The organism is Flavobacterium humidisoli (assembly GCF_023272795.1).
In the GTDB taxonomy this organism is placed as follows: Bacteria; Bacteroidota; Bacteroidia; order Flavobacteriales; family Flavobacteriaceae; genus Flavobacterium; species Flavobacterium humidisoli.
Window position 1 is genome coordinate 2,248,665 of record NZ_CP096829.1, and the last position, 57,671, is coordinate 2,306,335.

A 57,671-nucleotide genomic window follows, 5' to 3' on the forward strand; every position below is an offset into this window, starting at 1 on the left:
GTAAAGTTACAGATGGTGTTGTTGATTTAGAAAGTGCACCAATTTATTTAAGTGCTGAAGAAGAAGAAGGTAAAATGATTGCTCAGGCAAACATTGAAATGGATGCTTCTGGTAAAATTACAGCTAGTAATGTTATTGCTCGTGAAGAGGGTGACTTCCCAGTTGTTGAACCAAGTTCAGTACATTATACAGACGTTGCTCCTAACCAGATCGCTTCGATTTCTGCATCTTTGATTCCTTTCTTGGAGCATGATGATGCGAACCGTGCGTTGATGGGATCAAACATGATGCGTCAGGCAGTTCCTTTGATCCGTCCTGAAGCACCGATTGTTGGTACAGGTTTAGAGCGTCAGGTAGCTTCAGATTCAAGAGTATTAATCAATGCTGAAGGGCATGGTACTGTTGAGTATGTTGATGCTAACATCATTACTATTAAATACGATCGTACAGAAGACGAGAGAATGGTAAGTTTTGATGCTGATGAGAAAACGTACAACTTAATTAAATTTAGAAAAACCAATCAAGGTACAAGTATCAACTTGAAGCCTATCGTAAGAAGAGGTGATAGAGTTGTTCCTGGGCAAGTATTGTCTGAAGGTTATGCTACTCAAAATGGAGAATTAGCTTTAGGTAGAAACTTAAAAGTTGCGTTCATGCCATGGAAAGGATATAACTTCGAGGATGCGATTGTAATTTCTGAAAAAGTAGTTCGCGATGATATTTTTACATCTATCCACGTTGATGATTATTCATTAGAGGTTAGAGATACTAAGTTAGGAAATGAAGAGTTAACAAACGATATTCCTAACGTTTCTGAAGAAGCTACTAAAGATTTAGATGAAAACGGTATGATTAGAATTGGAGCAGAGGTTAAACCTGGCGACATTTTGATCGGAAAAATTACACCAAAAGGAGAATCAGATCCAACTCCAGAGGAGAAATTGCTTCGTGCAATCTTCGGAGATAAAGCTGGTGATGTAAAAGATGCTTCATTAAAAGCTTCTCCATCTTTACATGGTGTAGTTCTTGACAAAAAATTATTTGCAAGAGCCGTAAAAGATAAACGTAAACGTACTCAAGATAAAGATGCTTTAGGCGCTTTAGAAATGGAGTTCGAAACTAAATTTGTTGAATTAAAAGACAGATTAGTTGAGAAATTATTCTTGATCGTTAACGGAAAAACATCTCAAGGTGTAATGAATGATTTGGGTGAAGAAGTTTTACCAAAAGGTAAAAAATATACTCAAAAAATGCTTTACGCAGTAGAAGATTTTGCTCACTTAAGCAAAGGTCAGTGGGTTGCTGATGACGCTACAAATAAAATGGTTAATGATTTAATTCATAACTACAAAATTAAGCTGAACGACTTACAAGGAGCTTTAAGAAGAGAGAAATTCACTATTACAGTTGGAGATGAATTACCATCTGGAATTTTGAAATTGGCAAAAATCTATATCGCTAAAAAACGTAAGTTAAAAGTTGGTGATAAAATGGCGGGACGTCACGGTAACAAAGGTATTGTTGCAAGAATCGTTCGTCATGAAGATATGCCTTTCTTAGAAGACGGAACACCAGTAGATATTGTATTGAATCCACTTGGGGTACCTTCGCGTATGAACATTGGTCAGATTTATGAGACTGTTCTTGGATGGGCTGGTATGAACTTGGGTAGAAAATTTGCTACTCCAATCTTCGACGGTGCTTCGCTTGACGAAATCAATGCTTTGACTGATGAGGCTAATGTACCACGTTTCGGACATACTTATCTTTATGATGGTGGAACTGGAGAGCGTTTTGCACAAAAAGCAACTGTGGGTGTAATTTACATGCTTAAATTAGGACACATGGTTGATGATAAGATGCACGCACGTTCTATCGGACCATACTCATTGATTACGCAACAGCCACTTGGAGGTAAGGCTCAATTTGGAGGTCAGCGTTTTGGAGAGATGGAGGTTTGGGCACTTGAGGCTTATGGAGCTTCTAGTACTTTACGTGAAATCTTAACTGTTAAGTCTGATGACGTTATTGGTAGAGCTAAAACTTACGAAGCTATCGTTAAGGGTGAAACTATGCCAGAACCAGGTTTACCAGAATCATTCAATGTATTAATGCACGAATTGAAAGGTCTAGGATTAGATCTTCGTTTGGAAGAATAATAAAAGTTTTGAAATCAGTCTCATTTTTTAATGGGACTGATTACTCATTTATAATAAGTTTTTAAAGATTTATACCCGTAAACCGTTCCGATTTTTTATAACAATGCAAGGCATTTTATAACTAGCACTTCAAATTAATTTGAGGTTTAGAGAAGTAACCCGAGGTAGTAGCTGAATGATTAACTCTTATTTTTTTAAGAGTAGATTATAAATCTAAATTCAATTTTTTAATTGCAAAATAAATCAATAGTAAAAACTATGATGAATAACAGAAACAATAAAGAAAAGAATCCAGTAAAAAGATTTAACAAAATTTCTATTGGATTGGCTTCGCCTGAATCTATCTTGAAAGAATCAAGAGGAGAGGTTTTAAAGCCAGAAACAATTAACTATAGAACTCACAAACCAGAGCGTGACGGACTTTTCTGCGAAAGAATCTTCGGACCAGTAAAAGATTTTGAATGTGCTTGTGGTAAGTATAAAAGAATTCGTTACAAAGGTATCATCTGTGACCGTTGTGGTGTTGAAGTTACTGAGAAAAAAGTACGTCGTGATAGAGTAGGACACATCAACCTTGTTGTGCCAATTGCTCACATCTGGTACTTCCGTTCTCTTCCAAACAAAATTGGTTATATCCTTGGTCTTCCATCTAAGAAATTAGATATGATCATTTACTACGAAAGATACGTAGTAATCCAAGCTGGTATTGCTAAAAATGCAGATGGAGAATCTTTACAAAGATTAGATTTCTTAACTGAAGAGGAATATTTAAATATTTTAGATACTCTTCCACAAGAAAACCAATATTTAGATGATTTAGATCCAAATAAATTTGTTGCCAAAATGGGAGCAGAGTGTATCATGGATTTATTAGCTCGTATTGACTTAGATGCTTTATCTTATGAATTAAGACACAGCGCTAACAACGAAACATCTAAACAAAGAAAAACTGAAGCTTTAAAAAGATTACAAGTTGTTGAGTCTTTCCGTGAGTCTAATGAAAACCGCGAAAACCGTCCAGAATGGATGATCATGAAAGTGGTTCCAGTTATTCCACCAGAATTACGTCCGCTTGTACCACTTGATGGAGGTCGTTTTGCAACTTCAGATTTGAACGATTTATATCGTCGTGTAATCATTCGTAACAATCGTTTAAAAAGATTAATGGAGATTAAAGCTCCAGAAGTTATCTTAAGAAACGAGAAACGTATGTTGCAAGAATCTGTAGATTCATTATTCGATAACACACGTAAAGCTTCTGCTGTTAAAACAGAATCAAACAGACCATTAAAATCATTATCTGACTCATTAAAAGGTAAACAAGGACGTTTCCGTCAAAACCTTTTAGGAAAACGTGTGGATTATTCTGCTCGTTCGGTAATTGTCGTTGGTCCAGAGTTAAAATTATATGAGTGCGGATTGCCAAAAGATATGGCTTCTGAATTATACAAACCATTCGTTATCCGTAAATTGATCGAAAGAGGTATTGTAAAAACAGTAAAATCTGCTAAGAAAATAATTGATAAGAAAGAGCCTGTAGTTTGGGATATCCTTGAAAACGTAATTAAAGGACATCCAGTATTACTTAACCGTGCTCCTACTTTGCACAGACTTGGTATTCAAGCTTTCCAACCAAAATTAATTGAAGGAAAAGCGATCCAGTTACACCCATTAGTATGTACGGCATTCAACGCCGATTTCGATGGTGACCAGATGGCAGTTCACTTACCATTAGGACCAGAGGCTATTTTAGAAGCTCAATTATTAATGTTAGCTTCTCACAATATCTTGAACCCTGCAAATGGTGCTCCAATTACTGTACCTTCTCAGGACATGGTCTTGGGTCTATATTATATGACCAAAGAGCGTATTTCTACAGAAGACCACAAAATTATTGGTCAGGATTTAACTTTCTACTCTGCTGAAGAAGTAAACATTGCATTAAACGAAGGAAGATTAGAATTGAATGCTCGTGTAAAAATTAGAGCAAAAGATTTTAATGATGCTGGAGAATTAGTGTATCAAATTATTCAAACAACTGCAGGACGTGTATTATTTAACGAAGTAGTACCGGAAGCAGCTGGATATATCAATGACGTATTGACTAAGAAAAACCTTAGAGATATTATCGGACACATTTTAAGTGTGACTGATGTACCTACAACGGCAGCTTTCTTGGATAATATGAAAGATATGGGGTATAAATTTGCATTTAGAGGAGGTTTATCATTCTCTTTAGGTGATATTAGAATTCCAGAACAAAAAACGAAGTTAATTGCAGATGCTAGAGAGCAAGTTGAAGGTATTTCAACTAACTATAACATGGGTCTTATTACAAATAACGAGCGTTACAACCAAGTTATTGACGTATGGACTTCAGCAAATGCTCAGTTAACAGAATTAGCAATGAAAAATATTAGAGAAGACCAGCAAGGTTTCAACTCTGTATATATGATGCTTGACTCTGGGGCGAGGGGTTCTAAGGAACAGATTCGTCAGTTAACTGGTATGCGTGGTTTGATGGCTAAGCCTAAAAAATCTACTGCCGGTGGTGGTGAGATTATTGAAAACCCGATTCTTTCTAACTTTAAGGAAGGTCTTTCTATCCTTGAGTACTTTATTTCTACTCACGGTGCTCGTAAAGGTCTTGCGGATACGGCTCTTAAAACGGCCGATGCTGGTTACTTAACAAGAAGGCTTCATGACGTTTCTCAAGATGTTATTGTTAACATTGAAGATTGTGGAACTTTAAGAGGTGTTGAAGTTGCGGCATTGAAGAAAAATGAGGAAATCGTTGAATCTTTAGGAGAGAGAATTTTAGGACGTGTTGCATTACAAGACGTTATTAATCCTCTTACTAACGAAGTAATGGTTAAATCTGGAGAGCAAATCACTGAAGCAATCATGAGAACTATCGAAGCTTCTCCAATTGAAAAAGTAGAAGTTAGATCTCCATTAACTTGTGAAGCTTTAAAAGGTATTTGTGCTAAATGTTACGGTAGAAACTTAGCTACTGGTAAAATGACACAAAGAGGTGAAGCTGTCGGAGTTATTGCAGCTCAGTCTATTGGAGAGCCAGGTACACAGTTGACACTTCGTACGTTCCACGTTGGAGGGGTTGCTGGAGGTATCTCTGAAGAGTCTAGTATTGTTACAAGATTCGCAGGTAGACTTGAAATTGAAGATTTAAAAACAGTTAAAGGAGAAGACGGAGAAGGTAACTCTGTTGATATCGTAGTTTCACGTTCGACAGAATTAAAATTAGTTGACGAGAAAACTGGAATTGTTTTAAACACACATAACATTCCTTACGGTTCTAGTATCTTTGTTGGAGATGGAGAAACTGTAGCTAAAGGAACTGTAATCTGTAAATGGGATCCATATAACGGTGTAATTGTTTCTGAGTTTACTGGTAAGATTGCTTACGAAGATTTAGAGCAAGGACAATCGTTCATGGTTGAGATCGATGAGCAGACTGGTTTCCAAGAAAAAGTAATTTCTGAGGCTAGAAACAAAAAATTAATTCCAACTTTATTGGTTTACGGTAAAGAAGGTGAATTGATTCGTTCTTACAACTTACCAGTAGGTGCACACTTAATGGTTGAAAATGGTGAGAAAATTAAAGCAGGTAAAGTATTAGTAAAAATCCCTCGTCGTTCTTCTAAAGCGGGCGATATCACGGGAGGTTTACCAAGAATTACTGAGTTGCTTGAGGCTCGTAACCCTTCTAATCCAGCAGTTGTATCTGAAATTGATGGTGTTGTTTCTTTTGGAAAAATCAAAAGAGGTAACCGTGAGATCGTTATCGAATCTAAATTTGGTGAGATTAAAAAGTATTTAGTTAAACTTTCAAGCCAAATCTTAGTGCAAGAAAATGACTTCGTAAGAGCGGGAGTTCCACTGTCTGATGGTGCAATTACACCAGATGATATCTTAAGAATTCAAGGTCCAGCTGCTGTTCAACAGTACTTGGTAAATGAAATTCAAGAGGTTTACCGTTTGCAAGGGGTAAAAATTAACGACAAGCACTTTGAGGTAGTTATTCGTCAAATGATGCGTAAAGTAAGAGTTCAAGATCCAGGTGATACTTTATTCTTAGAGGATCAATTAATCCATACTAAAGATTTCATCGTTCAAAACGATAAATTGTACGGTATGAAGGTAGTTGAAGATGCTGGAGATTCTTCAGTGTTGAAACCAGGTCAGATCATTACTCCTCGTGAATTACGTGATGAAAACTCACTTTTGAAACGTACAGATAAAAATCTTGTTGTAGCAAGAGACGTAATCACTGCAACTGCGACGCCAGTTCTTCAAGGTATTACAAGAGCTTCGTTACAAACTAAATCATTCATTTCTGCGGCTTCATTCCAGGAGACAACGAAAGTACTTAACGAAGCTGCAGTAGCTGGTAAAGTAGATGATCTAGAAGGATTGAAAGAAAATGTAATTGTTGGACACAGAATTCCTGCTGGAACTGGTATGAGAGAATACGATAACACTATCGTAGGATCTAAAGATGATTACAACGAAATGATGGCTAATAAAGAAGAATATATTTATTAATTAGGAAGCTATGAGTAATCCGAAACAACAACAAGAGCAAATTAATATTGAGTTAGACGAAACTATTGCAGAAGGAATTTATTCAAATCTTGCAATAATTAATCACTCTTCATCAGAGTTTGTTTTAGATTTTGTAAGCATTATGCCAGGTATTCCTAAAGCTAAGGTAAAGTCGAGAATTGTCTTGACACCGCAACATGCTAAAAGGTTATTGCGAGCTATAGGTGAAAATATCCATAGATTTGAGGCCGCTCATGGCGAAATCAAAGAAACGGAACAAGCACCAATTCCGCTTAATTTTGGTCCAACTGGACAAGCATAAATTATAAAGCCCCTTAAAGGGGCTTTATTTTTGGAACAAAGCAAAGATGCAGTTTGTCTGATTTAATTTACTTTAGTCGACTAAATTTCTTTTCAATTGTGTAATGTGTTACTTTGGTATAACCTAAAAAAGATTGAATTTTGAAATATAATAACTAAGTAAGGTTGATTTAATTCAAATTATAAAGAAGCGCTGATTTTAGAATCAGCGTTTTTTTTATGCAATTTTTTTTAAGTTGAAATAGAAGAAATTATGCAAATAAAAAAAGGCTGTTTAAATTTTAAACAGCCTTTTTTTATTTATTTAAAGTTTAGATTTAATCAAACTCTGATGTAAAATATAATTTTACACTTGGATATTTACTTTGAGTCATTTGAATTGTAAAATCAGAATCTGCTAAGAATACCAATTGACCATATTTATCGTGAGCAAGAAATTTTTGTTTGATGCGTTTGAATTCTTTAAACTCTTCATTTTTAGCATCGTCCGGCTTTACCCAGCAAGCTTTATGTACAGGAAAGTTTTCGTAAGTACATTTTGCTCCATATTCATGCTCCAAACGATATTGAATTACCTCATACTGTAGTGCTCCAACCGTTCCAATAACTTTACGATTATTCATCTCTAAAGTAAACAACTGCGCTACACCTTCATCCATTAATTGATCAACCCCTTTTTCTAATTGCTTAGCTTTCATTGGGTCAGCATTATTAATATATCTAAAGTGCTCTGGAGAGAAACTTGGAATTCCTTTAAAGCTCATAATTTCACCTTCTGTTAAAGTATCTCCAATTTTAAAGTTTCCTGTGTCATGCAAACCAACAATATCACCAGGATAAGAAATGTCTACAATTTCTTTTTTCTCAGCGAAAAAGGCATTCGGACTTGAGAATTTTAAATTTTTCTTCTGACGAACGTGGTAATAAGGCTTATTTCTTTCGAAAGTTCCAGAAACAATTTTGATAAAGGCTAAACGGTCACGGTGTTTTGGATCCATATTAGCGTGGATTTTAAAAACAAACCCAGTCATTTTCTCCTCTGTAGGTTCAACTGTACGGGTTTCTGAGTCCTTTGGTCTTGGAGATGGTGCAATTGTAATGAAACAATCTAATAATTCACGAACTCCAAAATTATTTAAGGCTGAACCGAAGAATACTGGCTGGATTTTTCCATCCAAATAATCCTGACGTTCAAATTTAGGATATACTTCATCAATTAATTCTAATTCTTCACGAAGTTTGTTGGCTGCTTTTTCACCCACAATTTTATCCAATTCTGGGTTGTTCTGTACATCAGAAAAAGCAATTGTTTCTTCAATATTTTTACGGCTGTCTCCGCTGAAAAGATTGATGTTTTGTTCCCATAAATTATAAATTCCTTGGAAATCATAACCCATTCCGATTGGGAAACTTAACGGTGTAACTTTTAAACCTAATTTTTGTTCTACTTCATCCATCAAATCGAAAGCATCTTTACCTTCACGGTCTAATTTGTTGATGAAAACAATCATAGGAATATTACGCATTCTACAAACAGCAACTAATTTTTCTGTTTGTTCCTCAACCCCTTTAGCAACATCAATTACAACAATTACGCTGTCGACTGCAGTTAAAGTTCTAAATGTATCTTCAGCAAAATCCTTGTGTCCAGGGGTATCAAGGATGTTGATTTTTTTATCTTTATAATTAAAAGCAAGCACAGAAGTTGAAACCGAGATACCTCTTTGGCGTTCGATTTCCATAAAGTCACTCGTTGCTCCTTTTTTAATTTTGTTATTCTTTACAGCTCCTGCTTCCTGAATTGCACCTCCAAATAAAAGTAATTTCTCTGTTAATGTCGTTTTACCGGCATCGGGATGCGATATAATTCCAAATGTTCTTCTGCGTTGTATTTCTTTTAAAAAGCTCATATTTCGTATAAATAGGTTGCAAAAGTACTATTAAATTACGGCTTTATAAAAATATTCAGTTCTTAAATTTGGAAGTCTTTACTTCTAACTGGATTTTTAAACAAAAAAATAAGGCTGTTTTACAACAGCCTTAAATAGTCATTTTTAAAATTACTGATTAATTGACCAAATTGAATATCCTTTTGGAGGACATTGTATTTTTACCCATTTATCTGCCTGAGTAGTCGGGTACCAAGTTGAGTTTCCTGTGAAATCCTTAATTTGAGTATTAGCCCAATTGGTTTGAACCCATCTTTCTTGCCAAACGTCTGAGTTATTAATGTAAACTACCAATCCTGGGTTTCCATTATATCCGTTTCTTCGTGCAACATATTCGTCATTGTCAGAATATAAAATAGAAGTTGTTCCTGTTGCTTTGTTGTTGTGAATCCAGATTAGATTGTTTAATTTGTTTTTGTCTAACCATTCTTCATAATCCCTATAAAAAATAGTTGGATAACCTTCGTGAGTTAATATATAGGAGTACGCAAGCATTTTGCTCCAAATTTCATCGGTATCATGATTGGTTACAAAAGTCACTGCTTTGTATGGATTACGTTTCCACATCATATCATCATTTAGCAATGCAAGATTGTTTCCGTCAAAAGCGTCATTCATTTTGTAATAGCAAGCAAAATCAAATACTGAGCTGTTGGCACTGTTTGCCCAGTCATTTAATACATTTACATTTGAATCCCATAATTCTCCAACAGAAAATCCGCCTACATTGGCATTCCAAGCATTTACGACCCAAGCACCGAAGCCTTTTACATAGTCAAATCTCCAACCATCAAATTTCATAGTATTTTTATAATATTTTCCAACGCCATCAGATCTAAGCCAAAGCCAGTTTTGTACATTTGGTGCAGCGTGGCATAAATCAGGAAAACCTCCAAAAGAGCCTTCGTCATTATTTCCGTAACTATTTTTATAGAAATCATTATAGGTGCGAGGGAATTTACCCGAAGCAACTCCTGTGAAATTAGTCCACGTATTTGTTCCTGTAAAAGGATTCGCTTCAGATTGCCCTCCGCTGTTATGATTAATTACGATATCAGCATATACTTTTATATTCTCATTATGAGCTGCAGTAATTAAGTTCACCAATTCAGTTTTAGATCCGAATCTTGTTTCAGTGCTTCCGTTTTGATTGTAATCTCCAAAATCAAAATAATCTGTTGGATCATATCCCATAGAAAACGCTCCGTTCTGCGCTTTTGAAGCAGGTGGAAGCCAAATTGAGCCAATTCCAGCATTTCCCCAAGCAGTTACTTTACTGCTTACTGTATTCCACCAATTTCCTCCAGCGGGAACATCCCAATAGAAAGCTTGCATCATAACACCTCCGCCAGGATTATCAGCATATTTACCTGTTGTAGAATTGCTTGAAACCCCTGTACTGAAGGGTTTACCGTCGTGATGTGTAACATCGATGATTTTAAATTTTTGACTTTCAGTTTTTGCACCCGATTCGCTGATTTCATTTTCAGAACATGAATACAGAAGTGCGCTAAAGGCCGTAATAAGGCATAATTTTAAAATAGGTTTTTTCATAATAGATGTGGTTAAGTTAAATAGTGAGCTTTGTAATTATTTAATTATTCGGGTTAAAAATGTTGATATTGATATTTTTTTACCCTATAAATTATTAATTACACATCTAAAGTAATTTTTTTTTGATTTAATTTTAATTTGTAAGAAAATATATGATTACGAAAACGTTGTAGTGTTGAGAACTTTTTTTATGGTGCTTATAATTAGGTATTTGTTTGCTGTTTAAAATTAAATTTTAAAAGCACCTAGGAACTGTCTTTCATTAAATAAAAAAAACTGGAATATATGATTTCGCACATTGAAAGAGAACTATCCTATAATTTTTTGTTAATACTATATCGGATAGTTGGATTATGTAATTGAATTGTTATTTTTGTTCGTTATAAGTTACGAAAGAACTATACTTTAATTATTTATGTTTGATGAACATACATATTTTCAGAGGAATTATCTAAAACAGGCTTACATTCAAATAAAAATTAAAATAATGCTATTAAAAAAATTACAGCTAAAAACAATTGATTACAAGTTTGCTCTAACAATTTGTTTTTTTCTTTTTTTTACTCCAATTATCTCAGCGCAAGAAGTTATTCCTGATGTTGTGGCCCAAAAACCAATTGAAGTTCCTTCTGGGGGAAAATTGAAAATCGACGGAATTATTGCTACAGTAGGAGATTATATCGTTTTAGATTCTGATATCGATAAAGGATTTTTAGAAATTACTGCGCAAGGTGGATCTGTAAAAGATATTACAAGATGCCAGATGCTTGGTAAACTTTTAGAAGATAAATTATATGCTCACCAAGCAATTCAGGATAGTATTATCGTAAGTGATGCGGAGGTAAGAGGAATGATGGAAGATCGTCTTAATTATATGACGCAACAGGTAGGAGATATCAATAAAGTAGTTGAATACTACAAAAAAAGCTCTGTAGAAGAGTTTAAAACTTATTTTGCTGATATCTTAAAGGAGCAAAAATTAGCATCGGAAATGAGAGATAAGATCGTTAAAGATGTTGAAATCACTCCAGAAGAAGTTCGTAATTTCTTTAAGAAAATCCCAAAAGATGAATTGCCAACTTTTGGAGCCGAAATGGAAGTAGCTCAAATTGTTGTAGAGCCTAAAATTTCTAAAGAAGACAAGCAAAAAGTTATCGATAGATTAAATGCAATTCGACAAGACGTTCTAGAAGGCTCTAGTTTTGCAACAAAAGCAGTTTTATATTCTCAAGATCCAGGATCTGCACCAAATGGAGGATATTATAAAATGACAAGAAAAACTCCTTTTGTTAAAGAATTTAAAGATGTTGCATTTAGTTTGCAAGCGGGTGAGATTTCCCAACCATTTGAAACTACTTTTGGATACCATATTATTATGGTAGAAAAAATCAAAGGGCAAGAAGTAGAGCTTCGCCATATTTTGATTGCTCCAACTGTTTCTGAAGCAGCTTTAAAAGAAGCAAAAGAAAGAATTACAAATATTAGAAATAAAATCATCAATAAAGAACTGACTTTTGCTGAAGCTGCAAGAACAGAATCTGATGAAAAGGAAACTAGAGCAAACGGAGGGACATTGGTAAATCCAACAACACAAGATACTCGATTTGAGTTGACAAAAATGGATCCGACTTTATACAGCCAGGTTTCAAATTTAAAAGGAGATGAGATTTCTCAGCCACTTTTAAATACTGATGATAAAGGTAAAAAAACATACAAGTTAATTACAGTTACCAACAGAATTGAAGATCATACTGCAGATTATGCTAAAGATTATACTAAGATCAAAGAATTAGCATTAAAAGAAAAGCAGATCAATGCAATTGCAAAATGGTTTGATGCTAAAATTAAAGATACTTACATCAAAATTATAGGCGAGTATAAAGACTGTTCTTTTGCAAACAATTGGTTGAAAAAATAAGTTTTAATAAATAAATAAAAAGAGTTAGTTTTATGAATTCATAGAATTAACTCTTTTTAATTTTAAATATATTCATAAATGTCTGACGTAACAGCAATTCACAATTTAGTTCAAAAAAGAAATGAATTAAAAAAAGAAATAGCGAAAATCATTGTAGGGCAGGACGCCGTTGTAGATCAAATTTTACTTTGTATATTTTCTGGAGGACACGCACTTTTAATTGGAGTTCCTGGTTTGGCAAAAACCTTAATGATTAATACTTTGTCTCAGGCTTTAGGTCTGGATTTTAAAAGAATTCAGTTTACGCCAGATTTGATGCCTTCGGATATTTTAGGAAGCGAAATTTTAGATGAAAATAGGAACTTCAAATTCATTAAAGGACCCATTTTTTCCAATATTATTTTGGCCGATGAGATAAATAGAACGCCGCCAAAAACACAAGCGGCTTTGTTGGAAGCAATGCAAGAAAGATCGGTGACAATTGCGGGACAACATCATAAATTAGATTTGCCCTATTTTGTTTTAGCAACTCAAAACCCTATTGAGCAAGAAGGGACTTATCCTTTGCCAGAAGCGCAATTAGACCGTTTTATGTTTGCTATTAAATTGGAATATCCAACTTTTGAAGAAGAAGTTCAAGTTGTAAAAAGAACAACTTCTGATGTGAAAACAGAAATTAATCCATTATTTACAGCTCAAGAAATTATTGATTTTCAGCATCTAATTCGTAGAATTCCTGTTGCAGATAATGTTATAGAATATGCGGTAACTCTAGTAAGCAAAACTCGTCCAGATAATAGTTTGACTAATGATTTTGTGAAAAACTATTTAGATTGGGGAGCAGGGCCAAGAGCTTCACAGAATTTAATTCTAGCAGCAAAAGCGCATGCGGCTTTCAATGGGAAATTCTCACCAGATATTGAGGATGTACAAGCCGTTGCGACAGGTATTTTGAGACATAGAATTATTAAAAACTATAAAGCAGACGCCGAAGGAATAACTGAAGAAGTTATTATTAAAAAATTAATGTAAAATTTGAAATTTACATTTTCAGAATCCTGATAATTTATTGTCAGGATTTTTTGTTTTTAGCAAATGGAAAACTCTTCTCAAACGACGTTTAAAATCCCAACTATAACGTTATAATTGCTTATTTAGAAAGATTCTTCTTGAAAATAGAAGTAAAAACTTACTTGTTTTCTAACATCAAATTTCGACTTTGTTAAAGAAAAGGTCTTTAAATATTAATAATTCATTATTTTGATGTAAAATTGAGTTTTTGGCAAAAACAAGCAGTGAAAATCGTTTTTTAGCAATAATAATTTTTGAAAAGGCTTGTTCTATTAAATTTTTTTTAATTATCGTCTTTAATGCTTAAATTTGCCTCAAAAAAATAAATCCGCTTTTATTATGAATATTTATCAGGATTACATTCAAGAAATTGAAGAAAGAAAAAATCAAGGGTTACACCCTAAACCAATCGATGGAGCTGAATTATTAAGCGAAATCATTGCTCAAATTAAAGATGTTGATAACGCAAATCGCGAAGACTCTCTTAAGTTTTTTATTTACAATACTTTACCAGGTACTACAAGTGCTGCAGGTGAAAAAGCTAAGTTTTTAAAAGAAATTATTTTAGGTCAATCAATTGTAGCAGAAATTACTCCAGCTTTTGCTTTTGAATTATTATCACACATGAAGGGTGGACCTTCAATTGAAGTGTTATTAGATCTAGCTTTAGGAAATGATGCTGCAATTGCTCAACAAGCTGCAGACGTTCTTAAAACTCAAGTTTTCCTTTACGATGCAGATACTGACCGTTTAAAAGAAGCGTTCAAAAGTGGTAATGCATTCGCTAAAGAAATTATCGAAAGTTATGCAAAAGCTGAATTCTTCACTAAGCTTCCAGAAATAGCTGAAGAAATTAAAGTTGTTACTTATATCGCTGGAGAAGGGGATATCTCTACAGATTTATTATCTCCAGGAAACCAAGCGCACTCTCGTTCTGACCGTGAACTTCACGGAAAATGTATGATTACGCCAGAAGCTCAAAAAGAAATTCAAGCGCTTCAGGCAAAACATCCAGATGCAAGTGTGATGTTAATCGCTGAAAAAGGTACAATGGGAGTTGGTTCTTCTAGAATGTCAGGTGTAAACAACGTGGCACTTTGGACAGGAAAACAAGCAAGTGAGTATGTTCCGTTCGTTAATATTGCTCCAATTGTTGGAGGTACAAATGGTATTTCTCCAATTTTCCTTACTACAGTTGACGTAACTGGTGGTATTGGAATTGACCTTAAAAACTGGGTTAAAAAATTAGATGCAGACGGAAAACCAGTATTGAACGAAAATAACGAGCCAATTCTTGAGCAGGCATATTCTGTTGCTACAGGAACTGTTCTTACTATTAATACTCAAACTAAAAAATTATACAACGGTGATCAAGAATTAATTGATATTTCTAGATCATTTAATCCTCAGAAAAAAGAGTTCATTAGAGCTGGAGGGTCTTACGCAATTGTATTTGGTAAAAAACTTCAAACTTTCGCTGCTAAAGTATTGGATATCGAAGCTCCTGCAGTATTTGCTCCATCTAAAGAAATTTCTAACGAAGGACAAGGTTTAACTGCAGTTGAAAAAATCTTCAACAAAAATGCTGTAGGGATTGCTCCAGGAAAAGTTTTACACGCTGGATCAGACGTTCGTGTAGAAGTAAATATCGTAGGTTCTCAAGATACTACAGGTCTTATGACGGCTCAAGAATTAGAGTCTATGGCTGCTACAGTTATTTCTCCAATTGTTGACGGTGCTTATCAATCTGGTTGTCATACTGCTTCTGTTTGGGATAAAAAAGCTCAGGCTAACATTCCTAAATTAATGAAGTTTATGAACAATTTTGGTTTGATTACGGCTCGTGACCCAAAAGGTGTTTATCACTCAATGACAGACGTAATCCATAAAGTACTTAACGATATTACTATCGACGAATGGGCAATCATTATCGGTGGTGACTCTCACACGAGAATGTCTAAAGGTGTTGCTTTTGGTGCTGACTCAGGAACTGTTGCTCTTGCATTGGCTACGGGAGAGGCTTCTATGCCAATTCCGGAATCTGTAAAAGTAACTTTCAAAGGAGACATGAAAGGTTATATGGATTTCCGTGATGTGGTTCACGCTACACAAGCTCAAATGCTTAAGCAATTCAATGGGGAGAACGTATTCCAAGGAAGAATCATTGAGGTTCACATCGGAACTCTTACTGCTGACCAAGCATTTACATTTACAGACTGGACTGCAGAGATGAAAGCAAAAGCTTCTATCTGTATTTCAGAAGACGATACTTTAATCGAATCATTGGAAATTGCTAAAGGTAGAATCCAGATCATGATTGATAAAGGAATGGATAACGATAGACAAGTTCTTCAAGGTTTAATCAACAAAGCAGATAAGAGAATCACTGAAATTAAATCTGGTGAAAAACCAGCTTTAACTCCAGATGCAAATGCTAAATATTATGCTGAAGTTGTAGTTGATTTGGATCTAATTGCTGAACCAATGATTGCTGACCCAGATGTTAATAATAAAGATGTTTCTAAACGTTATACTCACGATACTATCAGACCATTATCTTTTTATGGTGGAGAGAAAAAGGTAGATCTTGGATTTATTGGTTCTTGTATGGTTCATAAAGGAGATATGAAAATCCTTGCTCAGATGTTGAAAAATGTTGAAGCGCAAACAGGAAAAGTTGAATTTAATGCTCCTCTTGTAGTTGCTCCTCCTACTTACAACATCGTTGATGAGTTGAAAGCAGAAGGTGACTGGGAAGTTTTACAAAAATACTCAGGTTTCGAATTTGATGATAATGCTCCTAAAGGCGCAGCTCGTACGGAATACGAAAACATGTTGTACTTAGAGCGTCCAGGATGCAACCTTTGTATGGGTAATCAAGAAAAAGCAGCTAAAGGAGATACAGTAATGGCGACATCTACTCGTTTATTCCAAGGAAGAGTTGTAGAAGATAAAGAAGGTAAAAAAGGAGAATCTTTACTTTCTTCTACTCCAGTTGTGGTTCTTTCTACAATTTTAGGTAGAACTCCAACTATGGAAGAATACACTGCTGCGGTAGATGGTATTAACTTAACTAAGTTCGCACCTTCTAACAAACAATTAGTTATGTAATCGAAAGATTATTTAATAATATCTTAAAAGCCCGAGTCGTAAAACTCGGGCTTTTTTAGTAATAATTGTTCTATTTTTTGTAACTTGTCATGTTCAAAAAAGAATAATAAAAACAAAAAATCTATGGCTTTTGATATCGAAATGATTAAAAAAGTGTACGAAAACATGCCAGGTCGCGTTGATAAAGCGCGCGAGATTGTTGGTCGTCCGCTTACTTTAACAGAGAAAATTTTATACAATCACCTTTGGGATGGAAATCCTACTAAGGCGTTTGGAAGAGGAATTGATTACGTTGATTTTGCACCCGATCGCGTAGCTTGTCAAGATGCAACTGCACAAATGGCATTATTACAGTTTATGCATGCTGGTAAATCTAAAGTGGCAGTTCCAACAACGGTACATTGTGATCACTTAATTCAGGCAAAAGTAGATGCTGTAACCGATTTGGCAAGAGCAAAAACACAAAGTAATGAAGTTTTCGACTTCTTATCTTCTGTTTCTAATAAATACGGAATTGGTTTCTGGAAGCCAGGAGCTGGAATTATCCACCAAGTTGTACTTGAAAATTATGCATTTCCAGGTGGAATGATGATTGGTACCGATTCTCATACTGTAAATGCAGGTGGTTTAGGAATGGTCGCAATTGGTGTTGGTGGAGCAGATGCTGTAGATGTTATGTCTGGAATGGCTTGGGAACTTAAATTTCCTAAACTTATCGGAGTTAAATTAACCGGTAAATTATCGGGATGGACGGCTCCAAAAGATGTTATTCTTAAAGTTGCAGGTATTCTTACTGTAAAAGGCGGTACTGGTGCTATTGTAGAATATTTTGGTGAAGGCGCAACAGCTATGTCTTGTACAGGTAAAGGAACAATTTGTAATATGGGAGCTGAGATTGGGGCTACAACTTCAACTTTTGGCTACGATGATTCAATGAGCCGTTACTTACGTTCGACAAATAGAGCAGAAGTGGCTGATGCTGCAGATAAAATTGCTTCTTACTTAACAGGAGATCCAGAAGTATATGCAGATCCAGAAAAATATTTTGATCAAGTTATTGAAATAAACTTATCTACATTAGAACCACATTTAAACGGTCCTTTTACTCCAGATTTAGCTACTCCAATTTCTAAAATGAAAGAAGAAGCGGTTAAAAATAATTGGCCATTACAAATTCAAGTTGGTTTAATAGGTTCTTGTACAAACTCTTCTTACGAAGATATTTCTCGTGCAGCTTCATTAGCAAGACAGGTTGCTGATAAAAATTTAAAAACAAAGTCACAATTTACAATCACTCCAGGTTCTGAAGTAGTGCGTTCTACAATCGAAAGAGATGGATTTATCGATACTTTCCATAAAATTGGTGCAACAGTTTTTGCAAATGCCTGCGGACCGTGTATTGGTATGTGGGATAGAGAAGGAGCAGAAAAAGAAGAAAGAAACACAATCGTGCACTCTTTCAATCGTAACTTCTCAAAACGTGCAGACGGTAACCCAAATACTTTGGCCTTTGTAGGATCTCCAGAGTTGGTAACGGCTTTAGCTATTGCAGGTGATTTAAGTTTTAATCCACTGACAGATAAATTAATCAATGAAGATGGAGAAGAAGTAATGCTTGACGAGCCAACAGGAGACGAACTTCCTGCTAAAGGCTTCTATGCTGAAGATCCAGGTTTTCAAGCTCCTGCGGAAGATGGTTCAAGTGTTCAAGTAGTGGTTAATCCAGCTTCAGAGCGTTTACAATTGTTGGCTCCATTTGATGCTTGGGATGGTAAAAATATTACTGGTGCTAAATTGTTAATCAAAGCATTCGGAAAATGTACTACAGATCACATCTCTATGGCTGGGCCATGGTTGCGTTTCCGTGGACACTTAGATAATATTTCAAATAATATGTTGATCGGAGCAGTAAATGCTTACAATCAAAAAACAAATTCGGTTAAAAACCAATTAACGGGTGAATATGATGCTGTTCCTGCTGTAGCTCGTTCGTACAAAGCAGCTGGAGTTCCATCTATTGTAGTTGGAGATCATAACTACGGAGAAGGTTCTTCTCGTGAGCATGCAGCTATGGAACCTCGTTTCTTAGGTGTTAAAGCGGTATTGGTAAAATCTTTTGCACGTATCCATGAAACAAACCTTAAAAAACAAGGTCTTTTAGGATTGACATTTGCGAACGAAGGAGATTACGATAAAATCCAAGAAGATGACACAATTAACTTCTTAGATTTAACAGAATTTGCTCCAGGCAAACCATTAACATTAGAATTTGTTCATGCAGATGGTACAAAAGATATTATCTTGGCAAACCATACCTACAACGCAGGTCAAATTGGCTGGTTTGTTGCAGGTTCTGCATTAAATTTAATTGCAGCCGGAAAAGCTTAATATTTAAATTTTATATAATGTAAAAGCCCTGTGAAAACAGGGCTTTTGTTTTTTATAAGCAATATGATAAAATTAGTTTTTGTTTGCTAAACTATCTTGTGATAAAACTCTAATTCGGTAAGGTCTTGTGGTCTCAAATTCATCTATAGAAATGCTGTATGTTTTGGACGAAGGAGACGTGTAGTAATTGCTAAAATCGTATCCTCCAATGATATATAATTTGTCATTAATAAAGTGCATTGCAGCACATTTTAGCTCGAGATTAATATAAAATTCTTTAATTAGTTTTGATTTTGTATTGTAAACGAACAATTTTCCGTCTTCAAATAGGTAAATAGTGTCGTCATTGTGTGTAACGGCAGGATTTTCGAGTCGAAGGAGTAAAGTTGCTTCCTTTTTTCAGCTTTCATTTGTTAAATCGAAGCTGTGAATTTCAGAAAAACTTCTATTGTCGCTATTGCCAATTGTGAAAATTTTGTCCTCAATCAAAACTCCGCTTACTTCTTGGGCTACAGGCATTTTTGTTAACTCATACCATAGGCCAGAAGTTAAATTGTACAGATGTACTTTATCTGTAAAAATTTTTGCACCTCTTACAGTTGATTTTATCGATCCGCCCATAACAATAATGTTGTCCTTATAAGTGAATGAAGCAAAGTTTACGGCTTTATGTGGATTTGTTTTGTCAATTGTAATTTGATTTGTGTTAAGGTCAAAAACTTCAATTTCATTATCTAGAAATTCATGTTTTTTATTGCCTAGTGGCCCTCTTTTTCCTCCCAAAACATAAAGTGTGTTATTGTAAAAATTTATATTATGGTAAGCTCGTTTTTTTAATTTCTGATTTGATTTCTCCCATACATCTGTTTTAGGATCATAAGCAAGGAGGTCTCCCTTGTAAAAAACTTTACCTTGATCGCCTCCAATCTCTTGAAGGTATTTGTTTATAAAAACAGGATCGTTAAATCTAGTAGGATCACCGCCGCCAATGTCTTTTGATTTTATAGTAGTTAAAACATTCCATTGTTCACTATTATCGCCTCCAATAACATAAATTTTGCCATTTGCTACCACGGAGCCAAAGGAATAAATACCATATTCTAAAGGTGATAGTTTGGTAAAATCAAGTTTAGATTTTAATTTCGACCACCTATTATCGGCAATAATTACATTTTTTAAAGTTTCAATATCTTCTTCAAGTGAGATAACATAATTTGACTTTTTTAAATCTGTAATCGTAATTTTTGTTGTTGAATATCCAATATGAGAAATCTGAAGGGTGTCGTTTGGTTTTGTTTTATTGTTTAGTGAAAATTCTCCCTTCTCATTGGTTAAAGTTCCAATTTGAGTATGCAATGCATAAATGTTGGCATCTTCTATCGGTAAGTTGGTTTTTTGAGATTTGACAATCCCGCTTACTAATTGCGCATTTGCAATAAAAGGCAGTAAAGCAATGTAAAGTAGTTTTTTCACTGTAAATAAGTTTTATCTTGGATTTAATTCTTCAAAGGTGGACTTCTAAATTATAGTGGCTGATTTGAAGTAAATTTACTATTAAATTTTTTGAGTTCCAATTGAAATGAAAAGGACTTTCGGTTAAAAACCACAGTTTATTTCTGTTTTATAAAATAAGACAAAAAAAAATGTTCTGTTTTTTTACAGAACATTTTATTACGAGTTAGTTTCTTTGAGCGACATTATTTTGAGATGAAATTCTAATGCGGTTTGGTGCGGTAGTGTCAAATTCGTCAATAGAAATGCTGTACGCCTTTGATGAAGGAATCTTCATGAATGAGCCAAATGAATAACCTCCAATAATGTACAATTTGTTATTTATAAAATGCATGGTGGCACCTCTTAATTGAAGATCAACAAAATATTCTTTAATTTGTTTTGATTTTGTATTGTAGATTGACAGCTTCCCATCTTCAAGAAGGTAAATGTCATCAAGATTGTAAGCAATTGCCGGATTTTCTAGGTGAGAAATTAAAGTCGCTTCATTTTTCCAGGTTTCATTTGTTAAATCAAAACTCTGGATTTCAGATAAGCTTTTGTTGTCCTTGCTTCCAACAGTAAAAATTTTATCGCCAATCAAAACTCCTTTTACTTCTTTGGCAACGGGCATTTTTTCTAACTCATACCATAATCCTGAAGTGATATTGTACATGTGCACTTTGTTAGTGAAGGTTTTTTGCCCTTTTTCATTCTTTTTTATAGAGCCTCCCATAACAATGATGTTGTCTTTATATACAAAAGAAGCAAAATCTGCAGCTGTGTGTGGATTGGTTTTGTCAATTGTAATTGAATTTTTATTAAGGTCAAAAACTTCAATTTCGTTTTCTAAAAATTCAAATCTTTGGTTTGTAGACATCCTTTTTCCTCCTAAAACATAAAGCGTATTGTTGTAATAATTTATGTTATGATAGGCTCTTCCTTTGAATTTTGTATCTGATTTCTCCCAGATATCTGTTTTAGGATCGTAAATAAGTAAATCTTTTCTATAGAATTTTTTGGATACTGACATTTGAAGTAAATCTCGATATTTTTTTTCGAAGTTAGGATCGTTGTCAGAACTTATGCTTCTTTCCTTTAAAATGTTTAGTACATTCTCTTCTTCACTGATATCACCACCTGTGATATAAATTTTGCCATTTATTACTGTCGAACCAAAAGAATAAAGAACATTATCTAAAGATTTAAGCTTAGTAAAGTCAAGTTTAGATTTTAATTTCGCTTGGCGATTTGTGATCTCTACATTATTAAGAGTTTCGATGTCTTCTTTAAGTGAAATAATAAAATTTGACTTTTTAAAATCGGCAATTGCAATTTTTGTCGAGATGTATCCAATATGTGATACATGAAGTGTATCGCTGGCTTTTGCTTTGTTTAGTGAAAATTCCCCAATGTCATTGGTTATAGTTCCTACTTGAGCTCGTAATGCATATATGTTTGCATCTTCTATCGGTAAATTAGTGCTTTCAGATTTAACAATTCCGTTTATTGTTTGCGAATTTGTAATAAAAGGCAGTAAAAGGACAATGTAGAGTAGTTTTTTCACAATATTAGGTTTTAGTTTGGTTAGAAAATTTTTAAAAATGCGAATTTTTATAAAAAACTGCGTTTCAAAAAGTTGGCTCAATTTTTATGCCGAGGCTGTTAATTTGAGGTAAAATAATTGTTAAAAATACCGATTTTTTTACTTTAAAAAGTTAAATTCGCCTTTTAGGCAATATATTTGCTTTTTTTGAGTTGAAATAAATGTATAATTTAAAAAAGTGTAAAAACTTTAAGAATAGAGTATGGTTTATCGGTTAATAATAGTATTGTTTTTTTTCAGTGTTGGAGCTTTTGCGCAAGATAATTTTATTAAGCACAAGATTTCAAAAGGAGAAAATCTTTCTGTTATTGCTAAAAAATATGGAGTAAAAGTAAAAGATATTGCAGATGCAAATCCGAATGCTCCTAAAGTTTTAAAACTAAATTCAACGCTTTTAATTCCGAATAAAAATAAAAGCACTGCAAAGGCAAAAGTTAAAAATGAAGAAGTTGCAGTAAACGACACCCCTCTTAACACTTCGGGAACTCACGAAGTAGCCTCAAAAGAAACGCTTTGGGGAATTTCTAAAAAATATAAGGTTTCTATAGAGGATTTAAAGAAAGCAAATCCATCTCTGGAAACCGAAGGCTTAAAAATAGGGCAACAAATAAATATTCCTTCAAATAACATAGCGTCGAATATTAGTTCGCCAAGTGAAACTCCAGTTGCTTCAGAAGTAGTTTCAACAGACGTTGAACTTATAAGAGAAGTTAAGCCTAAAGAAACAAAATACGGCATTTCTAAAGAATATGGCATCACGGTTGCAGAATTAGAACGTCAGAATCCATCAATTAAAGGAAAAGTTCCTGTTGGGTATCTGTTGAAAATTCGTGTTCCGAAAGAAAAAGCAGATGCGATTCAGGCAGCAAAAACTTTGCAAGAAGCTAATGTACAGGCAAATGTTTCTTCTGGTCAAATAGCAGAAACTGCTCCAGAAATAAAAAGAGATTCAACCGTTGTGAGGACAGGAGATTATTCTGGATTAATTGATCAGATAATAGCAAGTGCAACTGAAAATATAGGTATTAGATATAGATCAGGCGGAACCACAAAAGCAGGTTTTGACTGTTCAGGATTAATGTTCTGTACTTTTGGCAATTTTGACATTAAATTGCCGAGAAGTTCAATAGAACAATCTCGAATAGGAACAAAAGTAGCTTCGGAAGAAGCTCAAAAAGGCGATTTGATTTTCTTTAGAACCAACGGCAGACGTCATATAAATCACGTCGGTATGGTTGTTGAAAATGTTGATGGTGAGATTAAATTTGTACATTCTTCAACTCATGGTGGTGTTATGATTTCTTCTACAAAAGAACCATATTACACGAGAGCCTTCTCTCAAGTAAATCGCGTTTTGAATTAAACTTCTAGAAAAGCATTTTTCAATATTTCTAATCTAAAAGGTTTAGTCCAAAAGTCAGATACATATTTGTTATCTTTTACTTTTTTAATTTCATCGATATCTAAAGTCGAAGAAAGCACAAAAATTTCAGTTCTTTCTTTTAAATCTTCTGGAAGTCTATCAAATTCTTCCAAAAATTCAAAACCATTCATAATAGGCATCTGAATGTCTAAAAGAATAATCAAAGAGTTTTGTGGATGATTTTTTAGTATCCAATTAATTCCTTCTTGTCCGTTATTAGCTATGTAGATAGGATTGATATCAAGTCCTTTTTTAAGTAATTTTTTAGTGACAAATTGATCAATCAAATTGTCTTCTATAATTATAAATTGAGATTTATACGGCATATGAACTTGGTATTGTTACTATAAATTTACTTCCAACACTGCTTTCTGAAAAAACAGAAATATCTCCTTTAATATTTTCAACAGCTTCTTTTACAATATAGAGGCCTAATCCCGAGCCTTTATTTTTGTTTGTTCCAAAATACATGTCAAAAATATTGGCTTTATGATCGTCATGAATTCCAATTCCGTTATCTGTTACTTCAATTTTATTTAAGCCTTCGCTAAAATAGGTTCTTATTGTAATAAACATTTCTTTTTTGCTACAATCTGCATACTTTATGGCATTAGAAAGTAGGTTGTTGATGATTATTTTTAAACGAAGACCATCACTTTCAATCTGATCTACTAAAAGTTCTTGCGTGAATGTTATTCTGTTCGCATTTTCAATGTGCATTAATTGAAGGATGGCTTCATTGCACAATTCTTTCAGGCTTACCGGTTCTAAGATGACTTCTTTTCTTTTGTTTTTAGAATAATCAATAATGTCGCTAATAAATTGATCCTGCCTTTCAAGACTGTGATGCATCATTTCTAAATAGTTCCGAACCTGCTGAACATCGTCCTCCAATGCAGTTATTTCGATTAGACCTTTTAAAGAAGTAATTGGGGATCTCAAGTCGTGAGAGGCGCTGTAAACAAATCGGTCCAACTCGCGATTTACGATAATAAGATTTTCGTTTTTCACTTCTGTTTCCTTCTTGGAAACCAATAATCTTTTGACCATAATTGAATAATACATGCACACGCTGCAGATAATAATCAAAATGAAAAAGATGTTTGTAATAATTAGTAGGTCTTTTATTTTTCGTGTTCCTTCTCCTAATGTATTAGAAAAATTGCGCTCATTAATAGTTAATCGGTCGCTTATTGCGCTTATTTTCTTTAAAAACTTTTTTTGATCGTCAGCAGTTAATATATTATGTTCAATTTTAGCATTAATCTGCTGGCCAATAACGAACAAGTCGAAAATTAGTTTGTCGCCTTGTCCCCATTCGTGTATAGCTTTAGATAAAAAGCTTACATTTTTGAAGTTTTCAAATAGCCAAATAATATCGTCTAAATCATCTTCGTTGTTTCGGCCAACAAGAAATCCTTTTCTAGCAATCTTATTATCTCCAGCTTTCAAAAGTGTAATTCTTGCAATACCATCTCCTTGTGGCACTTTTAATTCTTCAAGATATAATTTCCACTGTGTGCGATTCTTTGTAAATAAATAGGTAATTAAGTGTCTCGATGCATCTTTTTGCCCTTTCGAATAATGTGATTCTCCGTTTACATAGGCTCTGTTAGCAGATAGAATTTTAATAGTAAAAAAATTGATGCAGATTAGTAAGGCGCACGAAATAAAAACTATTAAAATGAGGATGAAAACATTTGGGAAACGAAAGTTTTTTAAAGCTTGCAGTTTAGACATAATCTTAAAATTAGTAGGTTAATGAAAAAATGCCTTTTGCGTTTTTTTTGTCAGTGCGAATAAACAATTATGGGGCAAAGAAATTCGTACTAAACATTAAACACATGTTAATGTATTTTGCTCTTTATAAATGCTTTTGAAATGATTCTCTCAAATATAGTAAAATTTATCTTATTGTTTTAATAAAAAAAATAGCCGTAAAGCAAAAATAGTATGATTCTAAATAATTTTGTTTAAGTATTTGTTTTTTATGTTTTTAAAAAGCTTTTTCTAATAAGAGATTATTAAAAAGGAAACTTTCGATTTCAATTTTTGAAGTAAAAAAAGGATTTTAAAAGGCATTAAAATGAAAAAGAATAAATCTTGTTTTTGTTTAAAGATTGGTTTCTGCCTTTGAATATCTCTTTTAAAATTTAGCGTAAATAATCAATCGTCTAAATGCGTAGATTGACGGAACTGAAGGAAAATAGGAATCTATTCTTTTCTTAAATTCAACCGTTAAAGCAGCAAATTCTTGTTCTTTTAATCTTTCTTGATAAACAGTTAATGCAGAACCAGATATGAAGTCGAAAAAATCATCTTTTTTATTAGAAATTAGAGGATAGACTTTCTCATAAAGAACTAGGTCTTTTCCGCCATTTTCGAAAAGGATTTTAGCATATTCATCTAAAGTCAATACTGGTGAAGGACGTGTCCAATTTTTAAGATACAATGTAAAGGGCTCTTCCTGCACCAATTGAAAAAGTATTTTATTGAGGATATTTTCATTTTGCTGAGGCATCTGAATAGCCAGCTGCCCGCCTGGTTTGATACGCGATATAATTTTTGGAAAAAGTTCGTAATGATTATCAATCCATTGCAATGCAGCGTTTGAAAAAATCAAATCCCATTTAGTTTCATCATCGATCTGCTCTAAAATGGTTTTTTCTTTAAACTGAAGATTTTCTTGTATTGGTGCTTTTGCCAGCATTTCTGCAGAATTGTCAATGCCAAGCACAAACGGATTACTCAATTTTTGATGCAATTTTTGGGTAAGTTCGCCCGTTCCGCATCCAAGGTCTATAACTTTCAGATTGGGTTTGTCAATAATATGACTTGTAAGATCATTAAAAGGTTTAGAACGTTCTTCTTTAAATTCGTTGTATTTTTTCGGATCCCAAGTCATGATATTATTCTATAAATATTGTTTTATTAAAGATAAAAAAAAAGCTACAACATTGTGTTATAGCTTTTTTATAATTCTGATTATACTTTTATTCTTTAATGAATTTATCACCAATTATATTGTCGTTTTCTGTTACGACTTGAAAATAATAGACGCCTTTTGGAAAGCTGCTAATATTGATTTCGTTATTAACCAAATTGATGTTTATTAGTTTTCCATCTGTAGCATAAACTTTTATTGATTTTAAATTCTCATTAAAAGTTATTTTTTCTTTTGAAGGATTTGGATAAAAAATAAATTTAGATTTTTGATTGTTAAGATCTTCTGTTCCTAGTGTGTTACTAGTAAGACTATAAGCACCAGTTTTTATATTAAAATTGATTTTGTAGGTTCCTGGCGTGTCTATCTTAATAGTTTCGGCGCCCATAGTAGATGTTCCAGAAAGAAAAGGTGCTGATTCTGATTTACCCCAATATAAGCTGTCTGACTTGTCTAAGCGAAATTTAATATCGCCTTGAGATAATACTACATTATCTATGGAGTACAAAATACCGTCAGTTGTAGATAGAACTATATCTGTTGCATTATCTGGAAGGCTACTTCCATTAATTGAAATTTCGGGTTCTTTTAAAAATATTTTCTGAATTATAGGAAAAAAAGTATTGCGGTCTGGAGATTTATGGCCAAATGTGTATAAATATGAATCTTTGACCAAAGCAAGAGACCAATTATCAGAATATTGGCTCTCAAAATCATTTCTCCAGAAATCCAGTGCTCCAGAGCTAGAAAGCCTTGCTGTAAATAGAAAAGAATTTCCATTTGGATTTGAAATTATACTGCCACAAAAAATAATTTTATCGTCTGATTGGATTGTCATGTTGTCAATAAAATTTCCAGAAAACGGAAAAGTATATTTAAAGTAGCCAGAAGTGCCAAATGTAGTATCTAAAGTACCATTTTCATTTAAGCGTCCTAAAACAGATATTGTACCCTCAGACCTATCAGTATTTAAAAAAATTATTTTGCCGTTCGATTGCGTTTTTGTATGCCTAATGCTTACAATCTTGCTGGATGGGTCAGTTTTATAGTAGCCGTTAATGCCGAAACTGCTATCTAGATACCCTAAATTATCATATCTCGCTATAATTCCTCCCGAACCACTCTTGCCACATAATAATATTTTGCCATCGGGTTGAATGTTTATATTGTCATACGCATTTAGCTCAAAAGATGTTTCTGAATTTAAGAATGGTAAATCACCATTGTTAAATGACGGATCTAAAGTTCCATCTTTCAAAAAGTAACGTTTAAAAGATTGGTGTTGTGTTGCAGTGTTAAGTTGTAAAGAATATATATAGTCACCATGAATTTGACCTTTTATTCCATATATAGCTCCCTCAGAGCCATAACTTTTATCCAAAGCGCCATTCGAGAAATATTTACATATAATGGGAATATTTTTAGATTCTCCCCTTACATAAAAAGAAGATTTTGGGTCTTCAGATTCAAAATATACTCTGTAGAAGGAAGAAATTATAAAATCAGTTGTCAAAATGATGCCATTTGTTCCAAAATCTGTTTTTGGATTACCATAGAAATCATATCTGCCAATAAATCCAACTGATTTACTAGGTATATTATATTCTCCTACCGTTATTATTTCCCCTGTTTTTGGCTGTATACTAATGCCAATGGGATATGATGCTTTTTCTGAAGGAAGAAAGACCGAACCTAAATCGCCAAAGTTTGTATCAAGTTTACCAGCGACAGGTATTTGTGAATTGGAAATAGTAGTAATTAAAAAGAATAAAAATGTAAAAATTCGTAATTTCATGGGGAATGCTAATTTTAATACATTGTCTAAATGTATAATTCAAAGGTTAGTTAGTTTCGTGATAAATATAAGTCAATATAATGTTCAAAGACAAATAAATTTTAAACAAGAAAAGTCTCTAATTTTTTAACTAAATAGACTAAAAGTTTCTCATTTTAATAAATATAATGAAATCGTTTTCTTTAATTGAAATTTCCAAAAAAAGTATATCTTTAGCCAACCTAAACCAATAAAAATGCAAGAAAACGACCAAGAACATTTTAAAAGAGAACTCGGCCTCTTAGACGGAACCATGCTTGTGGTTGGCTCTATGATCGGATCTGGGATATTTATTGTAAGCGCCGATATAGCCCGACAAGTGGGCTCGGCAGGATGGCTTACTTTGATCTGGCTTTTGTCTGGATTTATTACTGTTGTCGCAGCAGTTAGTTACGGCGAATTGAGTGCGATGTTTCCTAAAGCGGGAGGACAATACGTTTACCTGAAAGAAGCTTACAACAAATTGATTGCCTTTTTGTACGGCTGGAGTTTTTTTGCGGTTATTCAAACTGGAACTATAGCGGCAGTAGGTGTGGCTTTTTCAAAATTTGCGGCTTATTTGTATGAGCCTTTGAGTGACGAAAATATTCTCTACGAATTAGGCGCTTTTAAACTGAATGCAGCGCAGTTAGTTTCGATTTTAACCATTATCATTCTGACTTTTATTAATAGCCGTGGAGTGAAAAATGGTAAAATTCTGCAAACAGTTTTAACAATAATTAAAATTTTATCGCTTCTTGGATTAGTCATTTTTGGATTAACGCTTGCCGCCAAAGCTTCTGTTTGGGATGCAAACTGGACAGACGGATGGAGTACAAGAACATTTGATAAAGAAAGCGGTTCATGGCTTCCAATTAGCGGAACGGCTCTAATTTCTGGAATTTCGGCAGCAATGGTTGGATCATTATTCTCTAGTGATGCTTGGAATGGTGTGACTTTTATCGCTGGGGAAATTAAAAATCCGAAACGAAATGTTGGCCTTAGCCTATTTCTAGGAACTTTTATTGTAACTTCTCTTTATGTCGTGACAAATCTGATGTATTTGGCTGTAATTCCGTTTGATGAGATTGCAACAGCAAAGTTTGATCGTGTTGCAGTTGTAGCCTCAGATTATATTTTTGGAAATATCGGAGCTTTGATTATCGCAATTATGATCATGATTTCGACTTTTGCCTGCAACAACGGATTAATTATGGCTGGAGCAAGAGTATATTATACAATGGCAAAAGATGGTTTGTTTTTCAAAAAAGCGGCTGTTTTAAATAGTTCTAGCGTTCCTGCGTGGGCACTTTGGGCGCAATGTGTTTGGGCTTCGGCTTTATGTCTAACAGGAAAATATGGCGATTTATTAGATTTCGTAATTATCATTGTACTGATTTTTTACATTTTGACAATTTACGGAATTTTTATTCTAAGAAAAAAAATGCCAGATGTAGAAAGACCTTATAAAGCTTTTGGATATCCGTTTTTGCCAATGATATATATTATTGTGGCATCAGCAATTTGCATTTCATTATTAATTACAAAATTTTCAACCTGCGGCTGGGGAGTATTAATTATGCTAACTGGAATTCCAGTTTACTATTTAACAAAACCAAGCGAATAATATTTCTATTTGAAGTTGAAAAACTACTATAAAAAAAGTATCTTGATCTTTCAAGATGCTTTTTTATATAAGGTATGGACGGTTTAATAATTGGATAAATCGTTATTAATTCTTTCTTCTGTCGGTCTTAGAAAAAGAAGATAAAGAATGAGAAGAATTCCGAATAGTATAAAATCGGGTTTAAGAAATAAAATAATAAAAGCAGCGCCTTCCAAAACTGCCCATCGCATAATTGAAGCTGTTTGATAGATAGGCAATTTATCTTCAAGTTTTAATTTTGGGTCAATCTGTTTTAATTGCGCTTTAAATAATATACTGCTCAAAACAAAAGCTAGAACAGGAATTGCAAGATATATTATGGAAGCAGAATCAACAATAGGAATTTGTAGTGTTTCTAGCGAAATATTGCCCACAATAAAATAAGCGATAATTGTTCCTGCGCAAATGCCAAGATGGATAATTTGTAAAGCTTTGATTTTTTCGGTCATGATTTGGTTTAGATTTGAGGTTGATCATGCAATTTAAGATTAATTCTTTTTAAATGAATGATTTATGTTTGAGTTTTACTAAATGGCTAAGTGTACAAACAAAAAAAAGACACTGAATTAGTGTCTTTTAAATGTAAATAATCGTTGAAACTCTAGTTATATTGTAACTGGTTCATCAACAGATTTTATAGTTGAATTAATAATAGACAAAGTAAGCGGATCGGTTTCTCCAGAGAAGAAAGCGTCCAAAATTTCCTGAAATATCGGATTTGCATTTTCTACCAATGAAAACAAAGTCATGCAAGAACGCAATTTACGAGCATCTAAATCTCCAAAAATTCCGTCAGCCGATTTCATTTTAAAGGTTAAAAGCAACTCTGAAATCTCAATTAAATGTTTTCCCAAAATTGGATGTTCCAAATAATCTGTAGCTTCTTTTAAATCATTAATGGCATAAAGATTTGCAGTATCGCTTTTTCCTAAGCCTTTTATTTGCGGGAAAATGAACCACATCCAATGTGTTTCTTTTTTCCCTTTACTGATTTCAGAAAGAGCGGTAAGATAAAGTTTGTTCTGTGCGTCTAAGAAACGCGCTAAATCATTGTTCGAATAAGCCATTACGGTATTGTATTTTAAAAAAGGTTGCAAAAATAGTAAAAAAGATAGGTTTTGCCTAGTAAAAGGTTCATATAGTGCATGTTTTAACTTTTTAAAGAAGGAATCTCTTACGTTGTTTTGGAAAAAAATTACTTCTTTTTAAAGATTCAATGCTATAAAAATCAAAGATTTCGATTGGTTCTTCTAAAGGTAAGATTGATCCTTGGCAAAACATCACGAGCTGTTTTTGGAACTTGATGTTGCCAAAAACTATTAGTAGTTCCAGCCATCAATAAAAAGGATCCATGATGCAACGGAATCTCAATTGGCGGAATTTCTTTTCTGAATTTATGTCGAAGTTTAAACATTCTCGTTTCTCCAAAAGTAACGGAAGCAATAATAGGATTTGGGCCAGTATTGTGTTCTTTGTCGCTATGCCAACCTACGCCATCATTTCCGTCTCGGTATAAATTCAATAATACGGTATTAAAATCAAGCTGTGTTTCTTTTTCTACACGGCCTCTAATTTTTAACAATTCATAAGTCCAATCAGGTCCGTTTGGATCTGCGCCAGGATTATCTTTATCTTCATACCAAGAAATCATTCGCGGAACGGTATAAGTTTTATCGTAAATTTCCATTTCATACTCTCTCCATTTGGTTTTGCGAAGTATTCTCTCGTAAAAAACATCAGATTCTTCTTTGGTGAAAAAGTTATCGATTAAAATTAATTCAGAATCTGGAATGTCAAATATTTTTTTTCCTCCCAAACCTGTGGTAAATAATTCGGTGTCGCTAAATAGTGTCATAATTCAGATTTTAGTTTTACAGCTCTATTTTTTATTGGTTTAGGAAATGAAAAGTTGTTTGTTAAAGAATATTTTTCTCGGATGTTTTTCTGCGTAAGCAAAAATTAACTGTTCAATATATTGATTGCTTTTATAAGGCGTAACATAATTTTTTACTTCATCAGAATCGTTAATGGCAACATCTCTCGGAATGTAGCCCATTCCATGAAAATGACCATTTTCGATCCAAATACAACTTCTTTCGTCCGAAGATCTTCCTTTGTCTATAATGGCAAAACTTGGTCTGTTATTTAATAAAAACTCGATGGCATTGTCTACTTGTTGGTTATGAAATGAAACGTCTGGTAAACCTTTGGTTTCATTATTTTGAAAAAACTCACCTTCTTCGGGCCTTGTGTATTTACAAAAACGATGATCGATTTCAAAATGCTCGGCTAGAGTTCGCAATAAATTAATACAATCGTATTGACTATTAAATTCATGAATACAAGTCTGAAATTTACTCAATTTACCCACTGCCAAATATTTGTAGCCATTTCGGGCTTCGTATTGATAAATGCCAAATTTGGCTTCAAAACGTTTTAAAGCTCTGTTATAAGTTGGCCAAAGTTTTTTGATTTCGGTACATTCTAAAAGAAGTGCCATGAGTTCGGTAGCGCAGATTTCAAAAGAAATTCCGTGAATATCTCTTAAAAAATGCTGTCTTTGCTGTTTGATATTGTTTCCTGTAAAATGAGATGTGACACGCTTTTTTAAGTTGATTGCTTTTCCAACATAAATCACTTTTTTTGCCTGATTATAAAAATAATAGACTCCTGGTTTGTCAGGCAAATTATTAAAATCTTCTTGTGGTAAATTTGGAGGTAAACGCTGGTCCTGTGCTGTTTTCTTGATCATTTTATCAATTTCTCCAGCATCGTCCCATTCCAATAAAAGCGAAAATAAAAGAGCAGTAGCATCGGCATCTCCGCCGGCACGGTGTCTGTTTTCTAAAGATATATTTAAAGAATTGCACAGATTTCCTAAACTATAGGAACCCAGTCCAGGTTTGATTTTTCGAGCTGCACGAACTGTACAAAGTTTTTTGGCCGACCATTTAAAACCAGCTTGCTCCAATTGATGATGAATGAATGAATAATCAAAGTTCACGTTGTGGGCAACAAAAACACGATCGGTAAGCATTTCCAAAACTTTCTCTGAGATATCATCAAAAATGGGCGCATTGGCTACCATTTCGTTATTAATTCCTGTCAATCCAAAAATAGAAGGAGGTATGTCCTGTTCAGGATTTACAAGTGTTTCGTAACGATCCAATACATTTGTACCGTCATGAATAATAATGGCAATTTCTGTAATACGGCTTCCACTGGCATTTCCTCCTGTGGTTTCAATATCGACTATGGCATATTCTTGCTTCTTCATTTGTGTATAACGTAAGTTGTTCTTTAGTTATTTTTTAAGTTTTCGGTCTTTCAGTTTTCTGAATGTTGCGATTGAATGCTAAAACTTCATTCGATGTCTCGGAAGATTAATTTCATGTCCTTGCGGATAAGGCGCTCGATGCGTCAAACTAACATCTTCTTTTATCTGATTTTGTGTTTTATATTGATCTTTAGAATCCATATATCGTGGATCTGGAATAAAAGGCATTTTGGCCATTTTGAGAATCGTAATGGTCGGAAAATGATAATCGACCTCAACATTTCCTAACAAAAGATAACAGCCTCCACCCTGAAAAGGATGTTTTGCAAGACTATCTGGAAAATGTGCTGTATCAAAATAAATGCCTTCATGATCGATCCAAGTTCCAAAATACATCGAACCTTTTTTGGTCGGGACGTGTTTTCTGGAAATGAGATATGCCAGCATTCTAACTTGTCTTTTATGGTGTTTTACTAAATCTTTTGCCATAATATCACCTCGATGTTTGGTTTGTAAAAGATCGAAAACCGTACAAGAAACAGGAAAACTCAACAATTCGATTTCATCAAAAGCATCTTCAAAAATAGAACGTTCCAAAACAGGTAATTTGAATTCTTTTACCGGTTCTTGCAAAAGCATCAAATCTCGATTTTCGGGTTTAAAATTGTTTAAAAGCAAACTCGCACTAATCAAAAGCTGATTTTTTGTTTTTCCTGTAAAGCGAAAAGCACCAATAAAAATCAGAACTTTAACGCCTTCAATTCCAATTGGAATGCGATTGATGAAATTTTCTAGAGAAAGGTAATCGCCGTTTTTCTCTCTTTCTGATGCTATTAAATACGCAATTTTAGATTCTAAACTCTGCAAATGCATAAACCCTAAATAAATATCGGTTCCGTATAAAGTCGTTTGATATTCGCTTTTATTCACACACGGATTATGAACGGTTCCGCCCGACATTCTAGCTTCGTGCACATAAACTTCGGTTCTATAAAATCCGCCTTGGTTATTGATTACCGCTGTCATAAATTCTACAGGATAATTAACTTTCAAATACAAACTCTGATAACTCTCAACGGCATAAGAAGCCGAATGCGCCTTACAGAAAGAATATCCCGCAAAAGATTCAATCTGGCGGTAAATTTCCTGACTCAAAGCTTCTGGATGCCCTTTTTGAGCACAGCTTGCAAAGAAATTGTCTTTTACTTTTTGTAAAGCTTCCAGAGATCTTCCTTTTCCAGACATCGCACGACGAAGAATATCACCATCAGGAGCGGGAAGTCCGCCGTAATGTTGGGCAATTTTTATCACATCTTCCTGATACACCATAATGCCGTAAGTTTCGCCAAGATGCTCTCTAAAAACCTCATGAAAATATTCAAACTGATTTGGATTATTATGACGAAAAATATACTCTTTCATCATTCCAGATTGTGCAACTCCAGGACGAATAATAGACGAAGCCGCTACCAGAATTTTATAATTATCGCAATTCAATCGGCGTAATAATCCGCGCATCGCAGGACTTTCGATATAAAAACAGCCAATCGTATCTCCTTTTGCTAAATAAGAATTGCAAACCGCTTCATCTTTAGAAATAGAAGTATTGCGAATGTCTACTTTTAGACCTCTATTTTTTTCAATAAGCTTTACGCTATCATCAATATGTCCGATACCACGCTGGCTTAGAATGTCGAATTTGTCAAAACCAATTTCTTCGGCAATATGCATATCAAAAAGCACAATTGGAAAACCTTTTGGAGGCATTTCCAAAGGCGTATAATTGGTAATTGGTTCTTCAGAAATAATAATTCCACAGGCATGCATACTGCGCTGGTTTGGATATTTCTGCATCATAAAACCATATTCTTGAACCAATTTTACAATCTTATTTGTAGGATGAAGTTCTTCTGGATTTTTTGCCAATACATCTAATTCTTCTTTCGGAAGACCAAAAACTTTTCCAACTTCTCTGAAAATAGAACGGTATTTAAACTCAACATTGGTTCCGCAGAAAGCAACATGATCTTTGCCGTATTTTCCGAATATATATTCTAAAATTACATTACGTTCCTGCCAGCTCCAATCTATGTCAAAATCGGGTGGAGTTTTACGGTTAAGATTTAAAAAACGTTCAAAATACAAATCGAGTTCTATTGGACATATATCAGTAATTCCGAGGCAATAGGCTATTATGCTGTTAGCACCGCTTCCGCGACCAATGTGCATAAATCCTTGACTATTGCTGTATTGAATTATATCCCAAGTAATTAAGAAATAGGCACTAAATTTTAATTCGTCAATAACTTTCAGTTCTTTTTCAACACGTGCTTTTGCTATTGTGTTTTCTTTTCCATAACGATGTTCAAAACCTTCTAGCGCCAAGCCAGTAAGCATTTTTATATCTTCTTCACGGCTTTTGGTAAAGAATTTTTTGTTTTGCGGAACACCAAATTCATATTGAAAATTACATTCGTCAATGATGTGTTGTGTGTTCGAAATGATTTCAGGATATTTTTCATAGAAAGGCAAAAAGGCTTCTAATGGTTTTATGAAATCAGAAGTTTTGCAATAATCCGCTTCAGTAAGTTTTGATAGAATAATATTCGTGTCAATTGCTCGAAGGACTTTATGCAGATTGTATTCTCTTTTACAGCTAAAAGTTACGGGCTGTAAAATCACCATTTTGGCAATTTTATTTTTATGTTTAGAAGTCAGAAGACTCGAAACTTCTTCAGGACGAACTCCGATGAATTCATTTTCATAAAGCGTTTCCGGAGCATTTTCTAAAGTATAAATTACAAAAGCCTCCTTAAATTCAGGAGCTCGTAAAGGCAAAGTTTCTCCGCTGAAATTATACTCAGTTAAAAAACGATTCATTTCAGCTAATCCTTCGGCATTTTTAGCTAAACCAATATATCGAAATTGATGATTACAGCGAAATTCCATTCCAACCAAAGGCTTGATTTCATTTTTCTCGCAATCTCTTATAAAATCGTAAATTCCAGTTACAGTATTAATATCGGTCAATGCCATTGCTTTTACGCCGCAAGAAACAGCCAGACCAACAAGATCTTTTAGCGGAATCGTGCCATAACGCAGAGAATGATAAGAATGACAATTGAGGTACATGATTTATTTAGTGCGTTTTAAAATTTCGTCTTTAGTATTAGGTTTAAAGTGAGCTCCGGCGCAACGCATTACAGCATCAAAACCATAACGGCTTTTCATTTTATCCATGGCGGCATAAAGTGCCAACATTTCCTGAGTATCTTCAAAAAGATCAATTTGATACGTTCCGCGTACCAATCCGCTAAAGCGAACCCCAATCAAACGAAGACGCATACGACGCTGATAGACTTTCTCAAAAAGCTCTATTACATTCTTAGTCAAAATATGATCGGCTGAAGTATAAGCAACTCGGCATTGTTTGGTTTCCGTATCAAAATTGGCGTAACGAATTTTAACCGTAACTGTTGAAGTCAGCCATTGTTCAGAACGCAATTGAAAAGCTAGTTTTTCGACCATTCCCAAAAGCACTCTTTTGAGTTTCGCAATATCAATGGTGTCTTGAGAAAAAGTATGTTCTGTAGAAATAGATTTTCTTTCGCTATACGGTTCTACAGGTGTATGATCGATTCCGTTCGCTTTTTTCCAAATATCGAGGCCGTTTTTTCCAATCATTTGCTGTAAAACCTCAGCAGGCATTTCGGCCAAAGTCTGAATTTTACGAACACCAATTCGGGACAAGAGTTGAAAAGTTACGGTTCCGACCATTGGTATTTTCTGAATCGAAAGCGGATTCAAAAAAGTCTGTACCTTATGTTCTGGAATTTCAAGATTTCCTACTGGTTTACCTTCGCCTGTAGCAATTTTAGAAACCGTTTTATTGATCGATAACGAAAAACTAATCGGAAGTCCAGTTTCCTTAATTACCTTTTGTGCCAATTCATCCGTCCATTTATAACTTCCATGAAATTTATCCATTCCCGTAATATCCAGATAAAATTCGTCGACACTTGCTTTTTCCAAAACAGGTGCTTTTTCTTGAAGAATTTCGGTTACATCATGAGACATTTTTGAATATAATTCCATGTCGCCTTTGATAACTTTCGCATCAGGGCAAAGTTTCATCGCCATTGCAATAGGCATTGCAGAACGTACTCCAAATTTGCGGGCTTCATAGGAACAAGAAGCCACAACACCGCGTTCTCCTCCGCCCACGATGAGTGCTTTTCCGTTTAGTTCAGAATTTATGAGTCGTTCGCAGGATACAAAAAAGGTATCCAAATCCATATGTACAATTGCCCGTGCCATTTTTCCTTTTTGTTTTTGTATGAAACAAAATTAGCACAGGTGGTAACATTTTTTTGTATATTTGCTGTTCCAAATTATAACAAATTTATTATGTCCTTATTTTCAGACAACATCAGAGCGTTAAGGGTTAAGCATAAAATATCACAGGAGAAATTAGCTGAAAACCTTAGCATTACCAGAGGAAGATACGTGAAATACGAAGATGGAACTTCGGAAGCACCGTATGATATTCTAAAGAAGATTGCGCTATATTTTCATATGAGTATTGACTTGATATTATCGGTCGATATTCGTAAGATTGATGTGCAAAATTTGATAAAACTAGAAGGCAACCGACTTATTTTACCCATTCAAGTGGATAGTTTTGGAGAGAATTTTATTGAAATTGTATCTCAAAAAGCAAAAGCAGGTTACCTCAATGGATATGCTGATCCAGAATATATCGAAAGTTTACAGCAAATTACACTTCCGTTTTTAGGTCCTGGAAAACACCGCGGATTTCCTGTTGAAGGGGATTCGATGCCACCGCACGAAGATGGTTCTATTATTATTGGTCGTTATGTGGAAAAGCTCGGAGATGTAATGGATGGTAAAACCTATATTTTGATTACTAAGAATGAAGGAATGGTGTATAAGCGTCTCAATAAAAACAAAAAGAACTCCTTGGTTTTAGAATCCGACAACAGCTTTTATCCGAATTATGAAGTGAAAGCTTCTGATATTTTGGAGATTTGGGAATACGAATGTAATATTGGCCGTTCGGATAAAAAACAAGAAATGACGGAAACTGGAGCAATGAAAGATTTGCTTTTAGAATTGAAAAGAGAAGTTCGAGAGATTAAGAATAATACTTCGAATGCTTAATTTTTTTTCCGCCACGAATTCACGAATTTTGATTTAAAATAAAATGAATATCCAAAAAGCCAAAATCGAAGATCATATCCGTTTAACGGAAATCACCAAAAAGTCAAAAGCCTATTGGGGATATTCGGATGAGCAAATGGAGAAATGGAGCAATAATCTTACGATCACGATAGAGTATATAGAAACAAATTCTGTTTTTAATTTGGTTGATGAAAATCAGATTATTGGCTATTATTCTTATTTTAGATTAGAAAACAATCAGGTAAAATTGGACAACTTATTTATTTTACCTGAATATATCGGAAAAGGATTTGGTTCTTTTTTAATGAATGATTTTGTGGAAAGAATGCGAAATGAAAAATGTCAAAAAATCATTTTAGATTCAGAACCCAATGTCGAACAATTTTACCAGAAAATCGGATTTACAAAAATTGGTGAATTTGAAACTTCAATAAAAAATAGATTTATGCCGATTATGGAAATAAATCTATGATTTCGAAGAAAAAAAATGCCACGAATTCACGAATTTTGATTTAAAATAACTCGTCAATTCGTGGCTAATAAATTTACACAAAGCCCTTCAAAAATCATTTTAATCTGTGCGATCTTTAGCTTAAAAAAAACTTTTGCGACTTAGTGCCTTTGTGGCAAAAAAACTTAAAAAATCTTCGCAAATCCCAAACCATATTGTTGCCCGTTGTAAAAAGGCATAATCATAGAAGTCGATTTGTTTTCGGCTGATGATTTGAATAATTTTTTAGTAATGTATGGATTGATCCAATACGCAATTTTGGTGCTTAAAATCCCGATTCCCGCTCCAGCGGCAACATCAGTTAACCAATGGCGATTGTTGTAAATTCTAAATAATCCCGTTCCAGTTGCAACGGCATAACCGGCAATTCCGTACCAAATTGATTTGTCTTTGTATTCTTGATATAAAAATTCGGCACCCATAAACGCAGTTGCAGTATGTCCGGAAGGGAAGGAGTTGTTCGAACTTCCGTCAGGTCTTTCTTCGTGTACAATCGATTTTAAACCCAAAACTGTTGAAGCCATTATAACATACGAAGTCACAAATATAACAGAACGGTCACGCATATTGTTTTTGCCTTTTACACCAAAAGCATTCAAAGCATAAACAGATGCTGCAGGCGCATATTGCGAGAAATCATCAATTGTAATTTTCTCGTCAATATCTTCGGTGACCTCAGACTTAATTTGATGATTAAAACTCAACAGTTGATCATTTCCAATTCCAATAACACCATATCCAATTAATACACTTGGAATAATTAATTGTTTGTAATTGAATTTTAGCTGATGCGAAGTACTGTCAATTTTTGTAATCGAGTCGTTTTGCTGTGCATTCACAGAAAACAATCCGAATAGAAATACCAGAAGAATAGCTTTGCAGGACATTTTTATTTTTTGTTTTTGTTATAATAATAACGAATGTATGATCTAACTATTTTTGTCTTAATTGAACCTTAAGCGGATATTAATTTGTTGGTTTTAAATAGGGTAGTTCGGTTAAGATTAGCTAAATATTAGGCGATTAATAACTATTTTATTTTTCTTTTCTCCGGATTTTGATGATTGTCCCAAAAAGATAATATTTCTATTTGATCGTTATTAATTTCATAAAAAATCAAATAGATTTTCATGGGAATAACGCGAGTGATTTTATTTGAAGTAAGTCTTCCTATAAACTCATTATTAGAAAGAGTTTCTAATAAATCTTCAACTTCTTCAAGAATTTTTAAGCTGTAATCAGAATTTTCATTTCTAAAAGCATAAAATTCAAGAACATTAGAAAATTCAAGTTTGGCAAGATTCGACCAGATTATTTCTTTTTTAGCCATTCTCTCATCTCTGAAATTACATCTTCATTTTTATGAAAATCACCGTTTTTTATTTGATTTCGGCTTGTTTCGATAGAAGATTGCTGTTCAAGATTTAATTCATATAGAGACTGTTCGGAAGAATCAAAAATAGTTTGAAGCGCTTTTAAAAAATTCATGTCTTTTGAATCTCTAATTCTTGAGATCAAATTTTCTTTTATTTGTGCTGTCATGTCCATATCAAATTCTTTATAATACTCAAAATTAAAGATTTCTTTTCAAAGTAGTACTAATAATTATACTTTTAACGAAAACCAAAACGTACTTCCCAATCCTAAATTACTTTCTACACCAACGCTTCCGTTTTGGGCTTCTATAAATTCTTTGCTTATCGCTAAACCTAATCCAGTTCCGGATTTTTGACTTCCAGGTACTTGAAAATATTTATCGAAAACTTTGTCTTTGTATCTTGTATCAATTCCTTTTCCGGTATCGATGACCTGAAATACGATTTGATTGTTTTCTTTTTTTAATTTGATAAAAATGGTGCTTTTTTCAGAAGAATACCGAATCGCATTCGACAAATAATTAATTAAAACCCAGCCTGTTTTTTCGCTATCGGCTTTTACATCTTCAAGATTTTCATCTGCATTAATAACCAATTTAATCTGTTTTTGATCGGCCTGAACTTTTACGGCTTCAACAGCATAATTTACAATTTCATGCGGATTGCTTTTTTCAATATTTAGTTGAATATTTCCAGTTTCCAATTGTGATAAATTGAGTAATTCGCCCGTAATTTTCAACAATCTTTGGCTATCATCTTTTATGCTTTCAACCAATTGCTTTTGATCGTCGTTCATGTCGCCCGTTTTGGCATTTTCAAGCAATTGAAGACTTAGTTTTATAGAGGCAATCGGCGTTTTTAATTCGTGCGAAACGGTCGCAATAAAATTGGTTTTGGCAAAATCCAGCTCTTTAAAAAGTGTAATATTTCGCAGAATAATTACATCACCAATATTGATTTCTTTTTCTTCACCAGTCGGAATTATGGTAATATTCAGAATTTCTTTTTCGAAATAACTTTCTTTTCCGTGCGCATAAATTTTAAGTGGTTGTTTTTTAGGTGCATCAATATCATCTTTTAAAATCAAAGACCGAATCAAATCATTCGATAATGCCAAATTTGAAGCCGATTTTCCAATAACATCTTCCAGTTTCAGACCAATAATTTTTAATGCTTCATCATTGGCAAACAAAACAATTCCTTCATTGTCCAGACCAATAATCGGGTCGTGCATATTATTGATAAGCGTTTCCAGCCGTTTTTTTTCGAAGAATAATTTGTACAAATTACTATCATTATATTCCTGAAGTTTTTGCGCCATCGTATTAAACGACTTTGCAAGATCGCCAAATTCGCTATGACTTGTAAAATGTACTCGTTCTGAATAATTTTTATTGGCTATTTCTTTAATACTCAGCGTTAATTCCTTTATTGGGTTTGCAATATTATTAGGTAAATTAACGAGTAGATTAAAAGCGATTAAAAAGCATAAACTTCCAACAATGGCAATCCATAAATTAGCATTTTCGGCAGTAAGTTTAGCAATGTCACTTTTCTGTTTTATAGCATCCAGATTGAGTTTCATAATAGCAAAAATATCCTGTCTGATCTGTGTTTTCAGAACTTCATTTGCTCCATTTTTTTCTAAAAGAGCAAAGCTTTTCTCTAGGTTTGCAGTTGCTTCTTTTTCTCCAGGTTCGGTTACATTTTGAGTTTGTTTTTCCAGATATTCTTTAAAAGTCTTAATCTCATTATCTGGATTTGCTTTAATTTCATCCAAAGACAAAATCATATTTCGCGAATATTCCAATGTATTATAATTCGCTTTTAGAATATTCTCTGTGTCTGCTTTTATTAAAAAAACAGAATAACCGCTTACGAGCGAAAGTATAATGATCATTAAAAATAATAATCCAACGCCCAGATTTAATTTGGTTTTAATTCTCATTGTATAAAACATTTAATTTTTTATTGAACCATATAAGTGATATAAGAAAATATTAGAAGATGTATAGGAAATACTTTGTATCTTTTTTAACCGCAAGGTTTCGTAAAGCAACAAAGATTAAATTAAAAAAACTTTGTGCCTTAGTGGCAAAAAAAGAAACATCCTAATTAAATGAACTTATATAACTTATATGGTTTTAAAAATTTTTCAAGACAGTATAACAAGATCAACATTTGATAAAGACAGTTTGTTTAGCAAACGCCTGAAAATTGTTGTAGACAAAATTACTTTAAATAAATTCAAATGCGGTTTTCCGATGCACACAGTTGTAATTTGTTTTTCTTCAACAGTTGCTAAAATCGCATTGGCAATATTTGAATTTTCCAATTTAATAACTTCTGCGCCCAATTGTACGGCAAGTTTAAAGTTATTAATTAAATGCCGCTGTTTATCTAAAGCAATTTTATTACTGCTTTCCTGCGGCGTTTCTACATACAAAACATACCACGACCCGTTGTAATAACTTGCTAATCTTGCTGCTTTTCGAATCACAATTTTAGCCGTTTTATCATTACTGCTAATACAGGCCAAAAGTTTCTCATGTCGTAAAGCATGAAGATTCGGAACTTCATTTTCAACTTTTCGAACGACCTGACTCGCTACTTCTTTCAAAGCTAATTCTCGAAGTTGTAAAATCTGTTCCGATTTAAAAAAGTTCGTTAAAGCCGTTTGAATTTTGTCAGGAGTATAAATTTTCCCTTCTTTCAAACGCGCAATCAAATCTTCCGAGGTCAAATCGATATTGACCACTTCGTCTGCCAATCGCAAAACATTATCAGGAATCCGTTCCTGAACATCAATTCCTGTAATCCGTTTTACATCCTCATTTAAACTCTCAATATGCTGAATATTAACAGCGGAAATTACATTAATTCCAGCTTCTAGAATCTCCAGAACATCCTGCCAGCGTTTTTCATTTTTGCTTCCTTCAACATTGGTATGTGCCAATTCATCAACAATAACCACTTCTGGTCTAAGGTTGATGATTGCCTGAACATCGAGTTCTTCGAGTTCTTTTCCTTTATAAAAAATAGTCCGTCTCGGAATAATCGGAAGGCCAGAAAGTAACTCATGCGTTTCCTTTCGCATGTGCGTTTCGATGTAGCCAATTTTCACATCGATTCCGTTTTTCAATAACGAATGCGCTTCCTGAAGCATACGAAAAGTTTTGCCCACACCGGCGCTCATTCCAATGTAGATTTTAAACTTTCCTTTTCGTGATTTCTGAATTAAATCGAGAAAGTGCTGTGCGTTATTATTTTTCTGTTCCATAAAAATATGCTTTAAGCAATAAGCTTTAGGCTTTAGGCTTTAGGCAGTATAACTTTTAAAAAGCTTACTGCTTAAAGCCTATAGCCTAAAGCTAAAATGAAATCGCCAGCGAAGTTGTTACAAACGTATTCATATCCGTTGGGAGATTATCTTTATTGATGAAGATTTCATCTTTGCTCGAAAGATTTCTGGCTTCAATTCTAAACATAACATTATCAGTTACTAAGTAATCAAAGTTAGCTGAAAATCCATAAGTTTTAAAACCGTTTGGCGTTTCAGTTGCGATAATTACACCTTTTTCATCACTATAATATTCACCGCGCGCTGCAAGCTGAATTTTTTCTGTTGGTTTGTATTGCAGAATTAAAACTGGCGAAAACCAAGTGTCGTATTTATTACTGTTCTTAGCCGCTTGTTGCGATCCAACATCAAAACCAGCCGTAATGTTTGTTTTCTCCGTTATTTTAAACTGTCCGTAAAAGTTATTAAAATAACGCCATTTTTTGTCAATATCAGGCTGTTCATTTCCAACATAAGTACTCCAGTTCAAAGCCACTTTATCAGATGGTTTGTAGGTAATCTGAGTTCCAAAAGCAGGCGTTTGATTGCCTTCAACTTTCTCAATTCTCTGCCATCCATTCAAATACATTTCTGCCAAATACCATTCTCCAGATTCAGAAGTATAGCCAATTTTCACACCCGTTTCATAATAAGGAGAATTCTCAGCCATAATACTTCTTGTTAAAGTCTGGCAGTCTTTTCCAATGGCACTCTCAAAACCAATATGCGAAGGCATAATTCCTCCATCAATCCATAAATTATGGCTTTTCGAAATCTTCACACCAACATTGGCTTCGTAAACATTTTTCAATAAACCTTGTTCGGCCGCCATATTATATTCTGCATAAGTTCCGGCCATCAAGGCAAAATTTCCCCGAATATTTTCTTTTGAATAATTCACTTTTGCCATACCCAAATTCAGGTTTACCTCGTTGCTTTTATTGTAACTGTATAAGAAATTTGGCCGAGTATGATTTTCAGGTTTCCCGAAATCATAACTATAATAAGCGTCTACATATCCTGAAAATGTCAACGGACTTTTAGATTCTTCTTGTGCGTGTAAATTGCTATAACCAAAAACGATTAAAGCAGTAAGTATTATTTTTTTCATTTTTTGTGGTATTCAATTATTTATTAGTAGATTTTTTTAGGAGCTAATCCCGCTATCCGTTTCAATCTTTTGTGCCGAACCCCGGCACAAAAGGATTTCCACTACTATCGGGGCTAGGGCATTTGGGGTAAAAAAGGCGTTTTGTTTCCTAACAGGTTTTTAAAACCTTGTAGGTATTAATTTTAAAGTTTTGGTTTTATCGCTTGGTTTGTCATCCTGAGGAACGAAGGATCACACTAGTAGCTCGACAAAGATTGGCGATCATGCAGACGGAGTTTCTCGTGTGATCCTTCGTTCCTCAGGATGACAAACTACATGGTTACTCCATGATAATAGTTGATGTCGATTTTTATACCTACAAGGTTTTGAAAACCTTGCAGAAGAAAACCTTAGAACCTTAGCGACTCAGAACCTCAGAACCTTTTTTAGAAAGCTCATCCAGCGCCACATTCAATTCCAAAACATTAACCGTTTCAGGACCAACGACAGCCGAATTAATTTTAGACTCCACCAAAGCTTTTACTTTTGCTTCATCCAGTTTTCGCTCTTTAGCAATTCGTTTTACCTGAATCAACGCGCCTTGCGGAGAAACATTCGGATCTAAACCACTTCCAGAAGCCGTAACCATATCAGCTGGAATGTCTGATTTCTTCAAATAGGGGTGAACCAATAAAAGCGTATCAATTCTTTTTTGAACCAAAGCCAAATAATCAGGATTACTTGGACCTTTGTTGCTTCCGGCACTTCCAGCAGCATTATAATCTACAGCCGAAGGTCTTCCCCAGAAATAATTCGATTTATCGAACTTTTGTCCGATTTTTTGATAACCAACCACTTTTCCGTTAACCGAAAGAGTTTCTCCTTTTCCTTGATTTGGAGCCAATTGTGCGATTCCGTAAATCGCAAGAGGATAAATAACCGCAAATAAAATCAAAGTAAATACGGTAAGTTTTAAGAGTGAAAATATAGTTTTCATTTTTTTGAGATTCTAAGAGACTAAGTTGCTAAGGTTCTAAGTTTTTTTCTAGGAAGCTTAGTAATCTAAAGTCTGTGTTTTTAATTGAGTTTTTAAAAGTTCTTGGGTTTTACGACTCTAAGAAAAAAACTTAGCATCTTAGAGCCTTAGCATCTCAGAACCTTACATAAATAGAGCTACTAGTAAATCAATAACTTTGATTCCGATAAAAGGAACAATTAGACCACCTAAACCATAAATCAAAAGATTTCTTTTCAAAATAGCACTGGCTCCAATTGGTCTGTAATCAACACCTTTCAGCGCAAGCGGAATCAATATCGGAATGATAATCGCATTGAAAATTACAGCCGATAAAATCGCACTTTCTGGACTGTGCAAATGCATGATATTTAAACCTTGCAGCGCAGGAATCGCAGTAATAAAAAGAGCAGGAACAATAGCAAAATATTTCGCAACGTCATTTGCAATAGAAAAAGTAGTTAAAGTTCCGCGGGTCATTAAAAGCTGTTTTCCAATTTCAACAATCTCGATTAATTTCGTTGGGTCATTGTCAAGATCGACCATGTTTCCAGCTTCTTTTGCAGCTTGAGTTCCGCTGTTCATGGCAACGCCCACATTGGCTTGCGCTAGGGCAGGAGCATCGTTAGTTCCGTCACCCATCATGGCAACCAATCTTCCTTCGGCTTGTTCTTTTCGGATGTAATTCATTTTATCCTCAGGTTTAGCCTCGGCAATAAAATCATCAACTCCGGCAGCTTCGGCAATAAATTTAGCCGTAAGTGGATTATCACCTGTAACCATAACCGTTTTGATTCCCATTCTGCGTAAACGCTCAAAACGCTCTTTCATTCCGGTTTTTATAATATCCTGAAGTTCGATAACACCTTGAACTTCATTGTTTTTAATTACTACCAATGGTGTTCCTCCATTAGATGAAATGGTAATAACTTGTTGTGCAGTATCTTCAGGAAAAGAATTTCCAGCTTGCTGCGCAATGTTTTTAGCAGCGTCTTGTGCGCCTTTTCTAATATTGGTTCCGTCTTTTAATACGACTCCAGAAGTTCTGGTTTCGGCAGTAAATTTGATGGTGTGTGAAATATCAGAAGTAGTTTGCAAAAAGCTTGCTTTAACCTCATTTTTTACATCGATCATCTCGCTTAATTCCAATATACTTTTTCCTTCTGGGGTATCATCTGCAAGCGAGCTCAAAACAGCCGATTTTACAAAATCATCAAAAGAAACTCCTTTGGTTGGATAAAAATTGGTTGCTTTTCTGTTTCCAATGGTAATGGTTCCGGTTTTATCCAAAAGCAATACGTCAATATCTCCGGCAGTTTCAACCGCTTTACCTGATTTTGTAATTACGTTGGCGCGTAGCGCTCTGTCCATTCCCGCAATACCAATCGCAGAAAGAAGCCCTCCAATTGTGGTTGGAATTAAACATACAAACAGAGCAATGAAAGCCGCAATCGTGATGGGTGCGTTGGCATAGTCGGCAAACGGTTTTAGCGTAACGCACACAATCACGAAGATTAAAGTAAATGCAGCTAATAAAATGGTTAAGGCAATTTCGTTTGGTGTTTTCTGACGGCTCGCACCTTCAACCAAAGCAATCATTTTATCCAAAAAGCTTTCGCCAGGTTCAGATGTTACTTTTACTTTAATTTTATCTGATAATACTTTTGTTCCTCCGGTTACAGATGATTTGTCACCGCCTGCTTCCCGAATTACAGGAGCACTTTCTCCAGTAATGGCACTTTCGTCGATTGTAGCCAGACCTTCGATAATTTCACCATCGGCAGCAATTAAATCACCGGCTTCGCAAACGAAAATATCGTCTTTTTTTAATGCCGAAGAACTGATATTTCTGATTTCTCCGTTTGGCATAATTTGTCTGGCAGGAGTTTCTTCACGTGTTTTTCTTAAACTGTCAGCTTGTGCTTTTCCTCTTGCTTCGGCAATTGCTTCGGCGAAATTGGCAAATAAAAGCGTTGCCAGTAAAATCAAGAACACAATTAGGTTATAAGTAAAACTTCCCTGATCATTAGCACCCATTAATATGGATATGCAGACAGCAAACATAATGGCTGTTCCAATTTCTACGGTAAACATTACCGGATTTTTGATCATCATTTTTGGATTCAGCTTGACAAAAGACTGCACTAAAGCTTCTTTTACCTGCTTACTTTCAAACAATGATGTGGATTTATTAGTTGTCATTTTCTTGTAGAAAGTTAAATGTTATTTGTTAAATGTTATGCGTTGAAAAAACACACAGATTGTAAAACATAGCCAGTGGTTTCAACCATTGGGACGCAACGTATATCACAATCTTTGTCCCTGCAATTCGTTTCAGGTGGTTGAAACCACGGGCTATATTGAAATGCGAATGGTAAAATCGTTATTCTAACTATGTGTGAAAACGAGTTTTCTTTTTATTCTTTTTTATAGATTTAAATTCTATGTTTCTATGTGTTTAAATTATCCAGCATTTTTATTTTAAAGTAAAGAATTCTGCCAATGGACCTAAAGCCAAAGCAGGAAAGAATGATAAAGCAGCAATAATCGCAATTACAGCAAAAGTCATGATTCCGAAAATTGAGGTATCTGTTTTTAAAGTTCCAGCACTTTCCGGAATGTATTTTTTACCTGCCAGTAAACCTGCAATTGCTAATGGTCCAATGATTGGAATAAATCGGCTTAACAATAACACAATTCCTGTAGTGATATTCCAAAACGGATTATTATCTCCTAATCCTTCAAAACCAGAACCGTTATTGGCCGCGCTCGAAGTATATTCGTATAACATTTCTGAGAATCCGTGATTTCCTGGATTGTTTAACCAACCTGTTGCGTTACCGCTGAACCAATATCCCATTGCGGTATCATGTGCAGCAAAATAAGATGCTAAAGCAGTTCCTGATAATATTAATAAAGGATGTAGAATGGCAATAAAAGCAGCAATTTTAACTTCCCGAGCTTCGATTTTCTTTCCTAAAAATTCAGGAGTTCGACCTACCATTAATCCGGAGATGAATACCGCCAGAATAATGAAAATGTAGTAGTTCAAAATACCAACGCCACATCCGCCGTAAAAGGCATTTACCATCATCGATAATAATTGCATTGCGCCAGAAACCGGCATTGAACTATCGTGCATACTGTTTACAGAACCTGTAGAAATTACTGTTGTGGCAATACTCCAAAATCCTGAAATTGCTGGGCCAAACCGAACTTCTTTTCCTTCCATCGCTCCAGTTGTTTGTGCGATCCCCATTTTTTCAATAGCAGGATTTCCATTGATTTCACTCATTATTGTCGGAATTACCAGTAGTAAAAATCCAACGGTCATGACTCCAAAAATAATGTAAGACAGTTTTCTTTTCTTAAGGAAAAAACCTAATGCGAAAATCATCGCAAAAGGAATAATCAACTGCGCCCAAAGTTCAACCCCGTTAGTAAAATAAGTGGGATTTTCTAATGGATGCGCTGAGTTGGCTCCAAAGAATCCACCACCGTTCGTACCAATATGTTTAATAGCAATAAAGGCTGCGGCTGGTCCGCGAGAAACTTCTACATGATCACCTTGCAGTGTTGTAATAGCATCTTTACCTTCAAAAGTCATTGGCGTACCGCTAAAAACTAATGCAACAGCCACAATTGCTGAAAGTGGTAATAAAATACGAGTACAGCTTTTGATGAAATAATTATAAAAATTACCCAATTGTTCTGTAGTTCTTTCTTTCATTGCTGTAAAAATCATAGCGGCGGCAGCCATTCCGATACCAGCAGAAACAAACTGAAGGAACATCAATACGATTTGTGAAAGGTAAGAAACCCCGCTTTCGCCAGAATAATGCTGTAAGTTGCAATTGACCAAAAATGAAATAGCAGTATTAAATGCCAAGTCTGGCGTCATTGAAGGGTTGTTATCTGGGTTAAGTGGCAAAGAACCTTGAAACAATAAGACAAAAAAGCAAAGAAAGAACCAAACCATGTTTATGCTTAAAAGTGCTTTTAAGTGTTGTTTCCAGTTCATTTCTTCAGTGGAATTTATACCGCTGATTTTAAAAATAAATTTTTCAATTGGATTGAAAATTGGGTCAAAAAGTGTCTTATCTCCCAAATAAACTTTAGCAATATATTTTCCTAAAGGAATCGCTAAAATAATAGTTAGGATAAAAATACCAATGACGCCTAATAACTCTGTGTTCATATATTTAATTTTAGATTGTTGATTTTAGATTTTAGATTTTTTTGAGATAATCTTAAATTCTAAAATTCTTTTTTTTAAAATTTTTCGGGTTTGATTAAGACATAAACCAAATACACGAAAACGGCGATTGAAATAATAAATAGTGCAGTCATGATTTAGATTTTTTCAAAGAATTCAACTGACAGAAAACAAATAGCAAACAGCAAAACGGCCAATGCGAGTAAAAGAAATGTGATCATAGGATTTATTTGGAATTTTAGATTTTAGAATTCAGATTTTAGATTTTAGATTTTAGATTTTAGATTTTCCGATTAAACTTTTATACGCCAGAAGTATTAACCTGCTTGATGTATTCCGCTTTAAGCGTTTGAGGAAAAAGGTGTGAAATATTGCAGTGGCGCATTTCCATAAAAGAAGAAACCGAAAAAATATAGACATTAGAAATGGCATTTTTAGTTTCGATGCTTCCGCTGATAAATAAGCGTTCAGCAAGAGCTAGGCATTTTTTTGCACGAACGATATTTCCAGAAATAATAGATTTTTTGGTTATCTCGGCAAAGCGTTCTGCTTGTTTGTAGATTGAGGTGACTTGATTTTTCATGAGAATGAATTTTTATGTTCTCCCTCCTTATGCCAAAATATGTTCCGAAAAAGTAAGGTAACTGCTAAAGTGCTGTCAATAAAAGGAATGTAGTTTTGTGCCAAAAATTAGGCATAAAAAAAGCCTATCAAAATGATAAGCTTTTATTGAAATGATAAGGTTTATTTAATTGTGAATTGTGAATTGTAAAATGTAACCTTCTTTTAATTTGAAATTTGAAATTGCAATTGGTTTTGAAATTTAAATTTTGGAATTTTCAATCCCATATTCTTCCAATTTTCGATACAAAGTCGCAATTCCAATTTCTAATAATCTTGCCGTTTCAGCTTTATTACCTTTTGTATAATTTAAAACCTTTTGGATGTGCAGTTTTTCAACACTCTGCATCGAGAAAGCCGACATTGATTTTGTGCTTTTTTCAGCTTGATGTTGCATTTCATACGGCAAAACATCTGAAGTTAAAGTATCGCCATTACTTAAAATAACCGATCTTTCGATAATATTTTTAAGTTCACGGATATTTCCCGGCCAAGAATAATTTTCTAATTTCTGCAGAAAATCATCTGAAATATGTAATGTTTTTTTGTTTGTTTTTTCAGAAAATTGTTTGACGAAATAATGTGTCAAAACGCCAATATCCTTGATTCTTTCTCGCAACGAAGGCAGTTTGATTTCGAAGATATTCAAACGGAAATACAAATCAGAACGAAAACGATGTTCGTCACTTTCTGTTTTTAAATCTCTGTTTGTAGCCGCAATTAACCTGAAATTTGATTTTTTCGGAGTTGTATCGCCAACCGGAATATATTCAGAAGTTTCTAAAACACGTAGTAATTTTGCTTGAAGATCAATTGGCATTTCTCCGATTTCATCCAGAAATAAAGTACCGCCGTTTGCTTCTTCAATAAAACCTTTTTTATCTTTTAATGCTCCGGTAAAAGCGCCTTGTTTATGACCAAAAAGCTCACTTTCCAGAATTTCTTTACTAAAAGTACTGCAGTTTAGCGCCACAAAAGATTTCCCAACACGATTGCTGTTTTCATGAATAGCCTGCGCAAAAACTTCTTTTCCTGTTCCGGTTTCACCAGTTAACAAAACGGTCGAATCTGTTTTGGCAACTTTTTGTGCAAGATCAATAACTTGTTCAATTCCTTTAGATTTTCCAATTATAGTCTCGAAAGAATATTTGCTTGCAATACGTTTTTCCAGTTGCTGTACTTTTTTTTGCAATTCCACTTTCTCTAAAGCTTTATAAAGAAGCGGAATAATTTTATCGTTATCGTCACCTTTTACAATATAATCAAAAGCACCATTTTTCATTGCCTGAACTCCGTCTGGGATATTTCCGAAAGCAGTCAGCAAAATAACTTCTACAAGCGGGAAACTTGCTTTTATGTTCTGAAGAAAATCAACGCCATTTCCATCAGGTAATTTGACATCACACAAAATGACATCAATTTCGGTTTGTTCCAGTTTCTTAAAACCAGATTTTAAATCTTTTGCCTCGAAAACTTCAAATCCTTCCGATTTTATAATACGCGCCAGCAGACTTCTCAGTTTTTCTTCGTCGTCTATAATTAAAATTTTGTGTGTCATTTGAGGAAGTAAGTTGTTTTGATGTACAAATTTAGGCTTTAAATCACTTTCCTTTTTTAATTCGGAATAAATTATTTTTAAGTATGTAATCAGTTTTAAAATATTTTCATCGAAAAGAAATGTATTTTTAGATCGAAAAAGAACCACTAAAATTTATGTCAAAACGAATTCTCATTATAATAACTGCTGTATTGTTCTGTAGTCTCCATGGTTTTTCAAATGAAATGATTGAAAAAGATTCTTCAAAATCAAAAACTATTTCTTTTAAAATCAAATTAAAATCGGCTGATGAGGTTAAAATCAAACCTGCTCCTTTAAAATTCAACAAACATTTTGCCTATAGTTTTACGCTTGATGATGGATATCGATCTGCTTATTTAACAGTCTTTCCATTATTGAATGGCGGAAAAATCAGTAATCCTGATAAAAACGAATGGAAAATCGACCAAGGCGGAGACGGAACAACTTCAAATGGACTTTTTTATTCAGACGGTTTCGGAAATAAAATTCCTTTTAAATTGGCACTGGCTATTAATGGAGGTGCAATTCGTGATTTACCAGAAAACCGCGGACATCTTTCTTGGCAAGAAATTAAAGAAATGTATAATGCTGGCTGGGATGTTTTGAATCACGGTTTTCATCATGCTACAAAACACGGTACAAATTATTTGACAGAAGTAACCGAAAATACTACATCAATAAAACAAAATCTTGATTTTACCATGTCACACTTTGTGGTTCCTGGCGGAGAAGGCGATGAGAAATATTATTTAGAATATGAAAAAGAGGCACTTAATAACGGACATTTTTCGGTAGCGTCTTATTATGGTGTTGGGCCAGTTTTTAATGTCGATTCAAAAGTCGATTTAGATAAAATGATTACAGCCAGAACTTTTGTGCAGAGTTCAAAAGATTCTACTAGTTTTAAAACAATGGATCGTTATTTAAAAACACTAGATTCAATTGTAAAACAACCAAATGCGATTTGGTTTAACGAATTTACACACGGAACCGGAAATACAAATTTATGGAATCTAAGCATGCGTTTCCCTGATTTTAAATACTATATGACAACGCTTGCCAATAAATACGGAGCAAAAGGAAACGATTCCATCTGGATGGCACCGTGGCAGGAAGTTTACGAATATATTTGGTTAAGAGACAGAATTAAAGTCGATTACAAACAAAAAGATAAAGAAATTGAAGTTACGATTGAATTGCCTGAAATTCCAGAAAATTTTAGATATAAAGATGTTTCTTTAACAATTGATACTTCTTCAAAATTCGAAATCGAATCAAGTAAAGATTTAAAAATTAAAGACGACGGAAAAACAACTCACAAACAGATTTTGATTCAATTGAAATAAAAGTTTTTTGCCACAGATTAAAGGATTAGAAAGATTTTTTTTGCCACGAATTCACGAATTTCTCTAATTCCTATTTTTTTACTGGTTTTTATTTTAAACATAGCACGTGGTTTCAACCACGGGTACACAATATATAATTACACCCGATTCGTAACGTTTCCCGTGGTTGAAACAGTGAGCTGTATTTTGAGCATTTGCGAAAACTAAAATTAAAAATTCGTGGCAAAAAAAATCTAATCAATCTCCTTTTCGTTATCCTTTATAAAAGTATCAATATTCATTAAATAAGGATCTACAACAATTCGTTGAGGTTTTGTTTTAAGTTTGATCTTACCTTGAACTTTATTATTTTTTATGTCAAAAGGGAAAAGGAATAACTTTCCGTTTTCATCATAAATTCCAATACTTATTGTACTATCATTTGGCATTTGTTTTCTTTCTCCCGTTGCATTTTCCTGATATTTTTCAGAAGAAGCTTTAAAAGAAATTTCATAAAAATCATTCTTTTTTATGCTTGAAACCGATTCTATTTTAGACGAATAAGTAATAATCTGCTTAAACATTTCATCTAATTTTGGATATAGTTTTTTATCTGTAACAGCATAAAATTCTTTTAATAAATCCTCAGAATCAGGAAACGGATTTGGATATTTATAATGATTCAGGAAATTTTTCAAAGCCAGATTTACTTTTTCTTCACCAATTAAAATTCTAAGCTGATGCATAACGAGCATTCCTTTGTCATAAGGTAAATGCGGCGTATCATAATTGGTTTTATACAAAGGGGTTTCTGGATCGTAACTTCTGCTGCTCAAGTATAAATCAAGATGAATTTTTAAAGTTTCCAAAGTTTTTTCCAAACCATGTTCTTTTTCATAAAGCACCAATTCTGTGTATTGAGCCAAAGTTTCGGTCAAAATCCAGCTTCCTTCTTTTTGTTCTGGGCTTATCTGCGAATTTCCCCACCATTCGTGCGACAATTCATGAGCCGTTAATTGATTGATAACGTCTTCTTTATCTTTGTTTTTGAGATCGCTGTAAAAACCAAAATTCTCTTTCATGAAAACAGTCGACGGATAAGAAGTCGCAGCAAATCCGTCCGCGAAAGCAGAAACTTCGGCGTATCGAATCGTTTTATATGGATATCTACCAAAATTGCTCTGGCAGTAATCTAAAGTATTTTTTACATCCTGAATTAATTTCTCAACGTTTCTGAAATGTTTTTTATCATAAAAAACTTCAAGAGAAATACCTTTATAATTTGTTTTTTGAATTTGATATTCGGCAGAAGAAAAAGCAAATCGAAACGGAATCTTTCCATTTGATTTATAATGAAAATAATTGCGATCGTCTTTTTTCCAACTTCCAATTAAATCTCCAACACCAATAGCAGTTTGATTTTTGGATGTCGAAACTACAGCATCATAATCAATAAAATCATATTTGATTTCAGATTTATCTTCCAGTTTTTTAAGAGGCGTCTGAGGTTTCAAATGTCTTTTTGCACGCTCTTTTTTACTGCTGATTTCATTCGATTCCTGATAACCAAAAAGCGGAAAGTAACGGCTGATTCGCATAAAAGAACCATTTTCGATTATAGAATTAAAAGCCGTATGTCCTTTAAAAGGTGACCAAGATGATTCAAAAGAAAAATTCATTTTCAGTTTTTGCTTCGGCAGTAAAGGTTTTTCTAATCGAAACCAATAATGTTGAAAATCAGAAACATCGTCTAAGTTTTTAGAATTCGGAATCTCAACAGAAGTCAGTTTTGAATTTCGATCTATATATAGGAGTAAACTATCAATTGTTTTTTCAGAATTATTGATTAATTCATAACTGCCGTTTACTTGATAACGGTTTTCTTCTGGAAATAAATCAACTTTACTTTTTACAGAAACAATTGTGGGTTGAGACAGATTGGTGTATTTTTTGAATTGACTTTCATATTTCTCGCTCCAGTTATTCTGATCGTCTTCGGTTAAATACGGATATTCAATATTGGTTTTATAAAAAAGATAACTTCCAAAACCAATAAAAATAATAATTCCAAATACTAAAGTTGTTTTTTGAATAGTATTAAATGAATTTCTACGAAAGGTTTTTACGATTGAAGCATTTCGTTTCCATAAAATTCTGGTCAAAGTAAGCAGAATTAGAGCTAATCCGAAATTGTAGAACATCGAAATATGAAACGGGATTGTATATTTTCCGAAACCATTCAAATCAAAATATTCTGTTTTAAAAGCATTTCCAAAACGAAATAAAGGATGTGAAATTCCTAATTGCTCTCCAATTCCAGTACAAAACAAAATGCAGATAAAAGCCGAAATCGCAAGTCCGATATATTTATTTTTAATAAAAGTCTGAATCGCAATGATCAAAATTGAAATTAGCAACAACGGAAACCCAATAAAATAAAACAAAGAAAAGTAAAGATCAATTTCGATCGGGGCATTTGCATTCATGATTTGAAATCCGCATCCAATCAAAATACTTATACTAATAATGAGTAACGGAATAACAAAAAGTGCCGTTAATTTTGCCAGTAAAACTACAAATTGAGAATAAGGCGCAGTGTTTTCAAGCATTTCAAATCTCGAATTTTCACTTCGGTTTAATAATTCACTGCTGTAAAAAAGGAGAATCAGGATCAAAATAAAAGGAAGACGATCCATGATGGTGGTAATCATTAAAGCAGTATCGGTAATTTTTTCAGCTAATCGAATTCCTCCATCAATTTCATCTGAAATCTCAATCATTAATAATCCAGAGAATAAAAGTACAATCAGCAAAAATGGGATTCCTTTCAGAATTAAATAAATATCTAGTTTTATATTGTTTTTAAAAACAGCTAAATTATGTCTGAAAGATTTTATTTCGATGTTTTTAGGAATTGCTGCCGAAAATACTTTTGTTTCTTTTTGAATGAGTTTAGACGTTTTTACCTTTTTAATTTTCGTTTTTCGGAATGAAAACATTCGATACGAAACGAAAAGTAAAAGGAGAGAAACAGAAATCCATAACAATCGGTTAAGTAAAAAGTTACCAGAAAGTGAAACCAGCTGGCTATTTTTTTCAATTGAAGTCCAATATCTCGTTTGTTCCAGAAAAGCAGCCAAACCAAACGGATCTATTTTTGCTGCCAAAGACATGGCTTTCGCCGAAGATGGAGAAGCATTTGCAAATAGGGGCGAATTCGAAAAAATCGAACCTGCTATATATAAGATGTAAATTAATAAACCTCCAACATAAATGAAAAGTTTACTTCGGGTAAGCCACGCCAAAGCAGTCAAGATAGAAAGGCACAAAAAAATATTTGGAATCACAATGACCAAATACGGCCAGAGATAATTTATAATTTCAAAAGGTCCAAGTTCACTTTTTTGAAGCCATGACATTTGGTGTCCAACGATCATTCCGACGATAAACATTCCAAAAGAAACTACGGCAATTACAAATGCCGTAATGAATTTACTTGCCAAATAATGAAATTTAGAAATAGGAGAGGAGAAAATAATCGAATCGAATTTCGTTTCATATTCCTTTAAAAAACTTTGTGCCGCCTGAAGCGTAATCGAGAATATCGTCATTAACGAAATCAGACCAATCGCATAGGTTAAAACATACGGACTATTTTTGTAAGCGCCCGAAAAAGAGAAGTTCGCAAACCCACTGACAAAAAATCCAAGAATCAGATAAATAATAAATGTGGCATAAAAAGTCCAGCTTCTGGTATTGTTATGCCATTCAAATTGAATTAATTTAGAAAACATAACCTTAATTTTGAAGTTGATTTTTACCTAAAACACTAAAATAAACATCGCTTAAATCTGGAGAAATCAATTCGAAACCAGAATCTGGGCGTCGATCTGAGAAAACATGAATATTGATTTTTCCCGAATTTAAGTGCGAAGAAATGATATTGTAGTTCGATTGATGATCCTTCAATTCTGTTTTCTGAATCGCTTTCATCCAGATTTTATCTTTCAAAGAATCGATTGCGTCATTTGGTTTTCCTTCTAAAATCAATTTTCCGTTGGAAATAATTGCCATTTTTGGACACAAATCTCGAACGTCTTCTACAATATGAGTTGATAAAACGACAATAATACTTTCGC

41 protein-coding genes (2 of these 41 cut by a window edge) are annotated in these 57,671 nt (G+C 34.0%); 12 read left to right on the top strand and 29 right to left on the bottom strand.

Annotation, left to right across the window (positions count from 1 at the left end):
* From rpoB to M0M44_RS10130, 3 genes are all read left to right on the top strand, one after another.
* Positions 1-2,159, top strand: partial view of a DNA-directed RNA polymerase subunit beta gene (gene rpoB / locus M0M44_RS10120; RefSeq protein WP_248729635.1) — the 3' portion only. It extends 1,654 nt beyond the left edge of the window; only the last 2,159 of its 3,813 coding nucleotides appear in the window; its start codon lies off the left edge, out of view; the stop codon is at positions 2,157-2,159.
* Between the two features lie 258 nt (positions 2,160-2,417).
* The gene (rpoC, locus tag M0M44_RS10125) at positions 2,418-6,725 is read left to right on the top strand and encodes a DNA-directed RNA polymerase subunit beta' (protein ID WP_095928763.1); all 4,308 of its coding nucleotides are present in this window, start codon (positions 2,418-2,420) and stop codon (positions 6,723-6,725) included.
* 10 nt (positions 6,726-6,735) lie between these two features.
* Positions 6,736-7,047 (top strand): DUF3467 domain-containing protein, encoded by a 312-nt coding sequence (locus M0M44_RS10130; RefSeq protein ID WP_109192123.1) that lies wholly within the window; start codon positions 6,736-6,738, stop codon positions 7,045-7,047.
* Between the two features lie 316 nt (positions 7,048-7,363).
* On the opposite strand, the gene M0M44_RS10135 is transcribed toward M0M44_RS10130, so the two are convergent.
* Together M0M44_RS10135 and M0M44_RS10140 are read right to left on the bottom strand one after the other, a co-directional pair.
* A complete protein-coding gene (locus M0M44_RS10135) occupies positions 7,364-8,956 on the bottom strand; it encodes a peptide chain release factor 3 (protein ID WP_095928765.1) in 1,593 nt (530 codons plus the stop codon).
* Positions 8,957-9,106: 150 nt separating this feature from the next.
* Positions 9,107-10,549 carry an alpha-amylase gene (locus M0M44_RS10140; RefSeq protein WP_248729636.1) on the bottom strand — a complete coding sequence of 481 codons (1,443 nt, stop codon included), beginning with the start codon at positions 10,547-10,549 and terminating at the stop codon, positions 9,107-9,109.
* Positions 10,550-11,036: 487 nt separating this feature from the next.
* Between M0M44_RS10140 and M0M44_RS10145 the strand changes: the two genes are divergently transcribed.
* The 4 genes from M0M44_RS10145 (at position 11,037) to M0M44_RS10160 (ending at position 19,037) form a co-directional block, all read left to right on the top strand.
* Positions 11,037-12,467: a peptidylprolyl isomerase gene (locus M0M44_RS10145; RefSeq protein ID WP_248729637.1), complete on the top strand. Its 1,431-nt coding sequence runs from the start codon at positions 11,037-11,039 to the stop codon at positions 12,465-12,467.
* Positions 12,468-12,545: 78 nt separating this feature from the next.
* Complete coding sequence (locus tag M0M44_RS10150; protein ID WP_095928768.1) at positions 12,546-13,499, top strand: AAA family ATPase; 954 nt, start codon at positions 12,546-12,548, stop codon at positions 13,497-13,499.
* Between the two features lie 378 nt (positions 13,500-13,877).
* Positions 13,878-16,649: a bifunctional aconitate hydratase 2/2-methylisocitrate dehydratase gene (locus M0M44_RS10155; RefSeq protein ID WP_248729638.1), complete on the top strand. Its 2,772-nt coding sequence runs from the start codon at positions 13,878-13,880 to the stop codon at positions 16,647-16,649.
* Positions 16,650-16,772: 123 nt separating this feature from the next.
* The gene (locus tag M0M44_RS10160; RefSeq protein ID WP_248729639.1) at positions 16,773-19,037 is read left to right on the top strand and encodes an aconitate hydratase; all 2,265 of its coding nucleotides are present in this window, start codon (positions 16,773-16,775) and stop codon (positions 19,035-19,037) included.
* A gap of 72 nt (positions 19,038-19,109) precedes the next feature.
* Here the strand turns inward: M0M44_RS10160 and M0M44_RS10165 are convergent, their stop codons facing one another.
* The 3 genes from M0M44_RS10165 to M0M44_RS10175 all read right to left on the bottom strand — a co-directional run bounded on the left by M0M44_RS10165 (position 19,110) and on the right by M0M44_RS10175 (position 22,095).
* Positions 19,110-19,349 carry a kelch repeat-containing protein gene (locus tag M0M44_RS10165; RefSeq protein WP_420842763.1) on the bottom strand — a complete coding sequence of 80 codons (240 nt, stop codon included), beginning with the start codon at positions 19,347-19,349 and terminating at the stop codon, positions 19,110-19,112.
* Between the two features lie 87 nt (positions 19,350-19,436).
* Positions 19,437-20,510 (bottom strand): Kelch repeat-containing protein, encoded by a 1,074-nt coding sequence (locus M0M44_RS10170; RefSeq protein WP_248729641.1) that lies wholly within the window; start codon positions 20,508-20,510, stop codon positions 19,437-19,439.
* 205 nt (positions 20,511-20,715) lie between these two features.
* Positions 20,716-22,095: a Kelch repeat-containing protein gene (locus tag M0M44_RS10175; RefSeq protein ID WP_248729642.1), complete on the bottom strand. Its 1,380-nt coding sequence runs from the start codon at positions 22,093-22,095 to the stop codon at positions 20,716-20,718.
* Positions 22,096-22,360: 265 nt separating this feature from the next.
* On the opposite strand from M0M44_RS10175, the gene M0M44_RS10180 reads away from it, so the two are divergent.
* Positions 22,361-23,497 (top strand): C40 family peptidase, encoded by a 1,137-nt coding sequence (locus M0M44_RS10180; protein WP_338030085.1) that lies wholly within the window; start codon positions 22,361-22,363, stop codon positions 23,495-23,497.
* Here the strand turns inward: M0M44_RS10180 and M0M44_RS10185 are convergent.
* The 4 genes from M0M44_RS10185 to M0M44_RS10200 form a co-directional block, all read right to left on the bottom strand.
* A complete protein-coding gene (locus M0M44_RS10185) occupies positions 23,494-23,883 on the bottom strand; it encodes a response regulator (RefSeq protein ID WP_248729644.1) in 390 nt (129 codons plus the stop codon). The genes M0M44_RS10180 and M0M44_RS10185 overlap by 4 nt on opposite strands.
* Positions 23,873-25,297, bottom strand: coding sequence for a sensor histidine kinase (locus M0M44_RS10190; protein WP_248729645.1), 1,425 nt, complete (start codon positions 25,295-25,297; stop codon positions 23,873-23,875). Before M0M44_RS10190 ends, M0M44_RS10185 begins: the two co-directional genes overlap by 11 nt.
* 406 nt (positions 25,298-25,703) lie before the next feature.
* On the bottom strand, positions 25,704-26,462 hold the full coding sequence (locus tag M0M44_RS10195) for a methyltransferase domain-containing protein (protein ID WP_248729646.1): 759 nt from the start codon (positions 26,460-26,462) through the stop codon (positions 25,704-25,706).
* A gap of 88 nt (positions 26,463-26,550) precedes the next feature.
* Positions 26,551-28,296, bottom strand: a complete 1,746-nt coding sequence (locus M0M44_RS10200) for a T9SS type A sorting domain-containing protein (RefSeq protein WP_248729647.1) — start codon at positions 28,294-28,296, stop codon at positions 26,551-26,553.
* Positions 28,297-28,531: 235 nt separating this feature from the next.
* Here M0M44_RS10200 and M0M44_RS10205 point away from each other — a divergent pair, with 235 nt between their 5' ends.
* Positions 28,532-29,941 carry an APC family permease gene (locus tag M0M44_RS10205; RefSeq protein WP_248729648.1) on the top strand — a complete coding sequence of 470 codons (1,410 nt, stop codon included), beginning with the start codon at positions 28,532-28,534 and terminating at the stop codon, positions 29,939-29,941.
* An 83-nt stretch (positions 29,942-30,024) separates the two neighbouring features.
* On the opposite strand, the gene M0M44_RS10210 is transcribed toward M0M44_RS10205, so the two are convergent.
* From M0M44_RS10210 to dinB, 6 genes are all read right to left on the bottom strand, one after another.
* Positions 30,025-30,429: an MFS transporter gene (locus M0M44_RS10210; protein WP_248729649.1), complete on the bottom strand. Its 405-nt coding sequence runs from the start codon at positions 30,427-30,429 to the stop codon at positions 30,025-30,027.
* Positions 30,430-30,585: 156 nt separating this feature from the next.
* Entirely contained in the window at positions 30,586-31,047 is a 462-nt protein-coding gene (locus tag M0M44_RS10215; protein WP_248729650.1) for a DUF1810 domain-containing protein, read from the bottom strand.
* 161 nt (positions 31,048-31,208) lie between these two features.
* Positions 31,209-31,835, bottom strand: coding sequence for an alpha-ketoglutarate-dependent dioxygenase AlkB family protein (locus M0M44_RS10220; RefSeq protein WP_248729651.1), 627 nt, complete (start codon positions 31,833-31,835; stop codon positions 31,209-31,211).
* Between the two features lie 39 nt (positions 31,836-31,874).
* A complete protein-coding gene (locus tag M0M44_RS10225; protein ID WP_248729652.1) occupies positions 31,875-33,257 on the bottom strand; it encodes an exonuclease domain-containing protein in 1,383 nt (460 codons plus the stop codon).
* A gap of 78 nt (positions 33,258-33,335) precedes the next feature.
* Complete coding sequence (locus tag M0M44_RS10230; RefSeq protein ID WP_248729653.1) at positions 33,336-36,389, bottom strand: DNA polymerase III subunit alpha; 3,054 nt, start codon at positions 36,387-36,389, stop codon at positions 33,336-33,338.
* Positions 36,390-36,392: 3 nt separating this feature from the next.
* Positions 36,393-37,574 (bottom strand): DNA polymerase IV, encoded by a 1,182-nt coding sequence (gene dinB / locus M0M44_RS10235; protein ID WP_248729654.1) that lies wholly within the window; start codon positions 37,572-37,574, stop codon positions 36,393-36,395.
* A gap of 90 nt (positions 37,575-37,664) precedes the next feature.
* On the opposite strand from dinB, the gene M0M44_RS10240 reads away from it, so the two are divergent.
* Positions 37,665-38,438, top strand: a complete 774-nt coding sequence (locus M0M44_RS10240) for an XRE family transcriptional regulator (RefSeq protein WP_248729655.1) — start codon at positions 37,665-37,667, stop codon at positions 38,436-38,438.
* A gap of 43 nt (positions 38,439-38,481) precedes the next feature.
* Positions 38,482-38,931, top strand: a complete 450-nt coding sequence (locus M0M44_RS10245; protein ID WP_248729656.1) for a GNAT family N-acetyltransferase — start codon at positions 38,482-38,484, stop codon at positions 38,929-38,931.
* Between the two features lie 164 nt (positions 38,932-39,095).
* Here the strand turns inward: M0M44_RS10245 and M0M44_RS10250 are convergent, their stop codons facing one another.
* The 12 genes from M0M44_RS10250 to M0M44_RS10305 all read right to left on the bottom strand — a co-directional run bounded on the left by M0M44_RS10250 (position 39,096) and on the right by M0M44_RS10305 (position 52,186).
* Positions 39,096-39,857, bottom strand: coding sequence for a phosphatase PAP2 family protein (locus tag M0M44_RS10250; protein WP_248729657.1), 762 nt, complete (start codon positions 39,855-39,857; stop codon positions 39,096-39,098).
* Between the two features lie 143 nt (positions 39,858-40,000).
* Positions 40,001-40,300: a type II toxin-antitoxin system RelE/ParE family toxin gene (locus tag M0M44_RS10255; RefSeq protein WP_248729658.1), complete on the bottom strand. Its 300-nt coding sequence runs from the start codon at positions 40,298-40,300 to the stop codon at positions 40,001-40,003.
* Positions 40,282-40,518: a hypothetical protein gene (locus M0M44_RS10260; protein ID WP_194139115.1), complete on the bottom strand. Its 237-nt coding sequence runs from the start codon at positions 40,516-40,518 to the stop codon at positions 40,282-40,284. Before M0M44_RS10260 ends, M0M44_RS10255 begins: the two co-directional genes overlap by 19 nt.
* Positions 40,519-40,575: 57 nt before the next feature.
* A complete protein-coding gene (locus M0M44_RS10265) occupies positions 40,576-42,294 on the bottom strand; it encodes an ATP-binding protein (protein WP_248729659.1) in 1,719 nt (572 codons plus the stop codon).
* A gap of 207 nt (positions 42,295-42,501) precedes the next feature.
* Entirely contained in the window at positions 42,502-43,626 is a 1,125-nt protein-coding gene (locus M0M44_RS10270) for a sensor protein KdpD (protein ID WP_248729660.1), read from the bottom strand.
* A gap of 91 nt (positions 43,627-43,717) precedes the next feature.
* Complete coding sequence (locus M0M44_RS10275) at positions 43,718-44,797, bottom strand: porin (protein WP_248729661.1); 1,080 nt, start codon at positions 44,795-44,797, stop codon at positions 43,718-43,720.
* A gap of 397 nt (positions 44,798-45,194) precedes the next feature.
* The gene (locus M0M44_RS10280; protein ID WP_248729662.1) at positions 45,195-45,773 is read right to left on the bottom strand and encodes a K(+)-transporting ATPase subunit C; all 579 of its coding nucleotides are present in this window, start codon (positions 45,771-45,773) and stop codon (positions 45,195-45,197) included.
* Between the two features lie 162 nt (positions 45,774-45,935).
* The gene (gene kdpB, locus M0M44_RS10285) at positions 45,936-47,993 is read right to left on the bottom strand and encodes a potassium-transporting ATPase subunit KdpB (RefSeq protein WP_248729663.1); all 2,058 of its coding nucleotides are present in this window, start codon (positions 47,991-47,993) and stop codon (positions 45,936-45,938) included.
* 274 nt (positions 47,994-48,267) lie between these two features.
* Positions 48,268-49,989: a potassium-transporting ATPase subunit KdpA gene (kdpA, locus tag M0M44_RS10290; RefSeq protein WP_248729664.1), complete on the bottom strand. Its 1,722-nt coding sequence runs from the start codon at positions 49,987-49,989 to the stop codon at positions 48,268-48,270.
* 74 nt (positions 49,990-50,063) lie between these two features.
* The gene (gene kdpF / locus M0M44_RS10295) at positions 50,064-50,141 is read right to left on the bottom strand and encodes a K(+)-transporting ATPase subunit F (protein ID WP_081909388.1); all 78 of its coding nucleotides are present in this window, start codon (positions 50,139-50,141) and stop codon (positions 50,064-50,066) included.
* A 167-nt stretch (positions 50,142-50,308) separates the two neighbouring features.
* On the bottom strand, positions 50,309-50,590 hold the full coding sequence (locus M0M44_RS10300) for a DUF7674 family protein (protein ID WP_134151626.1): 282 nt from the start codon (positions 50,588-50,590) through the stop codon (positions 50,309-50,311).
* Between the two features lie 240 nt (positions 50,591-50,830).
* On the bottom strand, positions 50,831-52,186 hold the full coding sequence (locus M0M44_RS10305; RefSeq protein WP_248729665.1) for a sigma-54-dependent transcriptional regulator: 1,356 nt from the start codon (positions 52,184-52,186) through the stop codon (positions 50,831-50,833).
* Positions 52,187-52,341: 155 nt separating this feature from the next.
* Between M0M44_RS10305 and M0M44_RS10310 the strand changes: the two genes are divergently transcribed.
* Positions 52,342-53,553, top strand: a complete 1,212-nt coding sequence (locus tag M0M44_RS10310) for a polysaccharide deacetylase family protein (protein ID WP_248729666.1) — start codon at positions 52,342-52,344, stop codon at positions 53,551-53,553.
* A gap of 233 nt (positions 53,554-53,786) precedes the next feature.
* Here the strand turns inward: M0M44_RS10310 and M0M44_RS10315 are convergent, their stop codons facing one another.
* Positions 53,787-57,326 carry an ABC transporter permease/M1 family aminopeptidase gene (locus M0M44_RS10315; RefSeq protein ID WP_248729667.1) on the bottom strand — a complete coding sequence of 1,180 codons (3,540 nt, stop codon included), beginning with the start codon at positions 57,324-57,326 and terminating at the stop codon, positions 53,787-53,789.
* Between the two features lie 4 nt (positions 57,327-57,330).
* Positions 57,331-57,671 carry the 3' portion of an ABC transporter ATP-binding protein gene (locus tag M0M44_RS10320; protein WP_248729668.1) on the bottom strand. It continues 544 nt past the right edge of the window, so only the last 341 of its 885 coding nucleotides appear in the window; its start codon lies beyond the right edge, outside the window; it ends in the stop codon at positions 57,331-57,333.

Excerpts from the sequence above, each read along its gene's own strand:
- kdpB (WP_248729663.1), bottom strand. The coding sequence starts at position 47,993 with ATGACAACTAATAAATCCACATCATTGTTTGAAAGTAAGCAGGTAAAA.
- kdpA (WP_248729664.1), bottom strand. The coding sequence starts at position 49,989 with ATGAACACAGAGTTATTAGGCGTCATTGGTATTTTTATCCTAACTATT.
- M0M44_RS10310 (WP_248729666.1), top strand. The coding sequence starts at position 52,342 with ATGTCAAAACGAATTCTCATTATAATAACTGCTGTATTGTTCTGTAGT.
- M0M44_RS10140 (WP_248729636.1), bottom strand. The coding sequence starts at position 10,549 with ATGAAAAAACCTATTTTAAAATTATGCCTTATTACGGCCTTTAGCGCA.
- kdpF (WP_081909388.1), bottom strand. The coding sequence starts at position 50,141 with ATGACTGCACTATTTATTATTTCAATCGCCGTTTTCGTGTATTTGGTT.
- M0M44_RS10185 (WP_248729644.1), bottom strand. The coding sequence starts at position 23,883 with ATGCCGTATAAATCTCAATTTATAATTATAGAAGACAATTTGATTGAT.
- M0M44_RS10130 (WP_109192123.1), top strand. The coding sequence starts at position 6,736 with ATGAGTAATCCGAAACAACAACAAGAGCAAATTAATATTGAGTTAGAC.
- dinB (WP_248729654.1), bottom strand. The coding sequence starts at position 37,574 with ATGGCACGGGCAATTGTACATATGGATTTGGATACCTTTTTTGTATCC.
- M0M44_RS10245 (WP_248729656.1), top strand. The coding sequence starts at position 38,482 with ATGAATATCCAAAAAGCCAAAATCGAAGATCATATCCGTTTAACGGAA.
- M0M44_RS10240 (WP_248729655.1), top strand. The coding sequence starts at position 37,665 with ATGTCCTTATTTTCAGACAACATCAGAGCGTTAAGGGTTAAGCATAAA.
- M0M44_RS10200 (WP_248729647.1), bottom strand. The coding sequence starts at position 28,296 with ATGAAATTACGAATTTTTACATTTTTATTCTTTTTAATTACTACTATT.
- M0M44_RS10255 (WP_248729658.1), bottom strand. The coding sequence starts at position 40,300 with ATGGCTAAAAAAGAAATAATCTGGTCGAATCTTGCCAAACTTGAATTT.
- M0M44_RS10270 (WP_248729660.1), bottom strand. The coding sequence starts at position 43,626 with ATGGAACAGAAAAATAATAACGCACAGCACTTTCTCGATTTAATTCAG.
- M0M44_RS10195 (WP_248729646.1), bottom strand. The coding sequence starts at position 26,462 with ATGACTTGGGATCCGAAAAAATACAACGAATTTAAAGAAGAACGTTCT.
- M0M44_RS10260 (WP_194139115.1), bottom strand. The coding sequence starts at position 40,518 with ATGGACATGACAGCACAAATAAAAGAAAATTTGATCTCAAGAATTAGA.
- M0M44_RS10155 (WP_248729638.1), top strand. The coding sequence starts at position 13,878 with ATGAATATTTATCAGGATTACATTCAAGAAATTGAAGAAAGAAAAAAT.
- M0M44_RS10265 (WP_248729659.1), bottom strand. The coding sequence starts at position 42,294 with ATGAGAATTAAAACCAAATTAAATCTGGGCGTTGGATTATTATTTTTA.
- M0M44_RS10135 (WP_095928765.1), bottom strand. The coding sequence starts at position 8,956 with ATGAGCTTTTTAAAAGAAATACAACGCAGAAGAACATTTGGAATTATA.
- M0M44_RS10300 (WP_134151626.1), bottom strand. The coding sequence starts at position 50,590 with ATGAAAAATCAAGTCACCTCAATCTACAAACAAGCAGAACGCTTTGCC.
- M0M44_RS10305 (WP_248729665.1), bottom strand. The coding sequence starts at position 52,186 with ATGACACACAAAATTTTAATTATAGACGACGAAGAAAAACTGAGAAGT.
- M0M44_RS10160 (WP_248729639.1), top strand. The coding sequence starts at position 16,773 with ATGGCTTTTGATATCGAAATGATTAAAAAAGTGTACGAAAACATGCCA.
- M0M44_RS10215 (WP_248729650.1), bottom strand. The coding sequence starts at position 31,047 with ATGGCTTATTCGAACAATGATTTAGCGCGTTTCTTAGACGCACAGAAC.
- M0M44_RS10280 (WP_248729662.1), bottom strand. The coding sequence starts at position 45,773 with ATGAAAACTATATTTTCACTCTTAAAACTTACCGTATTTACTTTGATT.
- M0M44_RS10220 (WP_248729651.1), bottom strand. The coding sequence starts at position 31,835 with ATGACACTATTTAGCGACACCGAATTATTTACCACAGGTTTGGGAGGA.
- M0M44_RS10145 (WP_248729637.1), top strand. The coding sequence starts at position 11,037 with ATGCTATTAAAAAAATTACAGCTAAAAACAATTGATTACAAGTTTGCT.
- M0M44_RS10205 (WP_248729648.1), top strand. The coding sequence starts at position 28,532 with ATGCAAGAAAACGACCAAGAACATTTTAAAAGAGAACTCGGCCTCTTA.
- M0M44_RS10150 (WP_095928768.1), top strand. The coding sequence starts at position 12,546 with ATGTCTGACGTAACAGCAATTCACAATTTAGTTCAAAAAAGAAATGAA.
- M0M44_RS10225 (WP_248729652.1), bottom strand. The coding sequence starts at position 33,257 with ATGAAGAAGCAAGAATATGCCATAGTCGATATTGAAACCACAGGAGGA.
- rpoC (WP_095928763.1), top strand. The coding sequence starts at position 2,418 with ATGATGAATAACAGAAACAATAAAGAAAAGAATCCAGTAAAAAGATTT.
- M0M44_RS10190 (WP_248729645.1), bottom strand. The coding sequence starts at position 25,297 with ATGTCTAAACTGCAAGCTTTAAAAAACTTTCGTTTCCCAAATGTTTTC.
- M0M44_RS10230 (WP_248729653.1), bottom strand. The coding sequence starts at position 36,389 with ATGTACCTCAATTGTCATTCTTATCATTCTCTGCGTTATGGCACGATT.
- M0M44_RS10250 (WP_248729657.1), bottom strand. The coding sequence starts at position 39,857 with ATGTCCTGCAAAGCTATTCTTCTGGTATTTCTATTCGGATTGTTTTCT.
- M0M44_RS10210 (WP_248729649.1), bottom strand. The coding sequence starts at position 30,429 with ATGACCGAAAAAATCAAAGCTTTACAAATTATCCATCTTGGCATTTGC.
- M0M44_RS10275 (WP_248729661.1), bottom strand. The coding sequence starts at position 44,797 with ATGAAAAAAATAATACTTACTGCTTTAATCGTTTTTGGTTATAGCAAT.
- M0M44_RS10315 (WP_248729667.1), bottom strand. The coding sequence starts at position 57,326 with ATGTTTTCTAAATTAATTCAATTTGAATGGCATAACAATACCAGAAGC.